Origin of the sequence: Sphingomonas lacusdianchii (assembly GCF_022664395.1) — a bacterium.
Taxonomy (GTDB): Bacteria; Pseudomonadota; Alphaproteobacteria; order Sphingomonadales; family Sphingomonadaceae; genus Sphingomonas; species Sphingomonas lacusdianchii.
Window position 1 is genome coordinate 57,672 of sequence record NZ_JAKRET010000002.1, and the last position, 56,107, is coordinate 113,778.

Annotated in this window: 57 protein-coding genes (2 of these 57 only partly in view); 40 read left to right on the forward strand and 17 right to left on the reverse strand. The window is 66.5% G+C overall.

The features are described 5' to 3' along the window. The 4 genes in view from MF607_RS02845 to MF607_RS02860 are tightly spaced (each overlapping or abutting the next) and all read left to right on the forward strand, a layout consistent with a single transcriptional unit that may run on beyond the window. On the forward strand, positions 1-170 hold the end of the coding sequence (locus tag MF607_RS02845; RefSeq protein ID WP_242115961.1) for an MFS transporter. The gene continues 1,402 nt to the left of window position 1, outside the view; only the last 170 of its 1,572 coding nucleotides appear in the window; the start codon falls outside the window, past its left edge; the stop codon is at positions 168-170. Next, complete coding sequence (locus MF607_RS02850) at positions 167-1,315, forward strand: HlyD family secretion protein (protein WP_242115962.1); 1,149 nt, start codon at positions 167-169, stop codon at positions 1,313-1,315. The genes MF607_RS02845 and MF607_RS02850 overlap by 4 nt, the downstream gene beginning before the upstream one ends. After that, positions 1,312-2,679, forward strand: a complete 1,368-nt coding sequence (locus MF607_RS02855; protein WP_242115963.1) for an efflux transporter outer membrane subunit — start codon at positions 1,312-1,314, stop codon at positions 2,677-2,679. Before MF607_RS02850 ends, MF607_RS02855 begins: the two co-directional genes overlap by 4 nt. Next, positions 2,676-3,185, forward strand: coding sequence for a GNAT family N-acetyltransferase (locus MF607_RS02860; RefSeq protein ID WP_242115964.1), 510 nt, complete (start codon positions 2,676-2,678; stop codon positions 3,183-3,185). Before MF607_RS02855 ends, MF607_RS02860 begins: the two co-directional genes overlap by 4 nt. Before the next feature lie 77 nt (positions 3,186-3,262). On the opposite strand, the gene MF607_RS02865 is transcribed toward MF607_RS02860, so the two are convergent. Then, positions 3,263-3,934: a TetR/AcrR family transcriptional regulator gene (locus tag MF607_RS02865; RefSeq protein WP_242115965.1), complete on the reverse strand. Its 672-nt coding sequence runs from the start codon at positions 3,932-3,934 to the stop codon at positions 3,263-3,265. A gap of 118 nt (positions 3,935-4,052) precedes the next feature. On the opposite strand from MF607_RS02865, the gene MF607_RS02870 reads away from it, so the two are divergent. The 5 genes from MF607_RS02870 to MF607_RS02890 all read left to right on the forward strand — a co-directional run bounded on the left by MF607_RS02870 (position 4,053) and on the right by MF607_RS02890 (position 10,573). After that, positions 4,053-5,243 (forward strand): efflux RND transporter periplasmic adaptor subunit, encoded by a 1,191-nt coding sequence (locus MF607_RS02870; protein ID WP_242115966.1) that lies wholly within the window; start codon positions 4,053-4,055, stop codon positions 5,241-5,243. A 6-nt stretch (positions 5,244-5,249) separates the two neighbouring features. Next, positions 5,250-8,459 carry an efflux RND transporter permease subunit gene (locus MF607_RS02875; RefSeq protein ID WP_242115967.1) on the forward strand — a complete coding sequence of 1,070 codons (3,210 nt, stop codon included), beginning with the start codon at positions 5,250-5,252 and terminating at the stop codon, positions 8,457-8,459. A 2-nt stretch (positions 8,460-8,461) separates the two neighbouring features. After that, positions 8,462-9,925 (forward strand): efflux transporter outer membrane subunit, encoded by a 1,464-nt coding sequence (locus MF607_RS02880; protein ID WP_242115968.1) that lies wholly within the window; start codon positions 8,462-8,464, stop codon positions 9,923-9,925. A 62-nt stretch (positions 9,926-9,987) separates the two neighbouring features. Beyond that, positions 9,988-10,251, forward strand: coding sequence for a hypothetical protein (locus tag MF607_RS02885; RefSeq protein ID WP_242115969.1), 264 nt, complete (start codon positions 9,988-9,990; stop codon positions 10,249-10,251). Positions 10,252-10,411: 160 nt separating this feature from the next. Next, a complete protein-coding gene (locus MF607_RS02890) occupies positions 10,412-10,573 on the forward strand; it encodes a hypothetical protein (protein WP_242115970.1) in 162 nt (53 codons plus the stop codon). A gap of 463 nt (positions 10,574-11,036) precedes the next feature. On the opposite strand, the gene MF607_RS02895 is transcribed toward MF607_RS02890, so the two are convergent. The 9 genes from MF607_RS02895 to cyoA all read right to left on the reverse strand — a co-directional run bounded on the left by MF607_RS02895 (position 11,037) and on the right by cyoA (position 19,745). Next, positions 11,037-11,402 (reverse strand): hypothetical protein, encoded by a 366-nt coding sequence (locus MF607_RS02895; RefSeq protein WP_242115971.1) that lies wholly within the window; start codon positions 11,400-11,402, stop codon positions 11,037-11,039. Positions 11,403-11,412: 10 nt separating this feature from the next. Then, positions 11,413-12,912, reverse strand: coding sequence for a L,D-transpeptidase family protein (locus tag MF607_RS02900; protein ID WP_242115972.1), 1,500 nt, complete (start codon positions 12,910-12,912; stop codon positions 11,413-11,415). A gap of 118 nt (positions 12,913-13,030) precedes the next feature. Then, positions 13,031-13,561 carry a response regulator transcription factor gene (locus tag MF607_RS02905; RefSeq protein ID WP_242115973.1) on the reverse strand — a complete coding sequence of 177 codons (531 nt, stop codon included), beginning with the start codon at positions 13,559-13,561 and terminating at the stop codon, positions 13,031-13,033. Beyond that, complete coding sequence (locus tag MF607_RS02910; RefSeq protein ID WP_242115974.1) at positions 13,558-14,853, reverse strand: ATP-binding protein; 1,296 nt, start codon at positions 14,851-14,853, stop codon at positions 13,558-13,560. Before MF607_RS02910 ends, MF607_RS02905 begins: the two co-directional genes overlap by 4 nt. Before the next feature lie 10 nt (positions 14,854-14,863). After that, positions 14,864-15,562, reverse strand: a complete 699-nt coding sequence (locus MF607_RS02915; RefSeq protein WP_242115975.1) for an SURF1 family protein — start codon at positions 15,560-15,562, stop codon at positions 14,864-14,866. Further along, on the reverse strand, positions 15,559-15,948 hold the full coding sequence (cyoD, locus tag MF607_RS02920) for a cytochrome o ubiquinol oxidase subunit IV (RefSeq protein WP_242115976.1): 390 nt from the start codon (positions 15,946-15,948) through the stop codon (positions 15,559-15,561). Before cyoD ends, MF607_RS02915 begins: the two co-directional genes overlap by 4 nt. Beyond that, a complete protein-coding gene (gene cyoC / locus MF607_RS02925; RefSeq protein ID WP_242115977.1) occupies positions 15,948-16,577 on the reverse strand; it encodes a cytochrome o ubiquinol oxidase subunit III in 630 nt (209 codons plus the stop codon). Before cyoC ends, cyoD begins: the two co-directional genes overlap by 1 nt. Positions 16,578-16,582: 5 nt before the next feature. Further along, positions 16,583-18,583, reverse strand: coding sequence for a cytochrome o ubiquinol oxidase subunit I (gene cyoB / locus MF607_RS02930; RefSeq protein ID WP_242115978.1), 2,001 nt, complete (start codon positions 18,581-18,583; stop codon positions 16,583-16,585). 10 nt (positions 18,584-18,593) lie between these two features. Beyond that, on the reverse strand, positions 18,594-19,745 hold the full coding sequence (gene cyoA, locus MF607_RS02935; protein WP_242115979.1) for a ubiquinol oxidase subunit II: 1,152 nt from the start codon (positions 19,743-19,745) through the stop codon (positions 18,594-18,596). Positions 19,746-19,877: 132 nt separating this feature from the next. Here cyoA and MF607_RS02940 point away from each other — a divergent pair, with 132 nt between their 5' ends. The 4 genes from MF607_RS02940 to MF607_RS02955 are packed head-to-tail and all read left to right on the forward strand — an operon-like array spanning position 19,878 to position 23,935. Further along, complete coding sequence (locus MF607_RS02940; RefSeq protein ID WP_242115980.1) at positions 19,878-21,218, forward strand: MFS transporter; 1,341 nt, start codon at positions 19,878-19,880, stop codon at positions 21,216-21,218. A gap of 5 nt (positions 21,219-21,223) precedes the next feature. Beyond that, the gene (locus tag MF607_RS02945) at positions 21,224-22,450 is read left to right on the forward strand and encodes a S1 family peptidase (protein WP_242115981.1); all 1,227 of its coding nucleotides are present in this window, start codon (positions 21,224-21,226) and stop codon (positions 22,448-22,450) included. Positions 22,451-22,487: 37 nt separating this feature from the next. After that, entirely contained in the window at positions 22,488-23,201 is a 714-nt protein-coding gene (locus MF607_RS02950; protein WP_242115982.1) for an NUDIX domain-containing protein, read from the forward strand. Continuing rightward, positions 23,198-23,935, forward strand: a complete 738-nt coding sequence (locus MF607_RS02955) for an extensin-like domain-containing protein (RefSeq protein ID WP_242115983.1) — start codon at positions 23,198-23,200, stop codon at positions 23,933-23,935. The genes MF607_RS02950 and MF607_RS02955 overlap by 4 nt, the downstream gene beginning before the upstream one ends. Before the next feature lie 13 nt (positions 23,936-23,948). On the opposite strand, the gene MF607_RS02960 is transcribed toward MF607_RS02955, so the two are convergent. Continuing rightward, complete coding sequence (locus tag MF607_RS02960; RefSeq protein WP_242115984.1) at positions 23,949-24,500, reverse strand: hypothetical protein; 552 nt, start codon at positions 24,498-24,500, stop codon at positions 23,949-23,951. A gap of 348 nt (positions 24,501-24,848) precedes the next feature. Between MF607_RS02960 and MF607_RS02965 the strand changes: the two genes are divergently transcribed. Continuing rightward, a complete protein-coding gene (locus MF607_RS02965; protein WP_431311890.1) occupies positions 24,849-25,424 on the forward strand; it encodes a CHAP domain-containing protein in 576 nt (191 codons plus the stop codon). 13 nt (positions 25,425-25,437) lie between these two features. On the opposite strand, the gene msrB is transcribed toward MF607_RS02965, so the two are convergent. Continuing rightward, on the reverse strand, positions 25,438-25,923 hold the full coding sequence (gene msrB / locus MF607_RS02970) for a peptide-methionine (R)-S-oxide reductase MsrB (protein WP_242115985.1): 486 nt from the start codon (positions 25,921-25,923) through the stop codon (positions 25,438-25,440). A 178-nt stretch (positions 25,924-26,101) separates the two neighbouring features. Here msrB and MF607_RS02975 point away from each other — a divergent pair, with 178 nt between their 5' ends. The 5 genes from MF607_RS02975 to MF607_RS02995 all read left to right on the forward strand — a co-directional run bounded on the left by MF607_RS02975 (position 26,102) and on the right by MF607_RS02995 (position 31,916). Continuing rightward, positions 26,102-27,778, forward strand: coding sequence for a DEAD/DEAH box helicase (locus MF607_RS02975; protein ID WP_242115986.1), 1,677 nt, complete (start codon positions 26,102-26,104; stop codon positions 27,776-27,778). A 515-nt stretch (positions 27,779-28,293) separates the two neighbouring features. Next, positions 28,294-29,997 carry a 30S ribosomal protein S1 gene (rpsA, locus tag MF607_RS02980; RefSeq protein ID WP_242115987.1) on the forward strand — a complete coding sequence of 568 codons (1,704 nt, stop codon included), beginning with the start codon at positions 28,294-28,296 and terminating at the stop codon, positions 29,995-29,997. 165 nt (positions 29,998-30,162) lie between these two features. Beyond that, entirely contained in the window at positions 30,163-30,441 is a 279-nt protein-coding gene (locus MF607_RS02985) for an integration host factor subunit beta (protein ID WP_242115988.1), read from the forward strand. A gap of 99 nt (positions 30,442-30,540) precedes the next feature. Beyond that, positions 30,541-31,479 carry a right-handed parallel beta-helix repeat-containing protein gene (locus MF607_RS02990; RefSeq protein ID WP_242115989.1) on the forward strand — a complete coding sequence of 313 codons (939 nt, stop codon included), beginning with the start codon at positions 30,541-30,543 and terminating at the stop codon, positions 31,477-31,479. A gap of 50 nt (positions 31,480-31,529) precedes the next feature. After that, complete coding sequence (locus MF607_RS02995) at positions 31,530-31,916, forward strand: DUF6766 family protein (protein WP_242115990.1); 387 nt, start codon at positions 31,530-31,532, stop codon at positions 31,914-31,916. A gap of 12 nt (positions 31,917-31,928) precedes the next feature. Here the strand turns inward: MF607_RS02995 and MF607_RS03000 are convergent, their stop codons facing one another. Beyond that, positions 31,929-33,593, reverse strand: a complete 1,665-nt coding sequence (locus MF607_RS03000; protein WP_242115991.1) for an alkaline phosphatase family protein — start codon at positions 33,591-33,593, stop codon at positions 31,929-31,931. A 52-nt stretch (positions 33,594-33,645) separates the two neighbouring features. Between MF607_RS03000 and MF607_RS03005 the strand changes: the two genes are divergently transcribed. The 4 genes from MF607_RS03005 (at position 33,646) to MF607_RS03020 (ending at position 38,958) form a co-directional block, all read left to right on the forward strand. Beyond that, the gene (locus MF607_RS03005; RefSeq protein ID WP_431311891.1) at positions 33,646-35,664 is read left to right on the forward strand and encodes a protein-disulfide reductase DsbD family protein; all 2,019 of its coding nucleotides are present in this window, start codon (positions 33,646-33,648) and stop codon (positions 35,662-35,664) included. Between the two features lie 78 nt (positions 35,665-35,742). Then, positions 35,743-37,224 carry a circularly permuted type 2 ATP-grasp protein gene (locus tag MF607_RS03010; RefSeq protein WP_242115992.1) on the forward strand — a complete coding sequence of 494 codons (1,482 nt, stop codon included), beginning with the start codon at positions 35,743-35,745 and terminating at the stop codon, positions 37,222-37,224. 7 nt (positions 37,225-37,231) lie between these two features. Further along, the gene (locus MF607_RS03015) at positions 37,232-38,164 is read left to right on the forward strand and encodes an alpha-E domain-containing protein (protein ID WP_242116440.1); all 933 of its coding nucleotides are present in this window, start codon (positions 37,232-37,234) and stop codon (positions 38,162-38,164) included. Beyond that, a complete protein-coding gene (locus MF607_RS03020) occupies positions 38,164-38,958 on the forward strand; it encodes a transglutaminase family protein (protein WP_242115993.1) in 795 nt (264 codons plus the stop codon). Before MF607_RS03015 ends, MF607_RS03020 begins: the two co-directional genes overlap by 1 nt. A 143-nt stretch (positions 38,959-39,101) precedes the next feature. Here MF607_RS03020 and pyk read toward each other — a convergent pair whose 3' ends face one another. Further along, on the reverse strand, positions 39,102-40,568 hold the full coding sequence (pyk, locus tag MF607_RS03025) for a pyruvate kinase (protein ID WP_242115994.1): 1,467 nt from the start codon (positions 40,566-40,568) through the stop codon (positions 39,102-39,104). A 72-nt stretch (positions 40,569-40,640) separates the two neighbouring features. On the opposite strand from pyk, the gene MF607_RS03030 reads away from it, so the two are divergent. The 14 genes from MF607_RS03030 (at position 40,641) to pal (ending at position 50,142) form a co-directional block, all read left to right on the forward strand. After that, positions 40,641-41,009: a DUF1244 domain-containing protein gene (locus MF607_RS03030; protein WP_242115995.1), complete on the forward strand. Its 369-nt coding sequence runs from the start codon at positions 40,641-40,643 to the stop codon at positions 41,007-41,009. A gap of 69 nt (positions 41,010-41,078) precedes the next feature. Further along, the gene (locus MF607_RS03035) at positions 41,079-41,315 is read left to right on the forward strand and encodes a DUF2312 domain-containing protein (protein WP_110152188.1); all 237 of its coding nucleotides are present in this window, start codon (positions 41,079-41,081) and stop codon (positions 41,313-41,315) included. Positions 41,316-41,338: 23 nt separating this feature from the next. Continuing rightward, positions 41,339-41,872 carry a DUF1003 domain-containing protein gene (locus tag MF607_RS03040; RefSeq protein WP_242115996.1) on the forward strand — a complete coding sequence of 178 codons (534 nt, stop codon included), beginning with the start codon at positions 41,339-41,341 and terminating at the stop codon, positions 41,870-41,872. A gap of 27 nt (positions 41,873-41,899) precedes the next feature. Then, positions 41,900-42,643 carry a YebC/PmpR family DNA-binding transcriptional regulator gene (locus MF607_RS03045; protein WP_242115997.1) on the forward strand — a complete coding sequence of 248 codons (744 nt, stop codon included), beginning with the start codon at positions 41,900-41,902 and terminating at the stop codon, positions 42,641-42,643. 136 nt (positions 42,644-42,779) lie between these two features. Next, entirely contained in the window at positions 42,780-43,295 is a 516-nt protein-coding gene (gene ruvC / locus MF607_RS03050) for a crossover junction endodeoxyribonuclease RuvC (protein ID WP_431311892.1), read from the forward strand. Between the two features lie 154 nt (positions 43,296-43,449). After that, positions 43,450-44,052, forward strand: a complete 603-nt coding sequence (gene ruvA, locus MF607_RS03055; RefSeq protein WP_242115998.1) for a Holliday junction branch migration protein RuvA — start codon at positions 43,450-43,452, stop codon at positions 44,050-44,052. 171 nt (positions 44,053-44,223) lie between these two features. Next, positions 44,224-45,243: a Holliday junction branch migration DNA helicase RuvB gene (ruvB, locus tag MF607_RS03060; protein ID WP_242115999.1), complete on the forward strand. Its 1,020-nt coding sequence runs from the start codon at positions 44,224-44,226 to the stop codon at positions 45,241-45,243. 9 nt (positions 45,244-45,252) lie between these two features. Next, positions 45,253-45,579: a hypothetical protein gene (locus MF607_RS03065; protein ID WP_242116000.1), complete on the forward strand. Its 327-nt coding sequence runs from the start codon at positions 45,253-45,255 to the stop codon at positions 45,577-45,579. 59 nt (positions 45,580-45,638) lie between these two features. Further along, positions 45,639-46,097, forward strand: coding sequence for a tol-pal system-associated acyl-CoA thioesterase (ybgC, locus tag MF607_RS03070; RefSeq protein ID WP_242116001.1), 459 nt, complete (start codon positions 45,639-45,641; stop codon positions 46,095-46,097). Continuing rightward, positions 46,097-46,786, forward strand: coding sequence for a protein TolQ (tolQ, locus tag MF607_RS03075; protein WP_431311895.1), 690 nt, complete (start codon positions 46,097-46,099; stop codon positions 46,784-46,786). Before ybgC ends, tolQ begins: the two co-directional genes overlap by 1 nt. 3 nt (positions 46,787-46,789) lie before the next feature. Further along, positions 46,790-47,221: a protein TolR gene (gene tolR, locus MF607_RS03080; RefSeq protein ID WP_242116003.1), complete on the forward strand. Its 432-nt coding sequence runs from the start codon at positions 46,790-46,792 to the stop codon at positions 47,219-47,221. Positions 47,222-47,225: 4 nt separating this feature from the next. Continuing rightward, entirely contained in the window at positions 47,226-48,206 is a 981-nt protein-coding gene (locus tag MF607_RS03085) for a cell envelope biogenesis protein TolA (protein ID WP_242116004.1), read from the forward strand. A gap of 13 nt (positions 48,207-48,219) precedes the next feature. After that, positions 48,220-49,542, forward strand: a complete 1,323-nt coding sequence (gene tolB / locus MF607_RS03090) for a Tol-Pal system beta propeller repeat protein TolB (protein ID WP_242116005.1) — start codon at positions 48,220-48,222, stop codon at positions 49,540-49,542. Positions 49,543-49,614: 72 nt separating this feature from the next. Then, positions 49,615-50,142, forward strand: a complete 528-nt coding sequence (pal, locus tag MF607_RS03095) for a peptidoglycan-associated lipoprotein Pal (RefSeq protein WP_056456290.1) — start codon at positions 49,615-49,617, stop codon at positions 50,140-50,142. 34 nt (positions 50,143-50,176) lie between these two features. Here the strand turns inward: pal and MF607_RS03100 are convergent, their stop codons facing one another. Then, positions 50,177-50,638, reverse strand: coding sequence for an Lrp/AsnC family transcriptional regulator (locus MF607_RS03100; protein ID WP_242116006.1), 462 nt, complete (start codon positions 50,636-50,638; stop codon positions 50,177-50,179). 111 nt (positions 50,639-50,749) lie between these two features. Here MF607_RS03100 and MF607_RS03105 point away from each other — a divergent pair, with 111 nt between their 5' ends. After that, positions 50,750-52,036 carry a S41 family peptidase gene (locus tag MF607_RS03105; protein ID WP_242116007.1) on the forward strand — a complete coding sequence of 429 codons (1,287 nt, stop codon included), beginning with the start codon at positions 50,750-50,752 and terminating at the stop codon, positions 52,034-52,036. A gap of 64 nt (positions 52,037-52,100) precedes the next feature. On the opposite strand, the gene clpA is transcribed toward MF607_RS03105, so the two are convergent. Both clpA and MF607_RS03115 read right to left on the reverse strand, forming a co-directional pair. Further along, a complete protein-coding gene (gene clpA / locus MF607_RS03110) occupies positions 52,101-54,413 on the reverse strand; it encodes an ATP-dependent Clp protease ATP-binding subunit ClpA (protein ID WP_242116008.1) in 2,313 nt (770 codons plus the stop codon). Positions 54,414-54,525: 112 nt separating this feature from the next. Beyond that, the gene (locus tag MF607_RS03115) at positions 54,526-54,723 is read right to left on the reverse strand and encodes a DUF1192 domain-containing protein (RefSeq protein ID WP_242116009.1); all 198 of its coding nucleotides are present in this window, start codon (positions 54,721-54,723) and stop codon (positions 54,526-54,528) included. 82 nt (positions 54,724-54,805) lie between these two features. Here MF607_RS03115 and MF607_RS03120 point away from each other — a divergent pair, with 82 nt between their 5' ends. Together MF607_RS03120 and MF607_RS03125 are read left to right on the forward strand one after the other, a co-directional pair. Next, entirely contained in the window at positions 54,806-55,795 is a 990-nt protein-coding gene (locus tag MF607_RS03120) for an NAD(P)H-quinone oxidoreductase (RefSeq protein ID WP_242116442.1), read from the forward strand. Positions 55,796-55,925: 130 nt separating this feature from the next. Beyond that, a protein-coding gene (locus MF607_RS03125) for a DUF1013 domain-containing protein (RefSeq protein WP_242116443.1) crosses the window boundary here: on the forward strand, positions 55,926-56,107 show its start. It continues 481 nt past the right edge of the window; only the first 182 of its 663 coding nucleotides appear in the window; the start codon lies at positions 55,926-55,928; its stop codon lies off the right edge, out of view.

A 56,107-nucleotide genomic window follows, 5' to 3' on the forward strand; every position in this document is an offset into this window, starting at 1 on the left:
AGGCGAACATCCTCGCCTATAACGATGTCTTCCTCGCCGTCGCGATCCTGTCGGCGGCGATGGTGGTGTGGCTGGGCGCGCTGTGGCTGCGCTTCCGCCTGAAGGGCGTGAACCCGCTCGCCGCCGATCTCGCCGCCGTGCAACGCATGCGACAGCAGCAAATGTCATGACCGATACGCAACTTACCGAAGACGAAAAACAGCGGCTGACCGACCCGGTGGAGGTGCCGCGCGAACCGGCAAAGGCGCGTGGCTGGGCCCCGCCGCGCGGGTCGCTGAAATCCACGATGGGCTTCGTCGCGCTGCTGCTCGGCGGCATTGCGCTGGCGCTCTATGCGTGGGGGCTGTGGCCGTTCGGCAGCGCGATTCAGGCGACCGACAATGCCTATGTCCGCGGGCAGACGACGATCATCGCGCCGCAGGTCAACGGCTATGTCACGCAAGTGCTGGTCCGCGATTTTCAGGATGTGAAGGCCGGGCAGGTGCTGGCCCGGATCGACGACCGCATCTATCGCCAGCGCGTCGATCAGGCGCGGGCCGGGCTGGCGGCGCAACAGGCGAACCTCGCCAATTCGCAACAAAGCGAACGGTCGAGCGAAGCGAGTCTCGGCGGGCAGGCGGCGGCGGTCGTCAATGCGCAGGCACAGCTGGCGCGGGCGCAGGCCGATATGGCACGCGTCAACGATCTGGTTGCGCAGGGGTCGGTGTCGCTGCGCGAACGCGACCAGACGCTGGCAGCGCTTCGCGCCGCACAGGCCGGGGTGTTGCAGGCGCAGGCGCAGCGTAGCGTCGCGCAGGAACAGGTGCGGACGGTGACGGTCGGGCGCGGCGGGCTGAACGCAGCGGTCGAGAATGCACGCGCGGCGGTGCGGCTGGCCGAGATCGATCTGGCCAACACGATCATCCGCGCGCCGCAGGACGGACGGCTGGGCGAGGTCGGGGTGCGGCTGGGGCAATATGTGACGGCCGGCACGCAGATGATGTTCCTCGTGCCGCCGACCGTGTGGGTCACCGCCAATTTCAAGGAAGCGCAGACGGCGCGCATGGCGCCGGGACAGCCGGCGACGATCCGCGTCGATGCGCTCGACCGGGCGGAGCTGCGCGGGCGGGTCGAACGCATCGCGCCTGCCGCCGCCAACGAGTTCGCGGTGATCCGGGCGGACAATGCCACGGGTAACTTCGTGAAGGTGGCGCAGCGTATTCCGGTGCGGATCGCGATCGATGCGCGCGATCCGCTGATCCAGCGACTGCGGCCGGGCATGTCGGTCGAGGCGCGGGTCGATACCCGTAGCGGCGTATCCCCGGCGGCGCGGTGAGGGGACGGATCGCCCTGACGGCACTGGCGTTTCTCGGCGCCTGTGCTCCGCCCGAACGACCGCATCCGGAGGCAGCGGCGGTTGCACCGCCGATGGCGTGGCGCACCCCGTTGCCGGGCAGCGTGCCGATAACGGCGAACTGGTGGCAGGCATTCGGCGATCCCGAACTGACCCGACTGGTCGAGGCGGCGCTGGCCAACAATCCCGACATCGCCATCGCCGCCGCGCGCGTGGCCGAGGCGCGCGGGCAGGAGCGGGTGGCACGCGCGGCGCGCTTCCCGACGCTCGACGCCGGGGTGGGATTGATCGAGCAGCGTGCGCTCAACGCGTTCGGATCGGCGACGACCGGCACTTCGCTGCAACCCGTGTTCCAGTCGGCCTATGAGATCGACCTGTTCGGGCGGGTCGGGCAGACGATCGCGGCGGCGCGGCTGACGGGCGATGCCGCCGCCGCCGCCGCCGACAGCGCCCGGCTGGCGGTCGCCGCCGCTGCCGCCAGCGGCTATGTGACGTTGCGCGGCCTCGATGCGCGGATCGAGACCGTACGGGCGACGATCGCGTCGCGGGGCGAGGCGTTGCGCATCGCCCGTTCGCGCGCGGAGGCGGGCTATACTTCGCAACTCGAACTGCGACAGGCCGAGGCCGAATATGCCGGCGTGACGCAGACGCTGCCGCAGCTCGAACTGCTGGCGCGGCGGCAGGAAAATGCGTTGGCGCTACTGACCGGCACGCCGCCGCGGGCGATTGACCGCGGACGGGCCTTGGAGGCGCTGGTGCCGCCACCGATACCGGCGGGGCTGCCGTCCGACCTGTTGCGGCGCCGGCCCGATATCGCGCAGGCCGAGGCGACGCTGGCGGCGAGCGATGCGTCGCTGGCGGGGGCACGCGCGCAGTTTCTGCCGTCGCTGCGGCTGACCGGATCGACCGGGGAAGTGCTGTCGAGTGCGCTGCCCAATCCGGTCGGCATCTGGTCGATCGGGGCGAGCGTGCTAGCGCCGCTGTTCCGGGGCGGGCAATTGCGTGGGAATTACGATGCGGCGACCGCCCGACGGGATCAGGCCGCCTTCGCCTATCAACGCAGCGTGCTGACCGCGTTTCGCGAGGTCGAGGATGCGCTGGCGGCGGTCGACAGGCTGGCGGTGCAGCGGCGCGCGCTGGAGGCGCAACGCACGGCAACGGCCGAAGCGCTACGCCATGCCACCAACCGCTATCGGGCCGGCTACAGCCCCTATCTGGAACAGCTCGACGCACAGCGGGCGTTGTTCAGCGCCGAATTGTCGCTCGAACAGGTGCGGGCCGATCAGTTGAACGCGCTGGTCGCGCTGTATCAGGCGATGGGCGGCGGCTGGGGGACCGGCGAATGATCCGGGTCGCGACGATGGAGGACGTTCCCACGCTGCACGCGCTGGTCGAGGCGGCGTTTCGCGGCGAATCGGCGCGGGGCGGGTGGACGCATGAGGCGGACCTGCTCGACGGGCAGCGCATCGATCGCGCGGCGCTGACCGATGTGATGACCGATCCCGATCGCACGATCCTGATGACCGACGATGCGACCGGATGCGTCCAGGTGTCGCAGATCGCGCCGGACCTGGCCGCGCTGGGCCTGTTGGCGGTGCGGCCGGACGTGCAGGCCGGCGGGCTGGGGCGGCGGCTGGTGCTGGCGGCGGAGGACCATGCCGTGCGCATCCATGGCGCCCGGAGGATGGAGATGACGGTCATAGCCGTGCGGGACGAACTGATCGCATGGTATGCGCGGCAGGGCTATTGCCGCACCGGCGAAATCCGGCCGTTCCCGATGGACGATCCGCGCTTCGGCCTGCCGCGCCAGCCCCTGTCGTTCGTCGTACTGGAACGCAGCCTGCCGCGATGACCGCCGAAACGACAAGCCCCGCCCGGGGGACCGGACGGGGCCTGCAACGGCAGCGCAAGGGAGTGCGCGAGTTCGGTTTAACCCGCTGCAACAAATCCGCAATGGTTCTTTTGGAGACCCGGGTACGCCGGACTGTCCAACAATTGGTCAACCCAGCGCTCGACAAGGTTCATCAGCCGCGAATAGGCGGTCGCATCGTCGAAATCGGGGTCCGCGATACGGCGGTGCATGATCCCGGCGCCGACCGTCAGGATCATTTCGGCAAGCTCGGCACGCGACTCGGCCTGATCGGGGCGGGGGGCAAGGCCGGTCAGCGACAGGATCAGTGCCTGCTTGACCCGGCGGTTGATGTCGTGCGCGATCGCCTTGATCCGGTCGTTGCGCGCAGCCTCGGCGATAATTTCGGGCATCAACTGTCGCGACTCGATGTCCCTGCCGCACTGCAAGAACATCCGCAGCCATGCGCGGATCGCATCGACATCGCCGGTCTTCACCGCCTGCGCAATCTCGGCCTCGTGCAGGAAGGTGGTGAGGTCGCCCTCGACGATCGCGGCGACGATCGCCTCCTTGTCGGCGAAATCGCGATAAATCTGCCCGACCTTGATGCCGGACACCGCCGCGATCTGCGCGACGCCAGTCCCGTGGAAACCATGTTCGGCGAACAGCGTCCGCGCCACCGCCACCAGCTTTTCGCGCCGGGCCAATGCCTTGCTCGCCCGGCATGCCGCTCCGCACTGCAACAAATTCACGTCCGATTCACCTGTAACCTCTTGCCACTTTCCGCCGGTCGGCGTAGGCGCCGCCAATGTGTGAGTGATCGATCACTCACGTTTAGCACATCCGTCGAGGACGTTCATGAAAAATCGCATGGCCCCATTGGCACTGGCGCTCCTCCTTTCGGCCTGTGGCGGGGGCGGCGGCGAACAGCAACCGCAGCAGGGCGCGCCGCAGGGGCCGCCGCAGGTCGGCTTCGTGACGGTACAGGCGCAGCCGGTAACGCTGACCACGCAGTTGCCGGGCCGCACCGCGCCCTATGAAACGTCGGATGTGCGACCGCAGGTAAACGGGCTGATCCTCGCCCGGCTGTTCCAGGAGGGCGATTATGTCCGGCAGGGTCAGCCGCTCTATCGCATCGACCCGTCGCCTTATCAGGCGTCGGTGGCGAGTGCCCGTGCGGCACTGTCGCGGGCGCAGGCATCGATCGCCTCGACCCGCAACCTCGCCCGGCGCTATGGCGAACTGGTCAAGATCAACGCGATCAGTCGGCAGGAATATGAGAATGCGGTGACCGGCGCGCAGCAGGCGCAGGCGGACATCGCCGCGCAGCAGGCCGCGTTGCGACAGGCGCAGATCGATCTGTCGCGCACGACGATCAAGGCGCCGATCTCGGGCCGGATCGGCCGGTCGGTCTATACCACCGGCGCGCTGGTGTCGGCGGCGCAGACCGAGGCGCTGACCACCATCCAGCGGCTCGACCCGATCTATGTCGACATCCAGCAGTCGAGCGCCGACCTGCTCAAGCTGCGGCAGCAGATCCTCGACGGCGACCTGTCGCGCGGGTCCGGCGCGGCGCGGGTCCGGCTGAAGCTGGAGGATGGCAGCACCTATCCGATCGAGGGGACGTTGAAGTTCACCGACGTGACCGTCGATCCGGCGACGGGGACGCAGGCGATCCGGGCGGTCTTCGCCAATCCGCGCGGGCTGTTGCTGCCGGGCATGTATGTCCGCGCCGAACTGGTCGAAGGGACCAAGGCGAACGGCATGCTGGTGCCGCAGCGTGCGGTGACCCGCGATCCGAAGGGCAGCGCGACGGTGCTGGTCGTCGGGGCCGACGGCAAGCTGGCGCCGCGCCCGCTGACGACCGACCGCACGATCGGCGATGCGTGGCTGGTGACCGGCGGGTTGCAGCCCGGCGACAAGGTCGTCGTCGAAGGCGCGCAGATGTTGCAGCCCGGCACTCCGGTGAAGGGCTATCCATGGACGCCGCAGACCGCCGGCGCGGCACCGCAGGGCGCTGCCCCCGGTGCCGCCGGCGGTCCGCAGGCACAGGCGAAGTAACCGCTGATGTCCCGCTATTTCATCGACCGGCCCATCTTCGCCTGGGTCATCGCCGTCGTCATGATGCTGGCCGGCGCGATCGCGATCCGCAGCCTGCCGATCGCGCAGTTCCCCGAAATCGCACCGCCCGCGGTCGCGATCACCGCCACCTATCCGGGGGCGGACGCGGAGACGCTGGAGCGTACGACGACCCAGATCATCGAACAGCAGCTGCGCGGCATCGACAATCTGCGCTATTTCTCGTCCTCCTCCTCCTCGGCGGGGACGGTGACGATCACGCTGACGTTCGAACAGGGCACCGATCCCGACATCGCGCAGGTGCAGGTCCAGAACAAGTTGCAGGCGGCGACCCCGCTATTGCCGCAGGAGGTGCAGCGGCAGGGTATTCAGGTCACCAAGTCCGCCGCCAGCTTCCTGGTTGTCGTCGGTCTGGTCTCGACCGACGGATCGCACAGCAACAACGACCTGTCCGACATGGTGGTGTCGCAGTTCCAGGACCCGATCAGCCGCGTATCCGGCGTCGGTGAATTGCAGGTGTTCGGCGCGCAATATGCGATGCGCATCTGGGTCGATCCGCTGAAGCTCAACAGCTATCAGCTGACCATCGGCGACGTGACGGCGGCGGTACAGGCGCAGAATGCGCAGGTCTCCGCCGGACAGATCGGCGCGCAGCCGGCGCCCAAGGAGCAGATGCTGAACGCCACGGTAAGCGTTCAGTCGCGCCTGCAAACGCCAGAGCAGTTCGCCAATATCCGGCTGAAGACCAATGCCGACGGCGCGGTCGTCCGGTTGGGCGATGTCGCGCGGGTCGAGATCGGCGCGGAGAATTACGGCTTCGACGTGCAGTATAACGGCCGTCCGGCATCGGGCTTCGGCGTCCGGCTGGCGGCGGGTGCCAATGCGCTCGACACGGTCGAACTGGTCAAGGCGCGCGCGCAGGAAATCGGTCGCGGCCTGCCGGGCGACGTCAAGGTCATCTATCCGTACGACACGACGCCGTTCGTCCGCCTGTCGGTCGAACAGGTCATCCACACGCTGATCGAGGCGGTGGTGCTGGTCTTCCTCGTCATGTTCCTGTTCCTGCAGAACTGGCGGGCGACGATCATCCCGACCATCGCGGTGCCGGTGGTGCTGCTCGGCACCTTTGCGGTGATGGCGGTCGCGGGCTTCACCATCAACACGCTGACGCTGTTCGGCATGGTGCTGGCGATCGGCCTGCTGGTTGACGACGCGATCGTCGTGGTCGAGAACGTCGAACGTCTGATCCAGACCGAAGGGCTGTCGCCGAAGGAAGCGGCGCGCAAGTCGATGGACGAGATCACCGGCGCGCTGGTAGGCATCGGCCTCGTCCTGTCGGCGGTGTTCCTGCCGATGGCGTTCTTCGGCGGGTCGACCGGCGTCATCTACCGCCAGTTCTCGATCACGATCGTGTCGGCGATGGTGCTGTCGGTGCTGGTCGCGCTGATCCTGACGCCGGCATTGTGCGCCACGATCCTGAAACCGCATGATCCGCACAAGCATGAGCAGGGCAACGGCCTGCTCGCGCGCTTCTTCCGCTGGTTCAACGACAAGTTCGAACGCGGCCAGCACAAGTACGAAGGCGGCGTCCGGCGCACCACGCGCAACTGGAAACGGTCGATGCTGGTCTATCTGCTGATCGTCGGCGGCATGGTGTTCGTGTTCACGCGCCTGCCCTCGGGCTTCCTGCCCGACGAGGATCAGGGGACGGTGCTGGCGCTGGTACAGGGCCCGGCGGGCGCGACCAGCGGTCGTACCGAAAAGGGTCTGAACCTGGTGCGCGACCATTTCCTCAAGCAGGAATCGGCCAATGTCGCCGGGGTCTTCACGATCAACGGGTTCAGCTTTGCGGGACAGGGGCAGAATGCCGGTCTGGTGTTCGTCAACCTGAAGCCGTGGGACGAACGCAGCGGTGCCGAGAACAAGGCACAGTCGATCGTCGGTCGGGCAATGGGCGCGTTCGCGGGCTACAAGGACGGGCTGATCTTCGCGCTGGTGCCGCCTGCCGTGCAGGAACTGGGCAATGCGACCGGGTTCGACGTGCAACTCGTCGATACCGGCGGCATCGGCCATGACCGTCTGCTCCAGGCGCGCAACATGATGCTCGGCATGGCCGCGCAGGACGGGCGCGTCGCACAGGTGCGTCCGCTCAGCCTCGACGATGCGCCGCAGCTGAAAATCAATATCGACGAGGACAAGGCGCGCGCGCTGGGCCTCGACCTTGCCGACGTCAATTCGACGATCTCGACGGCATGGGGCGGCGGTTATATCAACGACTTCATCGATCGGGGGCGCGTGAAGCGCGTCTATATCCAGGCCGATACCCCGTACCGCCTGAGCCCCGAAGATGTCGGCGACCTGTATGTGCGCAACGCCACCGGACAGATGGTGCCGTTCACCGCCTTCTCGACGCTCGAATGGGCCAATGCGCCGGTCCAGCTGACCCGGTATAACGGGCAGTCGGCGATGCAGCTGCAGGGTTCGCCGGGGGCGGGGCTGAGCACCGGTGCGGCGATGACGGCGATGGAGGAAATCCATGCCAAGCTGCCGCCGGGCACCGCGCTCGAATGGACCGGGCTGTCGTTCGAGGAACGACTATCGGGCGGGCAGGCGCCGGCGCTGTACGGGCTGTCGCTGCTGATCGTGTTCCTGTGTCTCGCCGCACTGTATGAAAGCTGGTCGGTGCCGATCTCGGTCCTGCTCGTCGTGCCGCTCGGGATTCTCGGCGCGTTGCTGGCGGCGTGGCTGACGGGTCTCAACAACGACATCTACCTGCAGGTCGGCCTGATCACCACGATCGGCGTGTCGGCGAAGAATGCGATCCTGATCGTGGAATTCGCCGAGGAGCGGATGGGAGACGGGATGAACGCGGTCGATGCGGCGGTGGAGGCCGCCCGGCTGCGCCTGCGCCCGATCCTGATGACGTCGCTCGCCTTCGTCTTCGGCGTGTTGCCGCTGGCATTGTCGACCGGGGCCGGGGCCGGCGGGCAGAATGCGATCGGCCGGGCGGTGGTCGGCGGCATGTTGTCGGCGACGATCCTCGCCATCTTCTTCGTGCCGATGTTCTTCGTCGTCGTCCTGCGCCTGTTCGGCCATGGCGGCAGCGACAAGAACACCCCGTCCGCCAACCGGGACATCGAACCCGATGGCGGCAACCGGTCCTCCGACGGCGGCGAAGCTGCGCCGCAGGGGGCATGACCATGAGCAACCCGATGACGCTGCGTAGCCTGATCCTCCTTGCCGCCACGACGGCGCTGGCGGGGTGCAACCTTGCCCCCAACAATGTCCGGCCGGAGGGGGCGATCCCGCTGACGCTGCCGCAGGGTGGCGCCTATCCGCCGCTGGGCGCCGAACAGGCCGATGTGACTGCGATCGCCTATCGCGATTTCTTCACCGATCCGCGGTTGCAGGCGGTCATCGCGACCGCGCTGGAGAATAATCGCGATTACCGGGTGACGGCGGCCAATGTGCTGGTCGCCCGCGCGCAATATCGCGTGACCCGCGCCAGTCAGGTGCCGACGACCGCCGCGAATGGCGGTGTCACCTATACCAACAACCCGTTCGGTGCGCTGGGCGGGGCGGGGGGTGCCGGTGGGCAGGCCGGCGGCGCGGGCGGGGTGCCGGCCCAGTCTGGCAATCTCGAAATCTATCAGGCATCGGTCGGATTTTCCGCCTTCGAACTCGACCTGTTCGGCCGCGTCCGCAACCTCAGCCAGGCGGCGCTGCAGGAATATTTCGCGACCGAAGAAGCGCAGCGCGCGGCGCGCATTTCGCTGGTCGGCGAAGTGGCGACGGCGTGGCTGACCATGGCCGCCGATCAGGACCAGCTGCGCCTGTCGCGTGAGACGCTGGCGAGTTTCGGACGCACGCTGGAGTTGACCCGGGCGCAGTTCCGCGTCGGCGTTATCTCCGAACTGGAGGTGCAGCAGGCTGAAACCAGCTATCAGCAGGCGCGCAACGACATCGCCGCGCTGACCGCCCAGATCGCGCAGGACCAGAATGCGATCAACCTGCTCGCCGGCACGACGGTGCCGATCGAGCAATTGCCGTCCGAGTTGGGCGAGCGTGACGCGGTTCTGACCAATTTGCCGACCGGCGTGTCTTCCGCCGTCCTCTTGCGCCGGCCGGACGTGCTCCAGGCTGAACGCCGCCTCTATGCCGCCAATGCCAATATCGGCGCGGCGCGGGCGGCATTGTTCCCGACGATCTCGCTCACCGCGACGCTAGGCACGATCAGCACGGCGCTGGGCGGCCTGTTCGGCGCGGGGACGCAGAACTTCTCGATCGCGCCCGCCGCCACCCTGCCGCTGTTCGACGGTGGCCAGCGGCGCGGCAACGTCGAGGTCGCCCGCGCGCAGCAGCTGGCGGCGGTCGCGACCTATGAAGGCACGCTCCAGACCGCGTTCCGCGAGGTCGCCGATGCGCTGGCGACGCGCGGCACGATCGACGAGCAATTGGCCGCACAGACGGCACGGGCGCAGTCGGCGGCGACCGCCGAGCGGCTGTCCGACGCGCGCTATCGCGCCGGAGTGGATTCGTTCCTGAACACACTGGACGCGCAGCGGACCAGCTATGCCGCGCGGCAGACGCTGGTCCAGACGCGCCTCGCCCGCGCGACGAACCTGGTGACGCTGTACCGGACGCTGGGGGGCGGGCTGAACTAGCGGCCCTTGCATCGCATCGCGATCGGCATATGCTCTCCGTTATAACATATAGGAGAGGAACGATGAATCCGATCGAGCCGGGCGACGCAGCGGGCGAGAAGAGCATGGTCATCCTGCAAAGCCTGCTCTGCCTGCTGCGCGAAAAGAACCTGTTGTCGCGCGCCGATATCGAGGAACTGGCCGCCAAGGTCGCCAGCCGCGCCGCAGAGCATGAGCGCGATCCGCTGCCCTGCCAGTCCGATGCGGTCGTCGCCGCCGCCAGCGAGATGAACCGGCTCGGCGCCTATATCGGCGGGCGCTATGGCGGGAAGCATCGTCGCATCTGACGCCGCGACCGGCGGTGTAATCACCGCGTCAGATTTCGAAGCGACAGGCATCTCTCGCGGCCGCCATGCGTTTCATGCGGGTTCGGTTGCACCGGGCGAGTTAGAATGGGCGGCAAACGCCCCATGAGAGGTTGTCGTGTCTTTGATCGGACCGGACGAAATGTCCTATTTTGTACGCCGCGCGGAACAGCAGTTGGAACTGGCCCAGCAGGCCGACCATGAACAGGTCGTCCACGCCCATTACGAACTGGCGAACCTGTATCTAGACAAGGCCTATGCCGATGGCGTGACGGGGCCGGAGGTAGGTGCGGAAGCTGCTTGAGTTGGTCTCGGCCTAACGTCTGATCCAGCTAACCGGAGACGCCGCCCCAGCGAAGGCTGGGACCTGGTCCGTCTCTTGTCCCGCACTAAAGCCGGAAGAGTTCAGCCTGCGCAGGGAAGACGTCTGGTTCGATTTAGATCGTGATGACAACAGGTGGAACCGTTCGTGCTGAGTAGGGGCTGAGCGAAGTCGAAGACCCGTATCGAAGCACCCGCGACCAACGATCCTTCGATACGCCATTTCGACAAGCTCAATGGCTACTCGGGACGAACGGGTCAGGTTTATGTTATCCACCTCTAGCTGAAAACGTCCGCACCCCGGTGCAGGCCGGGGTGCGGTTGGTAGAGCTTTTCCGTATCTCACCGACGCTCCCCAACTGTATCTCGGTCTTCGCCGGGGTAGGTTGGGGACTTTCGCACAGATTCCGTTCAGACGCGGAACGACATGCTTTTATATCAAGCGCTTACTGCTCCGCTTCGTTGACCGGCGCCGCTTCCTCGGGGGCTTCCTCCGCCGCCTTCGCCTCGCCCCGCGTCGAGCGCGAGGTCATGCCGGTCGCGGAGGCGTCGTCCAGCACCTGCTGGTCGGGTTCGATCGGCGGGGGCGGGGGGAGTTCCTCCGCCGGGGCGACCGCGCTCAGATTTTCTGTCACCGGCGGCGCGGCTTCGTAATTTTCTTCGGGCAGGGGCGTTGGCGGCGGTGCCTCCTCGTCGAACGCGCTGTTTTCGATCGGTGCATCCTCCGGCTCGGAGCCTGAGCATCCCGCCACGCCGGTCGCCAGCAGCAGACCGCTGCCGGCCAGCAACATCGCGCGCCATCCGCTCTTCATCTTCATCCCCTTATCGTGCCGCCAACTGGCTGGCCTCGGCGCGTGCGGCGATCTTGTTCGCCAGCACGCCGTCCCATTTATACGGATCTTCGCGGAAGCTCATCGTGCCGTTGGGCGTCGCAAAGGCCGTCCAGTAAAGCAGATAGACCTTCACCGGATCGGCCACCTTTGCCCGCACGGTCTTGCCGGAGGCGAGTGTCGCGTCGATCTGTTCCGCCGGCCATTCGGGGGTCGTCCGCAACAGCAGGCGCGCTAGATCCTTGGGCTTTTCGAGGCGGACGCAGCCATGGCTGGCCAACCGGTCGAAATTGGCGAAGCCCGACTGGGCCGGCGTGTCGTGCAGATAGACCGCGAACGGATTGTCGAAATCGAACTTGAACCGACCGAGCGCGCTGCGCTCCGATGCCTGTTGCAGGCGCCGACCGCCGCCCTCGGTCTCGATCACGCGGAAGCCGTTGCGCTTGAGATAGCCGGGATTGGCGCGTTCTTTCGGCCACAGTTCCTTGTCGGCGATCGACGACGGCACATTCCATGGCGGATTGAGCACGATCGAATGGATGGTAGAGGTCAGCATCGGCGTCTCGTCGCCTGGACGCCCGGTCACCGCCTTCATCGACGTCACCGGCTGGTCGCCGTCGAACACGGTCAGCACCGCCGCGGCGATGTTCACCTGAATACGGTTCTTTTCCAGCTCGGTCGGCAGCCAGCGCCACCGTTCCATATTCGCCTTGATTTGCTTGATCCGTTCGCCGACCGGCACGTTGAGCGAGGCGATGGTCTGCGCGCCGACCTGTCCGGCCGGGTTCAGGCCGTATCGCCGCTGCGCGCGGCGGACCGCGTCGAGCAAGGCCGTGTCGAACGTATCGCCGCTCGCCGACAATTCGGGATCCTCGAGCGCCAGCCGCTTGCGCAACGCCGCGACCTGCGGCCCGCGACCGCCCGGGCGCAGTTCGGAGCCGGCGGCGACGGTAGGCCAGCCGCCATTCGCGGCGATCTTGCGATAGCGTGCCAGACCGGTGACTAGCGTATCGTAGCCGGCATAGGGCGGCGGCAGCGAAGCGACCCATGCCGCCAGCCGGTCCTTCGCCACCGCGTCGCGGAACGACGGCAGCGGATCGTAGGATTGCGGGCGCATCGCCCAATCCTTCTGGAAGTCGGCGGTATCGAGCCGTCCGGCGCGCACCGCATGGGCATGGTCGAGTGCGGCCTGCACCAGCGCCGGTCCGGTCAGCGCACCCAGCAACGGCTCACGGTCCTTCAGCCCCTGCGCCACCGCGTCGCGGGCCAGCAGGCGGGCGAGTTCGCTCTCCTGCGCGGTGGTCAGCGTCGGCAGCGGCAGGGAGGCGGGGATCGGCTGCACCATCGGCATGGTCGATGGCATGGTCGGCACGACCGGCGGCGGCAGCACCTGCGCCGATGCGGCATTCGCGAGGGTCAGGCCCGCGCCGGCGAAGAGAGCACGCCGCAGCGTGCGGACGAAACGGAGACGGTGTTCGGTAATCGCTTTCATCCCAGACTCTTTTGGTACGACAGGCGTCCTATACGGATTCCAACCTGCCGCACGATGAACCGTTCCCCTTTGGCGCCCTGTTACCACAAGGCGGGGCCGGTTTCGAACCCCTAAGCGATCAGGAAAGATGCCGCTTGTCGAGTTTGCGGGCGAGGGTGCGCCGATGCATGCCCAGCCGCCGCGCGGCTTCGGAGATGTTGAAGCCGGTATCAGCCAGCGTCTGGTGGATATGCTCCCATTCGAGCGTCTTGATCGAGGTCGGCGCGGCGGTCAGGTCGGCCTGCGGATTGCCCTCGACCTTGGCGAAGGCGGCTTCGATTTCGTCGGTGTTGGCGGGCTTGGTCAGATAGTTGGTGGCGCCCAGCTTGATCGCCTCGACCGCCGTCGCGATGCTGGCGAACCCGGTCAGCACGACGATGCGCAACGTCGGGTCGATCGCCGACAGCGCGGAGACGCAGGCAAGGCCCGACGCGCCGCCCAGCCGCAGGTCGACCACGGCATATTCGGGTTCGAACCGGCGCGCGACATCGTCCAGCCGATCGGGGCCGTCGATCACCTCGACCGTATAGCCGCGGCGTTCGAACGATCGGCACAGCGTCCGGGCAAAGGTCGCATCATCCTCGACGATCAGCAGGCGACGGTCGGTCATTTGGTCTTCTCCAGCGCCAGCGACTCGATCGGCAGGAGCAGCGTCGTTTCCGCGCCGCCGCTGTCGCGGTTCACCGCCTCGATCGTTCCACCCAGCGGCCGCAGGACATTGGTCGCGAGATAGAGGCCAAGCCCGGCACCCTGCCGGTCCTTGCTAGTATTATAGGGTTTGCCGAGGCTGGAGAGAATGCGGTCGGCGAAACCATTGCCGTCGTCGCGCACCGTCAGCCGCAGCATCGCTCCGTCGCGCAGCGCGATCAGCGCGATGTCGCGTCCGCCCGCCTCCACCGCATTGTCGAGCAGGTTGGTCAGCGCCTGGGCCAGCGCGCGGTCGGCGACGATCGGCACATCGGGTCCGAGGCGATCTTCGAACGCGGCGCGGCCGGGGTCGCTGCCGCGCCAACGGTCGAGTGTATCGGTCAGGAAGGTGCGCAGCGTGGTGCGGGTCGGCGCCTCGCCCTTCACCTCCCCGGCGGCGAACAGGATGCCCGACACGATCTCCTTGCACCGCGCGACTTCGGCCCGCATGTCGTCGACCTCGGCGGCGAAGCGCGGGTCGCGGCGGACGGCAGGCTCGTTTTTCCAGTCACCGAGCAGCACCGAGATCGACGAGAGCGGCGTGCCTAGTTCATGCGCCGCACCGCTGGCTAGCAGGCCCATGCGGACGATATGCTCCTCCTCGACCGCGCGCTGATGCAGTTGCGCCACCTTGGTATCGCGGTCGCGCAGATTGGCGGCGATCCGCGTCACGAATGCCACGAGCAGCGTCGCGGCGAGCACGAAATTGATCCAGTTGCCGAGCAGGAACGCGTCGGACAGGCTGCTGGCATAGCTCGGCGGCAGTTGCAGCGGGCGATGGAACGGGCCGAGCAATGCAAAAGCCGCGCTGGTGATCGCGACCAGCGCCCAGCTCGACCAGACTTTCAGCAGGATCGCTCCGATCACGACTTGCAACAGATAGAGCGACACGAACGGGTTGCGTGCCCCGCCCGACAGATAGAGTTGCGCGGTCAGCGCCGCGACGTCGAGAACCAGCGCCGCGAACAGCGGCAGGTTGGTGTCACTCCACCGGGACCGGCGGGCAAGGGTAACGAGGTTGAGCAGTACCAGTGCCGCCAGCACGCTGGCCATCGGCACGAGGGGTAGCCGGATGCCGAGCAGCCCGTCGACGACGAGGATCGTCGCCAGCTGACCGCCGACCGCCAGCCAGCGCAGCTGGACCAGCAGCAGCATGTTGCGGCCGACCCCCTCGGCCGGCGGCGCATAGGGGGGCGGGGAAATGGCAGGCTGCATCGGGCGCATGTTACGCCCGTTTGTTCGGCCGCGCGACAAACCATGTCATGCCGGCCAACAGGGCGGCGAGGCCGAACCAGGTGAGGGCGTAGACGAGGTGGTTGTTGCGGAAACTGACCACCGTCAGCCCGCCGCGGGGCCATGCCTTGCCGGGCGTCGCGGCGGCGTCGATGAAATAGGGGGCGACGTCGGACAGGCCGCGCCTGGCGGCGATCGCGCTGACGTCGCGCGAATACCAGCGGTCTTCGGTCGGGTCGTTGCTGCGCAGGAATCCGCCGCCCGGCTCGGACAGGCGCAACAGCCCGGTTACCGTGACGGTGCCGGTGGGTGCCCACACCTTGCCGCGTTGTTCGGAAGGCACGAAGCCGCGATTGACGAGGACGGTGAAGCGCCCGGTATCGAGCGGGGTCAGGACCCAGAAGCCACCGCCAAGCGCCGTCGCGGCCTGGGTATAGCTGTCGGCGTCGGGGCGGTACCGGCCGATGACGGTCACCGGCCGGTAGGCGTCGTTGGTCGTGATCGCGCGCCATGCTGATGGCGGCGGCGCGGGGACGGGGGGCGAGCGCAGCATCGTTTCGGTTCGCTGGATCAAGTCCAACTTCCACGTCCGACGCTGCAACTGCCAAATCCCCAGCGCAAGGAGGCCGGCGATGACGCATCCGATCAGCGTGCCGATCAGGATGCGTCGCAAGGCCCCCGGCCGGGTCACATCGTGCTCATTTCCCCGGACATCTGCGGCATCATGTTCAGGTTCATATGGTACATGACCCATAGCGACCCCGACAGCACGATGACCACGAGGATGGCGGTGAAGATCAGCGCCATCAGCGTCCAGCCATTCTCCGACTTCGTATTCATGTGCAGGAAGTAGATCATATGCACGACGATCTGCACGATCGCACAGAGCATGACGATGCCGGCGGTGATCCGGCTATCGGCAAAGGCATTGGTCATGACGAGCGCGAAGGGGATCGCGGTCAGCACCACCGAGAGCAGGAAGCCGATGACATATTCGCGGCGCGAGCCGTGCGCGGGCGCATCGCCATGACCGCCATGGCCGTGCGCATGCGCGTCGTGATGTGCGTGGCCGGCCATTACAGCACTCCCAGCAGATAGACGAAGGTGAAGACGCCGATCCAGACGACGTCGAGGAAGTGCCAGAACAGCGACAGGCACATCAGGCGGCGCATGTTCGCAGCACCGAGGCCGAACTTTGCGACCTGTACCATCAACGTCACCAGCCAGACGATGCCGAAGGTGACGTGGAGACCGTGCGTGCCGACCAGCGTGAAGAAGCTGGACAGGAACGCGCTACGCTGCGGTCCGGCGCCTTCATGGATCAGATGGCTGAACTCATAAAGTTCGATGCCGAGGAAGCACAGGCCGAACACGCCGGTGATGGCGAGCCAGCGCAGCGTCGCGCCCTTCTTGCCCTCTTCGGCAGCGATCATCGCGAAGCCGTAGGTGATCGACGAGAAGAGCAGCATCGCGGTGTTGAGCGCGACGAACGGCAGGTCGAACAGTTCCTTGGCGTCCGGGCCACCCGCGGTGCTGCCCGAATAGACGCCATAGGAGGCGAAGAGCATGGCGAAGATGAGACAATCGCTCATCAGGTAGAGCCAGAAGCCGAGCAGCGTGCTCGACCCGGCTTCATGCTCATGCTCCTCCGCCAGATGGAAGGCGCGCTCGGACGCGCCTGCGGGGACTTGAACCGACGAACCCATAATCCTTACGCCCCCGCGGCCTGGAGGTCGGCGGTCCGCCGAAGCTCCGTCTCGATGACTTCCTCGACCGGAATGTGGAAGTCGCGCTTGTAGTTGAAGGTGTGGAAGATCGCGACGCCGATCACCGCGACGAACGACAGCGCCGCCAGCCACCAGATGTACCAGACCATCGCCAGACCGAAGACGGTCGACACGCCCGCGATCACGATCCCGGCCCAGGTGTTGCTCGGCATATGGATCGGCTGGAAGCCTTCCGTCGGCCGGGCATATTTGTGGCTCTTCATGTCGTACCACGCGTCCATGTCATGAACGACGGGGGTGAACGCGAAGTTATAGTCCGGCGGCGGCGACGAGGTCGCCCATTCGAGGCTGCGGCCGTCCCACGGATCGCCGGTGACGTCGCGCAGCTTGTCGCGGTTCAGGACGCTGACGGCGATCTGGATGAGGAAGGCGGCGATGCCGACCGCAATGATCGCGGCACCCACGGCGGCGATGACGAACCAGATCTGCAGGCTCGGATCGTCGAAGTGGCGCAGGCGCCGGGTGATGCCCATCAGGCCCAGCACATAAAGCGGGGTGAAGGCGACCCAGAAGCCGACGAACCAGCACCAGAAGCTGACCAGGCCCCAGGTGCGGTCGAGCTTGAAGCCGAACGCCTTGGGGAACCAGTAGTTGATGCCGGCAAAGGTACCGAACACCACCGCGCCGATGATGACGTTGTGGAAGTGCGCCACGAGGAACAGCGAGTTGTGCAGCACGAAGTCGGCGGGCGGCACCGCGAGCAGCACGCCGGTCATGCCGCCGATGGTGAAGGTCAGCATGAAGGCGATCGCCCACATCATCGGCAGTTCGTAGCGGATCCGGCCGCGATACATGGTGAACAGCCAGTTGAAGATCTTCGCGCCCGTCGGGATCGAGATGATCATCGTCGTGATGCCGAAGAACGAGTTGACGCTCGCCCCCGACCCCATGGTGAAGAAGTGGTGCAGCCACACCAGGTACGACAGGATGGTGATGACCAGCAGCGCGTAGACCATCGACGTATAGCCGAACAGCCGCTTGCTCGAGAAGGTCGACACGACTTCGGAGAATACGCCGAACACCGGCAGCACCAGGATGTAGACCTCCGGGTGACCCCAGATCCAGATCATGTTCACATACATCATCGGGTTGCCGCCCAATGTGTTGGTGAAGAAGTTGGTGCCGACATAGCGGTCGAGCGACAGCATGGCGAGCACGGCGGTCAGGACCGGGAAGGCGGCGACGATCAGGATGTTGGTGACCAGCGCCGACCAGGTGAAGATCGGCATCTTCATCAGGCCCATGCCCGGGGCGCGCATCTTGACGATGGTCGCGATCAGGTTGACGCCTGACAACAGGGTGCCGACGCCTGCCAGCTGGAGCGCCCAGATATAATAGTCGACGCCCACGTCGGGCGAGTAGTCGAGTCCCGACAAGGGCGCGAACGCCAGCCAGCCGGTACGGGCGAATTCGCCCACGAACAGGCTGGCCATGACGATCACCACGCCCGACGCGGTCATCCAGAAGCTGAAATTGTTCAGGAACGGGAAGGACACGTCGCGCGCGCCGATCTGGAGCGGAACGATATAGTTCATCAGACCGGTGACGAACGGCATCGCCACGAAAAAGATCATGATGACGCCGTGGGCGGTAAACACCTGATCATAGTGATGGGCGTTCAGGAAGCCTTCGTTCTGGCCGAAGGCGATCGCCTGCTGGCTGCGCATCATGATCGCGTCGGCAAAGCCGCGCAGCAGCATGACGATGCCGAGGATCATGTACATGATCCCGATCTTCTTGTGATCGACCGTGGTGAACCACTCTTTCCAGAGATAGCCCCAGAGTTTGAAGTAGGTCAGCGCCGCCAACACCGCCGCGCCGCCGATGGCGACCGCGATGAAGGTCATGACGATGATCGGTTCGTGGATCGGGAAGCTTTCGATCGTCAGGCGACCGAAGATCAGCTTGGTAAGGGTATCGGACATGATCTGGTTCTCAGCCTAGCGCCGGGGCGCGGCGGCCCGGCATCGCAGGCGTTGCGTTGCGGGTCATGTTGCGGTTGGCGTCACTTCCGGGATCGGTGGCGCCGGGGGCGGCCGACGATCCCTCAGGTGCGTCGCCGCTGCTGTGCGGGCTGACGCCATATTCGGACGGCGCCTTTTCCAGTGCGCCCTTGGTGCGTTCGCCTTGCTGGGGCAAGCGGCTGTTGACCGCCGAGCCATGGCCGCCGCCATGCTGCATGCTCTCGGTCATGCACGGCGTGCCGGGCTTTACGCACATCTGGACGATGCGCGTGAACAAGCCTTGCTCGATCCCGCCAAAGCCCATCGGCGGCACTTTCTCGCTCGGCTTTTCGAGTTCGAGATAGCGCGCGGTGTCGAGCCGGTTCGGCATCGCCTTCACGCCTGCGACGAACTTGTCGAAGCCGGCGGTGTCGGTGCTGGTGGTCTTGAAGTTCATATAGGAGAAGCCGGCGCCGCTATAATGTGCCGACATGCCCTCGAACGTGCCGGGCTTGTTCAGCACCGCATGCAGCTTCGTCTCCATGCCGGGCATGGTGTAAATCATGCCGGCCATGGCGGGGACGTAGAAAGTGTTCATCACCGACGACGACGACAGGCGGAAGCTGACCTGGCGATCGACTGGCAGGACCAGCCGGTTGACGGTAGCAATGCCCTGTTCGGGATAGATGAACAGCCATTTCCAGTCGAGTGAGACGACCTGGATCTCCAGCGGCTTCTGATTCTCCGGCACCGGCTTGCCAGACGAAATCTGACCGATCGGCCGATAGGGGTCGAGCAGATGGGTGCTGATCCATGTCAGCGCGCCCAGCGCGATGACGATCAGCAGCGGACCCGACCAGATGACCAGTTCGAGCGCGGTCGAATGGTCCCAGTTCGGCTTGTACGTCGCCTTTTCATTGGACGCGCGGTATTTCCACGCGAACCAGACGGTCAGCGCCATCACCGGGATGATGATGAGCAGCATGAGGCCGACCGAGATCATCAGGACGTCGGCTTGCTGGCGCGCGACGTCGCCGGCGGGATTGAGCACGACCATGTCGCACCCGCCGACAAGCGGCAGGGCCGCGAGAGGCAGGAGCGAACGCAGTGGCCGGTGCCACGGAAGCGAGCGGGGCAGGATCATGCGCGCGACCTATGCCGACCGATGCTGCACTGCGATAGGACATTTTGTCCTATCCCCGCGTTTGGTGCATTGCGATAACGGGCGCACATTCAGTCTACCCGCGCGCCCGTCCGCGCAACGTTTGGAGTCCCTATGGCCGAGGCCTTCGTCCATTCCCGCGAGATCGAGGCCGACGCCCGGGCGGTCAACACGTCCCCCAATGGCGAAGCGCAGATCAGCGTCCAGTCGGAAGAGATCGCGATCGGCGTCATTATCGGCCGTACGTCGGAATTCTTCGACTTCTTCGTCTATGCGATCGCGTCAGTGATCGTGTTCCCGCAACTGGTCTTCCCCTATGTCGACCGGCTGACCGGAACGCTCTATTCCTTCGCGCTGTTTCCGCTGGCGTTTTTCGCCCGTCCGCTCGGCACTTTGCTGTTCATGTGGATCGACCGGCGGCACGGGCGCGGGACGAAGCTGACCATCGCGTTGTTCCTGCTTGGCACCGCCACGGTGGCGATGGGCTTCCTGCCCAGCTATGCGCAGGCCGGGGCCTGGTCGGCGATCCTGCTGGCGACGCTTCGTATCCTGCAGGGGATCGCGCTGGGCGGGGCGTGGGATGGCCTCGCCTCGCTGCTGGCGCTGAACGTGCCGCAGGACCGTCGCGGCTGGTATGCGATGATCCCGCAGCTCGGCGCGCCGCTCGGCCTGATGGTGGCCAGCGCGCTGTTCGCGTTCTTCACCGCCTATATGAGCTCGGAAGACTTTATCAGCTGGGGCTGGCGCTATCCGTTCTTCGTTGCGTTCGCGCTGAACGTCGTCGCGCTGTTCGCCCGGCTGCGTATCGTCGTCACGCCGGAATATACCGCGCTGTTCGAGAATCGCGAGCTGAAGGCGTCGCCGGTGCTGCCGACGGTGGCACGCGAATGGAAGACGATCGCGATTGGGGCGCTGGTGCCGCTCGCCAGCTTCGCGCTGTTCCACATGGTCACCGTGTTTCCGCTGTCGTGGATCCTGCTGTTCACCGAACAGGAGATTGCGCGCTTCCTGTGGATCGAGACCGCCTGCGCGATCTTCTTCATCTTCGCGATCATCATCTCGGGCGTGCTCGCCGACCATGTCGGTCGCCGGACGCTGCTCGGCATCGGTGCGGTCGCGATCGCGCTGTTCTCGGGCCTTGCGCCGTTGCTGCTGAACGGCGGCGATGCCGGTGAAATCGCGTTTATGATCACCGGCTTCATCCTGCTCGGCCTGTCGTTTGGCCAGTCGTCGGGGACCGTCGCGTCGAACTTCGCCAAGGATTCGCGCTATACCGGCGCGGCACTCACGTCGGACCTCGCCTGGCTGTTTGGTGCGGGCTTCGCGCCGCTGGTCGCGTTGGCGCTGGCCGACAAGCTGGGGCTGATCGCGTCGGGCCTGTACCTGTTGTCGGGTGCGGTCGGCACGCTGGCGGCACTCGCGCTCAACAAGGAACTGGCGCGCCGGCTCGATTGAGCGACATGCTACGTTGGCTGGTGGCGGCGCTTGCGCTGGTGGCGGGAAATCCCGCTGCGGCGCAGGACGCGGCCACCGTCGTTTCTGCCGAAGCCGCATTGGCGCAGGACGCCGCCGAAGTCGCGCGGGTCCGGGGTATCGATCCGGCCGCGGCGCTCATTCTGTTGCGCAAGCAAATCGCCAGCATTGCGGCGACCGATTGGATCGAGGGGCGCTATCGTGACCGGCTGGCGGGCATCGCCATCGAGCCGGACGGTGCGGTCTCGGTGCTGCTGACCGGCAACCGTCCGGTCGCCGATGCCCAAATCGGCGCAGGCGACCTGACCGTACCGGTTCGTTTCCGCATCGGTGCCCGGTCGACGCGAGTCGAGCTGCTCGACGCGCTGAACCGGCATCAGGCGGCCATCCGGGCAATGCTGACCCGACCGCCGGCGATCGGCATCGATGCGAGACGGGGGGCATTGGTGATCCAGATCGGTGCCGCCGATGCCGGGGGCGATGTCGCTGCACTGCGGCGACGACTCGCCGACTTGACCGGCGTGCCAATCCGTCTCGCCACGACCGGGCGGCCCGATCTGGATCTGGCAGGCGAGGTGATCGGTGGATCGCGACTGATCGGGCCCGATCCGACCAATGGCCGCCGTTATTATTGCACGACCGGTTTCGTCGTGACCGATGGCGTGCGGACCGGCATCGTCACCGCCGCCCATTGTCCCGATCAACTCGACCATATCGCGCCCGACCGATCGGTGACGCCGACGACTTTTGTCGGGCAATGGGGCTGGGGCTTTCACGACGTACAGGTCAATGCGACGCCCGACGCCGTCCGCCCGCTATTCTACGCCGACGCGGCGCGGACGCAGATCCGTGCCGTCGAGGCACAGCGCAGTCGAGCAAGTACGCGCGTCGGCGACATCGTCTGCCATCGCGGTGAGAGCAGCGGTTACAGCTGTGCCGAGGTGATGATGACCGACTTCGCCCCTTCGGGCGATCTGTGCGGTGGACCATGCCTGCCAACCTGGGTCGCCGTCGCCGGGCCGGGGTGCCGTGGGGGCGACAGTGGCGGCCCGGTGTTCCTCGGCACTACTGCGATCGGGCTGCTCAAGGGCGGCAGCTATCGACCCGACGGATCGTGCGTCTTCTATTACTATATGTCGCTCGACTTTCTGCCCGATGGCTGGCGGCTGTTGATCGCGCCGCCGCCTGCTCCGCTTTTCGCGTCGACGAACTGACTTCACATCGCGCGCGCCGCTCCCCAAGTCGGCGGCGATGACCGATGCCATTCCCGCCGCCACGCTGATTGTCCTGCGCGATCGGTCCGACGGTCCGCCCGACATATTGATGGTCGAACGGGCGGCGGCGATGGCGTTTGCCGGCGGAGCGCTGGTGTTCCCCGGCGGGCGGATCGACGCGGGGGACTATGCGTTGGCATTGGCGATGGGCGACGATGATCTGGCTCCGCGACTGGCAGCGATTCGCGAGACGATCGAGGAGGCCGGAATAGCGATCGGCATCGATGGCGATATCGAGTCGATGCGGCGCGCGCTGGCCGGCGGTGCGCCGCTTGCCGAACTGTCGCCAGTCGATCCGACGCCGCTAGTTCCCTATGCCCGGTGGCGGCCCGACCATGTGCCGGTGCGGGTATTCGATACGCATTTCTTCCTCGCCCACCTGCCCGAAACAGCCCCTGAGGCGCGGGTCGATGCGACCGAGAACAGCCGGGTGCTGTGGACGACGGCCGCCGACGCGCTGGCGGCGGCGGACCGCGGCGAGGCGACGTTGCTGTTCCCGACCCGACGCGTGCTGGAGCGGCTGGCCGAACATGGCGACAGCAATGCGGCCTTCGCAGCGGCGGCGCGCTGGCCGGTGCGGACCATCACGCCGTGGGTCGAAACGCGCGGCGATGGCGAGTGGATCTGCATTCCCGACGACCTCGGCTATCCGGTGACTGCCGAACCGGCTTCGCGTGCGGTGCGCGGGTGAAGGCGCTGTCGGCGGGCATACGCCTGGCCGTCTGGCTTGCCATCCTCGCCGCGATCGCGTTCGCGCTATATGCCTTTGCCCGCAGCCGGCCGCAGGATGTGCCCTGGACCCCGCTCGACCTGTCGCAGCCGATCGGCATGTTCACGCGCGGCAAGATCGGCGACCTGAGCGGCGATTTCGCGGGGTGCCGGTCGCTGCTCGATGCCGCCGGGGTGCGCTACACCGCGCTGCCACCGCGCGAGGGATCGGCGCAATGCGGCTATGACGACGCGGTGCGGATGCGCGGCGGCGGATCGCGCACCATCGCCATCACCCCCGATGTCGGCGTGTCGTGCCGGGTCGCGACCGGCATGGCGCTATGGGAGTGGCAGGTCGTGCAGCCGGCGGCACAAAAACATTTCGGGACGCCGGTCGCGCGCATCCAGAATTTCGGCAGCTATAATTGCCGCCGCCTCTATGGTCGCGACAGCGGGGCGTTCAGCGAGCATGCGACGGCGAATGCGCTGGATATCGCCGCCTTCGTCCTTGACGATGGTCGCCGGATCAGCGTCGTCGGCGACTGGACGGCAGGGCGGGGGCGTGATGACGCGGCGAAGGCGGCGTTCCTGCGTGAGGTGCGCGACGGGGCGTGCGGCGTGTTCTCGACGGTCTTGTCCCCCGATTACAATGCCGCGCACCGCGACCATTTCCACTTCGATCAAGCAGCGCGCGGTTTCGGCGGGGCATGTCGCTGACCCCGCCGACCGGTCAGTGCATCGGTGCGCCGGCCTCGACCTTTTCGACCCATGCCGGATAGAAGGCCGGTTGCCGTAGCGACCAGCCCGAGGCGGTCGCGGCTGCTTCGCTGAGCGACTGCAACAGCTTGCGACGCAATTCCGGGTGCAGATGCGGCAGTGCCGCCGATGCGCAGAAGGCGGCGGGCAGCCAAGGCCGCGCCTCCGCCCCGACCAGCCGTTCGTAGAGGAAGCGATAGGCGCCGAAGGTGGTCAGCCGCCCCTGTCCCAGATCGAAGGCGGTGACCATCAGCAGCGGGGTCATGAACGGCTCGGTCGCGTCGAGCCCGCTGTCTTCCGGAATGCAGGCGCGGATATCGGGCAGGCGGTCATAGATGCGTGCCTGGGCGCGGATGCTGGCGGCTTCCACCACGTCGCGCGACCAGCGGCGCATCGCGTCGTCGCGATCGAGGCCGATGTCGAGCGAGCGGCGGATATAGCGCTGCGTCGCCGCCGAGAACGTCGCGAATTCCTTCATTTCGGCCAGCGTCATCGCCCCTTCGGCTGGTCTGCGTGCAATCGCCATCTTCAACTCCCCGCCCAAATAGCCAACGACCGAATGTTACGCGGAAACGGTTAACAGCTTGCTGAACGAACGTGGCGGAACCCGGTCGACGACACATCCGATCATGTCGGGTGCTGCATTGCAACATCAATGTCATGCGGTTCGTCGCATCGTCCGGGACCGGACGAAATGCTGGTTCGGGGCACGAAGAAGGCGCGAACGATCGGCAAGGATCGGTTCATCCGCCAGTCATCGCCGCGCAAACACGCTTCGTCGGAATTGGTTCCCGATCGGCCGGGCATGGGGTTTTCGTTCGCGGAAAACCCTGCTTCATGCCGCCCAAGACATTCGTGGGGCCGTGGGGGTCAGATGAATTTTGGTGCTTTGGCAGCGCGTTTTGCGCTGGTGGTTTCGTGCGCTCTGGCGATGGTGGCTCCGGCACAGGCCCGGTTCTGGCAATGCGCCCCCTATGCCCGCGAAATTTCGGGCGTCGAGATTTTCGGCAACGCCCATACCTGGTGGAGCCAGGCCGCCGGCAAGTATGAACGCGGCCATGCACCGAAGGAAGGTGCGGTCCTTTCGTTCGCCGCTACCTCGAAAATGCGTTTTGGCCATGTCGCGATGGTGTCGAAGGTCGTCAGCGACCGCGAAGTGCTGCTGACCCATGCCAACTGGTCGCAGCGCGGCGGGATCGAGCGCGACGTGCGCGCCATCGACGTGTCGGCGGCGGGTGACTGGAGCGAGGTGAAGGTGTGGTTCGGTCCGCTGGGCGGGCTCGGCACTTCGGCCTATCCGACCAACGGCTTCATCTATTCGGGCCACGCGCCGGCCCCGGCCGAGTTCGCTGCGCCGATGGAGATCGCCAAGGTCGATCCGCCGGCACCGGCCGGCGGTGCCAGCATCCAGCCCGCCCATGCCCGGCAGGTCGTCGCGCTCAACGATTGAGCGCGGCCCCCGTTCAGGCGGGGCGGAAGGTCATCGCCACGCCGTTCATGCAATAGCGTTTGCCGGTCGGGCGCGGTCCGTCGTCGAACACATGGCCAAGATGCCCGCCGCAGCGCGCGCACAACACTTCGGTCCGCGTCATCATCAGCGATCGGTCTGTTTTCGTGACCACGGCGCCGTTCAGCGGCGCATAGAAGCTGGGCCAGCCGGTGCCGCTTTCGAACTTGGTCGTCGACGAAAACAGCGGATGATTGCAGCCGGCGCAGGCGAACGATCCCTTGCGCTTCTCGCCGTTGAGCGGGCTGCTATATGGGCGCTCGGTGCCTTCCTGCCGCAGAACATTATATTGCGCCGGCGTCAGCCGTGCCTTCCACTGCGCATCGGTCAGCTTGAACGGAAAATTGGGGGCCGCTTCGCTGGTTTCGGGCGCGCAGCCGATCAGGGCGGCAAGGCCCGACAAGCCGGTCAGTTCGAGCAGGCGGCGGCGATCGATCGACATGGGCAATCCTTTCGTCCGACCGATGTGGGTTTGGGGGCGGCCGGCGACAACGGGCAGGTACGCCAGCCGACCCAGCGTCACGAATTCGGTTCAAAACGGCGCGGCGTCGGTGCGGAACACCAAGATAGGGCAACGCTTGGCCTTGCCGTAGCCGCAATTTGGGGCCATTTGGCGCATTATGCCTTTTTCGACGTTGCCCGAACCGCTATCCGCGGCGCTATCCGCGCGCGGCTATGAAGCCCCGACCGCCGTACAGGCGGCCGTCCTGACCCCCGAAGCCGAGGGGCGCGACCTGCTCGTGTCCGCACAGACCGGATCGGGCAAGACCGTTGCCTTCGGTCTCGCCATGGCGCGCGACCTGCTCGACGCCGATGACAAGATGCCCCGCGCAGGCACGCCGCTGGCGCTCGCCATCGCGCCGACCCGCGAACTGGCGTTGCAGGTCGCGCGTGAACTGCTGTGGCTCTACGGTCCGACCGGGGCGCGCATCGTGTCGTGCGTCGGTGGCATGGACGCGGCACGCGAGCGCCGTAACCTGTCCCACGGCGCGCATATCGTCGTCGGCACGCCGGGCCGTCTGCGGGACCATCTGGAACGCGGCGCACTCGACCTGTCGGGGCTGAAGGTCGCGATCCTCGACGAAGCCGACGAGATGCTCGACATGGGCTTTCGCGAGGATCTCGAAGGCATTCTCGACGGCACGCCGGCCGAACGCCGCACGCTGTTGTTCTCGGCGACGCTCGCCAAGCCGATCGTGGCGCTCGCCAAGCGCTACCAGAAGGACGCGTATCGCATCGACACGCGCGAGGCCGAACGCGGCCATGGCGACATCAGCTATCAGGCGATGACCGTCGCGCCGAACGATATCGAGAATGCGGTCGTCAACCTGTTGCGCCTGCACGAACCGGATACGGCCTTCCTCTTCTGCGCGACGCGTGAGGCGGTGCGCCATCTGCACGCCAATCTGGTCGAGCGCGGCTTCGATGCCGTCGCACTGTCGGGCGAGCATTCGCAGTCGGAGCGCAACCATGCGTTGCAGGCGCTGCGCGATCGCCGCGCGCGCGTCTGCGTCGCGACCGACGTCGCCGCGCGTGGTATCGATTTGCCGTCGCTGAGCCTGGTGGTCCATGTCGAACTGCCGCGCGATGCCGAAGCGCTGCAGCACCGTTCGGGCCGGACCGGTCGCGCCGGCAAGAAGGGCATCGCCGCGCTGATCGTGCCCTACCAGCGCCGTCGCCGCGTCGAAGGCCTGTTGCGCGATGCGAAGATCAATGCCGAATGGATCGGGGTGCCGACCCCGGACGAAATCCATGCCGCCGACCGCGAACGCCTGCTCGCCAAGCTGGCCGAGCCGGTCGAGTTCGACGAGGCCGATGTCGAACTGGGTGCGCGCCTGCTCGCCGAAAAAACGCCGGAAGATATCGCCGCGCTGCTGGTCCGCGCCTATCGTGCCAAGCTGCCCGCGCCCGAGGAATTGTCGGCGGGTGGCGTGCCCGAGCGGCGTGAACGGCAGGAAGGGCCGCGTCCGGGGTTCGAGGATACGGTGTGGTTCCGGATGAATGTCGGACGTCGGCACAATGCCGACCCGCGCTGGCTGCTGCCGCTGCTGTGCCGTCGCGGCCATATCACCAAGGGCGAGATCGGCGCGATCCGCATCGCCAACGATGAATCGGCATTTGAAATTCCCAAGGCGATCGCGGCCAAGTTCATCGCCTCGGTCAAGCGGACGGCGACGCCCGACGACGATCTGATGTTCGAACAGATGTCGGGTCCGCCCGCCGCCCCCCAGCGTCGCACGACCGGTGCGCCGCCGCGGCATTCGGCCAAGCCGTATCGCGGGGGACGGCGAGGTTAAGCTGGTTTTCACGCGAAGGCGCGGAGACGCGAAGGAAGTAAGAAGGTTCGATTTTCGCGCAGAGGCGCGGAGGCGCAGAGAGGCGGTGCCAGTGGTGGTCGCTTGCCGCGCCAGCGGCCGTCATCACTCGTTACTGCGATCCTGAACGGCTTCGCCGGAAAGCATTGGCGGCCCCTATCGTAACCTCTCTGCGCCTCCGCGCCTCTGCGCGAAATCTACCTTCTCCTTTTCTCTTCGCGCCTTCGCGTGAATCAATTCCTCCTTCCGAGCGTCCCGCGAACCCCAACCCGTTGCGCCATCCGCCCAAAAGGCGTATGGCGCGCCGGTTCGACGAGCACAGACTCGCGTAGGCCGGATGCTCGCGCGTCCTTTCCGCACAGCCGGGGCAAGCCTTTCGTGACGACATGGTCGTGGAATGCCGCGTGTCGTATTCGGCGCGCGCGGCAATGCCGGTCAAAGACCGCCGGAGACAACCGGCCGGCCGGAAACAGATACGTTTAGGAACCAAGATTTATATGGCCAGCATGGCAAATCCCACCCGTGACGATTTCGCGTCGATGCTCGACGACATGTTCGGTGCTTCGGAAAGCTTCGAGGGCCGCGTGGTCATCGGCACCGTCACCGGCATCGAGAACGACCTCGCCGTCATCGACGTCGGCCTGAAGTCGGAGGGCCGCGTGCCGCTGCGCGAATTCGCGGCGCCGGGCCAGAAGGCGGACCTGAAGGTCGGCGACGAAGTCGAAGTCTATGTCGACCGCGTCGAGAATGCGAACGGCGAAGCGATGCTGAGCCGCGACCGCGCCCGTCGCGAAGCCGCGTGGGACAAGCTGGAAACCGAATTCGCCAAGACCGCGCGCGTCGAAGGCGTCATCTTCGGCCGGGTCAAGGGCGGCTTCACCGTCGACCTGTCGGGCGCCGTGGCGTTCCTGCCGGGTTCGCAGGTCGATATCCGTCCGGTGCGTGACGTCACCCCGCTGATGGACATTCCGCAGCCGTTCCAGATCCTGAAGATGGACCGCAAGCGCGGCAACATCGTCGTGTCGCGTCGCGCGGTGCTGGAAGAAACCCGCGCCGAGCAGCGTTCGGGCCTGATCCAGTCGCTGGCCGAAGGTCAGGTCATCGACGGCGTCGTCAAGAACATCACCGACTACGGTGCGTTCGTTGACCTAGGCGGCATCGACGGCCTGCTGCACGTCACCGACCTGTCGTACAAGCGCGTCGGCCACCCGTCGGAAGTGCTGAACATCGGCGACACCGTCCGCGTCCAGATCATCCGCATAAACCGCGACACGCAGCGCATCTCGCTCGGCATGAAGCAGCTTGAGAGCGATCCGTGGGATGGCGCCGGTGCCAAGTATCCGGTCGGCGCGAAGCTGTCGGGCCGTGTCACGAACATCACCGAATATGGTGCGTTCGTCGAACTGGAGCCGGGCATCGAAGGTCTGGTCCACGTTTCGGAAATGAGCTGGACCAAGAAGAACGTCCATCCGGGCAAGATCGTCTCGACCAGCCAGGAAGTCGACGTGATCGTCCTCGAGGTCGATCAGGACAAGCGCCGCATCTCGCTGGGCCTCAAGCAGGCACAGGCCAATCCGTGGGAGAAGTTCGCGGAAGATCATCCCGTCGGTTCGACCGTCGAGGGCGAAGTCAAGAACGCGACCGAATTCGGCCTGTTCATCGGCCTCGACGGCGACGTCGACGGCATGGTCCACATGTCGGACATCGCCTGGGGCATTTCGGGCGAGGACGCGCTCAACCTGCACCGCAAGGGCGAGACGGTTCAGGCCGTCGTGCTGGCGATCGAGCCGGACAAGGAGCGTATCTCGCTCGGCATGAAGCAGCTCGAGCGTGGCGGCCCGGTCGCGGCGCAGGCGGGTGATCGCCTGAACAAGAACGCGATCGTGACCGTGACCGTTCTCGAAGTCCGCGATGCGGGCCTCGAAGTGCAGCAGGGCGACGATGGCGCGACCGGCTTCATCAAGCGCACCGATCTCGGCCGCGACCGCGACGAACAGCGTCCGGAGCGTTTCCAGGTCGGCCAGAAGTTCGACGCGATGGTCACCGGTTTCGATCGTTCGAAGAAGCCGACCTTCTCGATCAAGGCGATGCAGATCGCCGAAGAGAAGCAGGCCGTTGCGCAGTACGGTTCGTCGGATTCGGGTGCGTCGCTCGGCGACATCCTTGGCGAAGCGCTGAAGGCTCGCGGCGAGCAGAAGTAAGCTTCTTCTTCCGGTACCGGACGATCGACGGGGTGCTCCATAGCGGAGCGCCCCGTTTTTCGTTCATTCGAAAGGCGGATTGTCGTTTCAAATAAATTCAGGTTAGGCGTAAGCCGCCAGACCGGACCCGGTTTCGGCCTAGATGCCTGGAATGCCGAGGGAAAGATGATCCGATCCGAACTGGTTCAGAAGATTGCGCAGGAAAACCCCACGCTGCCGCTGCGCGATGTCGAACGGATCGTATCGACGTTCTTCGACACCATCACCGAACGCCTGCGCAATGGCGGCCGGGTTGAACTGCGCGGCTTCGGTGCCTTCTCGACCCGCGCCCGCGATGCACGCGTCGGGCGCAATCCGCGTACCGGCGAAGCGGTCGAGGTCGACGCCAAGCGCGTTCCTTATTTCAAGCCCGGCAAGGAAATGCGGGCGCGGCTGAACGTCTGATAGGACGTATCGCGGCGGGACGGGGGCAGGGCGTACCCAACGCTTCCGTCGGCTGCGATCCCGGCGCATAGCGGGGCGATCCTAGTCGAGGCCCGCCCTATGATCCGCCGCCGATTCCTGCCCATCGTCCTGCTGCTTGGCGCAGCGCCGCTGCCAGCGCAGCAGCGCGCCGCACCATTCGTCATCGAACAGACCGGGGAGAGTTATCCGACGGTCGACGCGGCGGTGAGCGCGGTGCGCGACGGGACGGCAACTATCCTGATCGCGCCCGGCACCTATCCCGACTGCACCGTCCAGAGCGGCGGTGACATCACCTTCCGGGCGCGGGTGCCCGGCACGGTGATCTTCGACGGCGGCGCATGCGAGGGCAAGGCGACCTTCGTGCTGCGCGGCCGGCGCTCGACGGTCGACGGCATTGTCTTTCGCGGCATCCGCGTTCCCGACGGCAACGGCGCAGGCATCCGTACCGAGATCGGCGATCTGACCGTCACCAACTCGACCTTCCTCGACAGTCAGGAAGGGATATTGGGCGGAAACCCCGATGGGCAGCAGCGCATCACCATCGACCGCTCGACCTTTGCCGGACTGGGCCAGTGCGAGACGACCGATTGTTCGCACGCGGTCTATCTCAGCAACAATGGCACGATCGTCATCAAACGCTCCCGCTTCGAACGCGGCACCGGTGGGCATTACGTCAAGATCCGCGCGCCGCGTATCGAGATCACCGATTCGAGCTTTGACGACAGTCGCGGCAACAAGACCAACTATATGATCGACCTGCCCGAAGGCGCGACCGGGCTGATCGCGCGCAACGTCTTCGTCCAGGGCAAGGCGAAGGAGAACTGGACGGGGTTCATCGTCGTCGGTGCGGAGAAGCGGACCTTCCGGGCCAGCGGCCTGCGCGTCGAGGACAATGACGCGCGCCTCGCACCGGGTGTGACGAAGAGCCCCGCGTTCGTGGCCGACTATACCGGCGACGGCGTCGCGGTCGGCGCGAACCGGTTGGGGCCGGGAATTCGGACGTTCGAGAAGCGGTGATCCTTTGCTAAAACCGTTCGTTTTCAGCTGGATGGCGAATGGAGATGGACATGCGCAAATATGCTTATGGCTGGATCACCGTTGCGTTCTTCCTGGTATCGATCATCGGGCACTGGGTGTTCGGTTGGTACGCCTTTGTCGATGCCGCCCGTGACCATGGGCAATCGCCCGACCTGAATGCCTATCTCGTCGAAATGGGACGCGATACGTTCGAGAACTGGCAGTCCGAATTTCTGCAATTGCTATGGCAGGTCGTGGGGCTTGCCTATTTCCTCTACGCCGGGTCGCCGGCGTCGAAGGAAAATGATGATCGGATGGAAGCGAAGGTGGACCTGCTCCTCAAGCTGTCCGGCACCGATCAGGCGACGATCGACGAACTCGATCGCCGTTACTTGCGGGTTGATGGCCATGCGAAGCCGCATGGCCATCACGTCTGATCCCGGCGGTGCCTATCGGCACGTCGTCCCATCACCCGGATCAAGGTCGAGGCAGCGGCCGTCGATCTCGTTCCTCGGTACCGGGAGGCGGATGGTAGCGGCCAGCGTCGGCAGGATGTCGACGGTCTCGACACCGAACGGCTCCTCGAACCCGCCCTCGCCCTTGCGCCAGAACAGGATCGGCACGCGGCGGTCATAGTCCCAGAAGCTGCCATGCGTCGCGACGGCGGTGCCGGCGACCGGATGGGGCACAGTCAGCACGCGCGGCTTCATCGCCACCAGCAGGTCGCCCGAGCGCGGCGGGTAGAAGGAAGCGCGCGCACGTTCGATCAGCGACCACGTCTCGGGCGGAGTGTTCGGTACGGTCGTCGCGAGTATCTGCGCGCGGGTGAACACCGCCTGCGTCTGCGGATGGGCGGCGAACATCGCGATCGCCTCGCGCTCGACCGCTGCCTTTTGTGCGGCGGTCAGCTTGATGTCGTACCACACATCGCCGTTGACGCCGCCGTACAGCACCGGGCCGGCGATCTTCAGTTTCTCGCCGATCGCCTTGCCGATGCGGTCGACCGTAAATTCGCCGTCGAGCCGGACCGCGTCGGGCACGGCATGGGCGGCCAGCCGCTCGCTGGCGTCGCTGCCGCCATGGTCGGCGGTCAGCACGACCTGATAATCGACGCCGGTCGCATCGAGCACGCGGAAGAATTCGCCCAGGCTCTGGTCGAGCGAGGTGAGTTGCAGGCACATCTCGCTACCCTCGGTGCCATAGCCATGACCGACATAGTCGGTGGCCGACGCGCCGATCGAGATGATGTCGGTTTGGGGTCCCTGACCCAGCTTCATGTCCTGGATCAGCCCGGCGGCGAGCGCGAGGACGGCGGCGTCATATTCGGGCGAGCGGCGGAAATTGGCGACGTCGCCCGCGGCGCGCTCGAACCGGCCGGTGCCGACCGTCTTGTCCCCGACCCGCACCGCACGCGCCAGCGGCTGGCAGAAGGTCGGCAGCGTCATCGCGGGCTGCGCGGTCGCGATGCGTTTGGCGACGGCGGCGTTGGCGCGGGCGACCACCGGCGGCATGGCGCGACCAGCATAGCTGACGAAGCCGTTCTTGCCGAACCACCACAGTTCGTCGACCTTGTGCCCGCCCATCATCACTGCCGCGCGGTCCTTGCCCGCGACCGAGACGACGCGGGTGCGCGGGTCGGCGGCCTTCATCCGCTCGCCCAGCGTCGGCACCATCAGATGGGCGTCGGACACGGTATAGTCGTCGAAGGTCGAGCCGGACACGCGCTCGTCCTCGGCGCAATAGACCTTGAAGCCGGGGCGGGTGTTGCTGCGCTGGTCGACCCAGTCGTTGGCGATGATGCCGGTGCGTGACGGGCGCGATCCGGTGAGGATCGTGGAATGGCCCGGGCAGGTCTCGGTCGCGGCATGGCTTTGGTAGCCGGCCGGGAACACCGCGCCCTGCATCAGCCGCGCGAATCCGCCGGTGAAGCGACCGCGATATTCGGCGAACAGATCGGCCGAGAATTGATCGACCGAGATTGCGACGATCAGCTTGGGCGGGGTCGCCGGATAGGTCGGCGGCACGGCATCGGCGGCGGGCGTCGGCGCCGCAGTCTGGGCGAAGGCGGGGGTGACGGTCGCCAGCAACAGCGCGGCAAGGGAAACGAGACGCATCGTGTACTCCGCGGACGGTGCATCCGTCCCGAAACTCCGCTACCCCGCGTCCATGACAGCGGCAAGAATAGTGTGGCGTCGAATCGCGTTGTTCTTCGTGCTGCTCGGCGCGGCGCTGCCGGCTGCGGCACAGACGCCCGGGCAGCGCCACGTACAGATGCGGATGATCGCCGAAAGCGATACGCCGGCAGCGGGGACGGCCATCGCGATCGCGCTGGTATCGGTGCCCGATGCCGGCTGGCACGGCTATTGGCGCAATCCCGGTGCGGTGGGGACTGAACCCCGGCTCGACTGGGCGCTGCCGGTCGGGGCGAGCGTCGGCGAACTACGCTATCCGGTGCCCGAACGGCTGACCGTCGCCGGGATCATGAACTATGTTTATGAACGACCATGGACGCTGCTGACCGAGTTGCGCGTCCCGGCGGGGCTGGCTCCGGGCACGAAGCTGCCGGTACGACTGGCGATCGACTATCTGGTCTGCACCCGCGAGATTTGCGTGCCGGAAAAGGCGACGCTGGCCACCGACCTGACGATAGGCGACGGCGCGATCGATCCGGCCCGGCGATCGCAGTTCGACGGCTGGCGCCGCGCGCTTCCCAAGCCGATCGGATCGCCGGCAATCTTTCAGCCGGGCGAGCAATTCCGGTTACGGGTACCGTTTCCGGCGGATGTTGCGATCGGCAACGCCTATTTCTTTCCGCTGACCGAGAACGCCGTCGATTATGACGCGCCCCAGACGATCCGGCGCGACGGCGACGCGATCGTGGTGGCGACGAAGGGCAGCGGCAGTCCGGCGGTTCTGGAGGGGGTGCTGGCAACCGGCGGCGGCGAAGGATTCGCGATCCGCGCCACACCAGGCACCGTCGCTCCGCCTGCCGAGCCTGCGCCGCTGCGTGCCGCGCTGATCGCTTTTGCCGGCGCGCTGCTGGGTGGGCTGCTGCTCAACATCATGCCCTGCGTGTTTCCGATCCTCAGCCTGAAGGCGTTGAGCCTCGCGCGATCAGGCGAGTCGGCCGCGCATGCCCGTGCCGAGGGCGTCGCCTATACCGCGGGCGCAGTGGCGATGTGCCTGTTGCTGGGCGGCGTGTTGCTCGTCATCCGTGCGGCGGGGGTGGCGGCAGGCTGGGCCTTCCAGTTGACCGATCCGCGCGTCGTGCTGCTGTTGCTGGTGCTGACGGGGGCGATCGCGCTGAACCTCGCCGGACTGTTCGAACTGCCGACGCCGCAGGTCGGCACGCGCGGCGGGCGGGGCGGGGCGTTCGCCACCGGCGCGCTGGCGGCGTTCGTCGCGACGCCCTGCACCGGGCCGTTCATGGGCGCGGCGCTGGGATCGGCACTGGTCCTGCCGCCCATCGCAGCGATGGCAGTGTTCGCCGGCCTCGGCTTCGGGCTGGCGCTGCCTTTCCTGCTGCTCGGCTTCGTGCCCGCGCTGCGCCGCCGGTTGCCGCGACCGGGCGCGTGGATGGACATGTTCCGCAAGATCCTGTCGGTGCCGATGTTCTTGACCGCACTTGCGCTGGCATGGATATTGGGGCGGCAGGCGGGGGTCGACGGCATGGCGCTGGGGCTCGCTGCACTGCTGCTCGCGGCGCTCGGCCTGTGGTGGACTGGGCGGCGGCAGCTGCGTGGACGCGATCGGCAATGGTGGCCGGGGCTCGCGGCTCTGGTGCTGGCGATCGGTACGACGGCGCTGGTCGAGCGTGCCGCGCCCGCGGGAGCCGCCCCGACCGGCATCGCCGGAGCCGAACCGTTCAGCGAGGCGCGGCTGGCGGCGCTGCGGGGGCAGGGTAAGCCGGTCTTCGCCTACTTCACCGCCGATTGGTGCTTGACCTGCAAGGTCAACGAACGTGCCGCGATCCAGACTCGGGCGGTGGCGGATGCGTTTGGCAGGGGGGGTGTCAGGGTACTGGTCGGCGATTGGACTGATGGCGACCCGGTGCTGGGCCGCTTCATCGAGGCGCACAACCGTGCCGGCGTACCGCTCTATCTTTATTATGCGCCCGGCAGTCGCGACGCACGGGTGCTGCCGCAAGTACTTACGCCGGCCACGCTGACCGATTTGGTTTCCTGACGTCCGAACCGGCTTGCCAGCGTCGTTTTCGCATCGCAGCATGCGGAGAAATAATCGGCTGGCGGCGTTGGAGGACGGATGGGGCAGGCGTTCGACGAAATCTGGGGACAGGGTGGGCCGGACAATCCGCGCGACGACCTTGCGGCACTGGCACGCTGGATGCGCGAGGTGCCGTCCCATGAGTTGAAACGGCGCCTGCAATCGGCGGAGGCGACGTTCCGCCAACTGGGCATCACCTTCGCCGTCTATGGCGATAGCGAGGCTGCGGAACGGATCATCCCGTTCGACATCGTACCGCGGGTGTTCAAGGCCGATGAATGGGCGCGCCTGTCGAAGGGGCTGGTCCAGCGGACGCAGGCGATCAACGCGTTCCTCGACGACATCTATGGCGAGCGCCGCATCCTGAAGGCCGGGGTGCTGCCGCCCGACCTGATCTTCGGCAACAGCCAGTTCCGCCCCGAGATCGCCGGCATTCGCCCGCCGCATGGCGTATGGGCGCATATCTGTGGCATCGATCTGGTGCGGACCGGCCCCGACGAATTTTTCGTGCTGGAGGATAATGCCCGCACCCCGTCGGGCGTGTCGTACATGCTGGAAAATCGCGAGGCGATGATCCGGCTGTGCCCCGAACTGTTCCGCAATTTCCGGGTGGCGGCGGTCGACAGCTATCCCGACCTGCTGCTGGAAACCATGCGATCGGTCGCGCCGCCGGGAGCGGGGGCGCATCCGAACTGCGTCGTGCTGACGCCCGGCCATTTCAATTCGGCCTATTACGAACACAGCTTCCTCGCCGATTCGATGGGGATCGAACTGGTCGAGCCGGCCGATCTGGTGGTCGACGGCGATGTCGTATGGATGCAGACGATCGCAGGACGGGTGCGGGTCGACGTCATCTATCGCCGGATCGACGACGATTACATCGATCCGGTCGTGTTCCGCCCCGATTCGCTGCTGGGTGTGCCCGGGCTGATCGCCGCCTATCGCGCGGGCAATGTCGCGCTGGTCAACGCGCCGGGCAACGGCATCGCCGATGACAAGGCGATCTACAGCTACATGCCCGAGATCGTGAAATTCTATTCGGAAAGCGAGCCGCTGCTCCCCAATGTCGAGACGTGGCGCTGTCGCGAGCCCGACGCGTTGAAATATGTCCTCGACCATCTGGACGAGGTGGTGGTGAAGCTGGTCGACGGATCGGGCGGCTATGGCATGCTGGTCGGGCCGACGGCGTCGAAGGCGGAGATCGAGAATTTTCGCCGCGCGCTGATCGCCGAGCCGCAGCGTTATATCGCGCAGCCGACGCTGGCGCTGTCGACGGTGCCGACGCTGACCGAGAAGGGGCTGAGTCCCCGCCATGTCGATTTCCGCCCGTTCGTGCTGACCGGCGCGAACAAGGTGCAGGTGGTGCCGGGCGGCCTGACCCGGGTCGCGCTGAAGGAAGGATCGCTGGTCGTCAATTCCAGCCAGGGCGGCGGAACGAAGGACAGTTTCGTGCTGATGGACGATCGGCCAGCCCAGACGCAGACGATGGGCGGCATGACTCAGTCGCAGGGAGGGCGCTGACATGGCGATGCTGTCGCGCACCGCCGCCTCGCTCTACTGGTTGGGCCGCTATGTCGAACGCGCCGATTTCCTCGCGCGACTGGTCGAGGCGACGGTGCGGCTCGATGCATTGTCGTCGCGACCGGCGGGCGATGCGGCATGGGCCAGCGCGCTGGCGGTCAGCTATACCGAGGACAGTTTCGCCGCGACCGGACAGGCGGTGGGGCAGGGATCGGTTGCGCGCTTCCTGACCTGCGACCGCAGCCATCCCGGATCGATCCTGTGGTGCCTTGACGCCGCGCGCAACAATGCGAAGGCGGTGCGCACGGCGCTGACCCGCGACGCATGGACCGCGATCAACCGGGCGTGGATCGTCTTCAACGCGCCGCGCGGCGAAGAGGGCGAGGATATTCTCAACCTCGTCGAAGCGATCAAGGCCGAGGCGCGCGGGTTCGAGGGCGCGGTGCAGCGCATGATGAAGAACGAGGCGACGTGGTTCGTGCAGCTTGGCGCCGCGATCGAGCGCGCCGACAACACCGCACGGCTGATCGACGTCAAATATCACCTGCTGCTGCCCGAAGGGGAGCGGATCGGCGGCGCGATCGACCGGGATCAATGGACCACCATCCTGCAGACCGTGTCGGCGGTCACCGCCTATCGCTGGTTATACAGCGACGGGCTGAAGCCGGCGAGCGTCATCGAATTGCTGCTGTCGCGCGGCGAAGTGCCGCGCAGTCTGGCGGCGTGCGTCGATGAAACGGTCGAGATGCTGAACATGCTAGGCAAGCGCACCGGGTTTCAGGGGGAGGCCGACCGTATGGCCCGCGCACGCCTCGCCCGGATGCAGAAGACCCGCGCGCACGAGGTGATCGTCAGCGGGCTGCACGAATATCTGACCGCCTTCATCCGGGAGAATGCGATGCTCGACGCCGCGATCGCCCGCCAGTTCCGCTTCATCTGATGCGGCTGTCGGTCCAACATGAGACGCGGTATCGCTTCACCGAACCGCAGGCGCGCATCGTCCAGCTGCTGCGCCTTTTTCCCGGCGACACCAGCCACCAAACGGTGGTCAACTGGCGGATCGACGTCGATTGCGACGCGCGGTTGCGCGAGAGCATCGACGGCTACGGCAATCTGACGCGGATGCTCTATGCCGAGGGGCCGGTCGAGACGCTGTGCCTGACCGTCACCGGCGAGGCGTTGCTGAGCGAGAGCGACGGCGCGATCGAGGCGACGGACGAGCCGTTTCCGCCGGAGCTGTTCCGGCGGGTGACGCCGCTGACGCGCGCCGACGATGCGATCGCCATGCTGGCGACGGGCAGCGATCTGGCGGCGATGACCGCGCTGGCGGCGGCGATCCATGGCCGCTGGTCACTCGACCGTCGGCCGACCCCGGCAATCCGCAGTGCGATCGAGGCGGCGGCCGACGATCGGGTGTCGCCGCGCGACATGGCGCAAATCTTCGTCGCGGCCGCGCGGGCGAAGGGCGTGCCGGCGCGCTATGTGTCGGGATACAGCCTGTCGGGCGACGATGAACGCCGCACGCTTGCGCCGCATGCATGGGCGGAGGCGCATGTCGCGGGTGGCTGGTTTGCCTTCGATCCCGCGGTTGGCGGGCGCTCGGGCCTCGACCATATCCGCGTCGCAGTGGCGCTCGACGCGGCCGGTGCCGCGCCGATCGCCGGCGTGCGCATGGGCGCAGGCGAAGAGGTGCTCGACGTCGATGTGCACGTCGAAGGGAGCGAGCAGGCGTAACCTAAATCCTCCCCGGCACGGGGAGGGGGACCGCTCGCGCCAGCGAGGGGAGGAGGGGGATCGCCGCGAACGTACCGCCTGTGGAAGCCCCCCTCCACTAGCTTCGCTGGTCCCCCTCCCCGTGCCGGGGAGGAGCCTGGAGGCTACGCTTCGAAGCCCTTGTAGTTCTTCAGTTCGTCGCCGACGATCTGCACCACGTGCAGCACGTTGGTCGATCCCGGCGTCCCGAACGGCACGCCCGCGCAGACCACGACCCGGTCGCCGGCCTTGGCGATATTGTGGCGCAGGATCATGCGCTTCGCCTTGGCGACCATCTCTTCGAACGAAGCGACGTCACGCGTGTGGACCGCGTGGACGCCCCATAGCAGCCCCAGCCGCCGTGCGGTGTCGATTTGCGGAGTCAGCACCATGATCGGCACCGGCGGACGTTCGCGCGCGATGCGGCGCGCGGTCGATCCCGACTTGGTGAAGCACAGGATCGCCTTCGCATCGACGGTCGCGGCGATGTTCTTCGCCGCTTCGGCCAGCGCGTCGGCGGTGGTGGGATCGGGACGGAGTACGGTGAAATGGACGCGGTCGCCATGCGCCGGGTCGCGTTCGACGGCGTGCGCGATGTCGTTCATCATCGTGACCGATTCGACCGGCCAACTGCCCGCCGCGCTCTCCGCCGACAGCATGATCGCATCGGCACCGTCATAGACGGCGGTCGCGACGTCCGACACCTCGGCGCGAGTCGGCGAGGGCGAGGTGATCATCGATTCGAGCATCTGCGTCGCGACGACGACCGGACGGCCCAGCCGGCGGGCGGTCTCGACGATGCGCTTCTGCAGCGGCGGCACCGATTGCGGCGGCAGTTCGACGCCCAGATCGCCACGCGCGACCATCACGCCGTCGCACTGCTCGACGATCTCTTCCAGCCGGGCGACCGCCGACGGCTTTTCGATCTTGGCCAGCAGCGCCGCCTTGCCCTCGATCAGCTTGCGTGCCTCCGCGAGATCCTCAGGGCGCTGCACGAACGACAGCGCGATCCAGTCGACGCCCTGTTCGACCGCGAAGTGCAGGTCGGAAATATCCTTCGGCGTCAGCGCAGCCATCGGCAACACGACGTCGGGGACGTTCAGCCCCTTCGAATTGGACAGCGCGCCGCCGACCACGACCTCGGTCACGATCTTTTCGTCGTCATGGTCGAGCACACGCAGCACCAGCTTGCCGTCGTCGAGCAGCAGGCGGGCGTCGCGGGCGATCGCGGCAAAGATTTCTTGGTGCGGCAGTTCGACCCGCGTCGCATCGCCCGGCTCGTTCGACCGGTCGAGCGTGAAGCGCTGCCCGGTCTCGAGCATCACCCGCCCCTCGGCGAAACGACCGACGCGCAGCTTCGGCCCCTGAAGATCGGCGAGGATCGTGGTCGGGCGGCCATATTGGCGCTCCAGTCCGCGAATCGCCTCGATCACCGCGACCTTCGACTGCTGGTCGCCATGGCTCATATTGACCCGGAACGCATCGGCGCCGGCCTCGAACAGCTTCGCGATCATCTCCGGCGTGTTGCTGGCGGGGCCAAGCGTGGCGAGAACGCGGACCTTGCGCGAACGGGGGCTGATGGCCTTGGTCATAATCACTCTCCGGGCGTTGCGCGCCTGCCTCTAGTGCTTATTCGTAAACGATCAACCTTGGAGGCCGATGTGATGGCAACAATCGATTCAATTTCCGAACAGGCACAGGCCGCCGCGTTCCGCCGGCTGGTCCGCCACCTGCAACATCGCACCGATGCGCAGAATGTCGATCTGATGGGGCTGGCGGGTTTCTGTCGCAACTGCCTCGGCGACTGGCTGGGCGAAGCGGCGGGTGTGTCGAAGGACGAAGGGCGCGAGGCGGTGTACGGCATGCCCTATGCGCAGTGGAAGGCGGAGCATCAGCAGCCGGCGACCCCCGAACAGATTGCGAGGATGGAGCAGAGCGTCGCGAGGAACCGCAGCGACGACGAGGCGCTGGACGAAGCGCTCGACGACAGTTTCCCTGCCAGCGACCCGCCGGCGATCACCGAACCGCGCTGATCGGTTGAGGCGGGCGCGCGGATCGGCTAGGCGCGCCCGTTCACCAATTTCGTCACATCCGAGGACTGCATGACCGACAATGTTTCGGCGGAACAACTCCGCCTGCTGATCGAGCGTATCGAACGGCTGGAAGAAGAGAAGAAGGGCATCAGCGACGATATCAAGGACGTCTATGCCGAAGCCAAGTCGACCGGATTCGACGTGAAGACGATGCGGACGATCATCCGTCTGCGCCGCATGGAAAAGCATCATCGCGACGAAGCCGACATGCTGCTCGAAACCTACAAGCAGGCACTCGGTATCTGACACTGGTCGAAGGGGGCAGGGACATGGCCAGCGTCTTCCATATCGCGACCCGACTGCTGAAGGGGCATGGCGATCCGCATGGCGAGGAGGAAGCTCATGTCCTGTCCGCGATCGAACGCGGCGCGCCGATCTCGCGCGACGCGGCCGACGAATCGGACGCGCGATCGACCTTTGGCGACCGGCTGGCGGACCGCGTCGCGGCTGTCGGCGGGTCGTGGGGGTTCATCATCGCCTTCACAGGCGTGCTGCTGGGCTGGATGCTGCTCAATTCCGACGTGCTGTCGCATTTCGGGCTGGCGTTCGATCCCTACCCCTACATCTTCCTGAACCTGATGCTGTCGACCTTGGCCGCGATCCAGGCGCCGGTCATCATGATGAGCCAGAACCGGCAATCGGAAAAGGACCGGCTGGCGGCGCGGCTCGACTATGAAACCAATTTGCGCGCGGAGATCGACATCCTCGCGCTGCACGCCAAGCTCGACAGCGATGTGATCGACCGGCTGGCGGCGCTGGAGGCGAAGATCGACGCGCTGGCGCAAAACGTCGCCCGGGCGTAGAGCGGGCGCAACCAATAAGAGGCACCGATGGCAGGCCATAGCAAATTCAAGAACATCATGCACCGCAAGGGTGCGCAGGATAAGAAGCGGTCGGGCATGTTTTCAAAGCTCAGCCGCGAAATCACCGTCGCGGCGAAGATGGGCCTGCCCGATCCCGACATGAACCCGCGCCTGCGCGCGGCGATCAACGCCGCCAAGGCGCAGTCGATGCCCAAGGACAATATCCAGCGCGCGGTCGACAAGGCGTCGAAGGGCGACATGGAGAATTACGAGGAAATCCGCTACGAGGGCTTCGGGCCGGCAGGGGTTTCGCTCATCATCGAGGCGCTGTCGGACAATCGCAACCGCACCGCGACCAACGTGCGCACCGCGGTGTCGAAGAATGGCGGCAATCTCGGCACCGCCGGATCGGTCAGCCATGGGTTCGACCGGGTCGGCCTCATCAACTATCCCGCCAAGGCCGGCGATGCCGAAAAGATATTCGAGGCGGCGCTGGAAGCCGGTGCCGAGGACGTGACGTCGAGCGAGGACGGCCACGAAATCTGGACCGCGCAGGGCGACCTGCACGAAGTCGCCAAGGCGCTGGAACCGGTGCTGGGCGAGGCGGAAGGCGCCAAGCTGGCATGGCGGCCGCAGACGATGGTGGCGGTCGGCGAGGACGATGCGGCGACGCTGTTCAAGCTGCTCGATGCGCTCGACGATGACGACGACGTCCAGACCGTGTGGGGCAATTACGAAGTGTCCGACGAGGTGATGGAGAAGCTGGGTTGATCGACCAGTTCCTCCCCGGCACGGGGAGGGGGACCGCCGCGCAGCGGTGGTGGAGGGGGATGTCCAAGCAGCGCATCGCCTGTGGAAGCCCCCCTCCACCAGCCTGCGGCTGGTCCCCCTCCCCGTGCCGGGGAGGATGGTTTTGCTGATCCTCGGCCTCGATCCCGGTCTGGGCACCACCGGCTGGGGCATCATCCGCGCCGACGGCAACCGCCTGAGCCACATCGCCAACGGCCAGATCCGCACCGATCCGTCGATGCAGCTCCCCCGCCGCCTCGCGCTGCTGTTCGGCGCGCTGGGCGAGGTGATCCGCACCGAACGCCCTGATGGCGCGGCGGTCGAGGAAGTGCTGGGCAACAGCAATGCGCAGTCGACGCTGAAGCTGGGGCAGGCGCGCGGCGTCGTGCTGCTGTCCGCGTCGACCGCCGGGCTCGCGATCGGCGAATATCATCCGAGCATCGTCAAGAAGGCGGTGGTCGGCACCGGCGGCGCGGACAAGAAGCAGATCCAGGCGATGGTCGGCCATTTGCTGCCCGGCGTGAAGCTGTCCGGTCCCGACGCGGCGGACGCGCTGGCGGTGGCGATCACCCATGCCCATCACCTCGCCAGCGCGCACGCGCGGGCGCGGCGGTCGACAGGGATTGGGGCGTGATCGTGATCGATCGTCGCCCCCTGCGTACCCCGGCGAAGGCCGGGGTCCAGTTGGGTCACGCACGCGATAGTATGAACGGCCCGCAACTGGACCCCGGCCTTCGCCGGGGTACGGCAGGTGCGGGCAACCGTCATTTCCAACAAGTGAGCATTGCATGATCGCCCATCTCAAAGGCACGCTGTCCGTCTCCGGCATCGACCATGCGGTCATCGACGTGAACGGCGTCGGCTATCTGGTCGGCGCATCGTCGCGGACGTTGCAGGCGCTGGGGCCGGTCGGCGGCAGCGTCACCATCCATACCGAGATGCTGGTGGCGGAGGATTTCATCCGGCTGGTCGGCTTCGCCACGGCGGACGAGCGCGACTGGTTCCGCCTGCTGACCGGCGTACAGGGCGTCGGTGCGCGGGTCGCGCTTGGCATATTGTCGACGCTGTCGCCTGAGGAAGTCCGCACCGCGATCGCGCGCGGCGACAAGGCCAGCATCGCCCGCGCCAACGGCGTTGGCCCCAAGCTCGCACAGCGCATCGCGATGGAATTGAAGGACAAGGTCGGCGGCATCGCCATCGGTCCGGGCGTGGTTGCCCCGGCGGCAGGCGGCGACGGGATCGAGGGCGATGCGGTGTCGGCGCTGCTCAACCTCGGCTTCCGGCCTGCCGAGGCGGCGACGGCGGTGGGCAAGGCGGCCGAGGAACTGGGGGCGGGAGCGAGCCTCGACGCCATGGTCAGGCTGGCGCTGCGCAAGGCATCGCGCACCTGAAATCCTCCCCGGTACGGGGAGGGGGACCGCCGCGTAGCGGTGGTGGAGGGGGATGTCCGCGCAACGCAACAGCGCCGTATGCGGATACCCCCCTCCACCAGCTTCGCTGGTCCCCCTCCCCGTGCCGGGGAGGACTTTGACCCGCTCAACGCGAACGTCTAGGGAACAGTCGTGACCGACGACCGTATCACCACCCCGATCCGCCGCCCCGATGACGTCGACGCCGCGCTGCGACCCAAGGCGCTGGACGAGTTCGTCGGGCAGCAGGCAGCGCGCGAGAATCTGCGCGTGTTCATCGATGCCGCGCGCGGGCGGGGCGATGTGCTCGACCATGTGCTGTTCTTCGGCCCGCCGGGTCTAGGCAAGACCACGCTGGCGCAGATCGTTGCACGCGAGATGGGCGTGGGGTTCCGCGCAACCTCCGGCCCGGTCATCGCCAAATCGGGCGATCTGGCGGCGCTGCTCACCAATCTCGAGGATGGCGACGTCCTGTTCATCGACGAAATCCACCGTCTGAACCCGGCGGTCGAGGAAGTGCTCTATCCGGCGATGGAGGACCGCGCGCTCGACCTGATGATCGGGGAGGGGCCGTCCGCGCGCAGCGTCCGCATCGACCTGCCGCGCTTCACACTGGTCGGCGCGACGACACGGCAGGGGCTGCTGACCACGCCGTTGCGCGACCGCTTCGGCATTCCGGTCCGCCTGCAATTCTACACCGTCGACGAACTGACCCGCGTCGTCACCCGCGCCGCCGGGCTGCTCGGCCTCGGCATTGCGAGGGACGGCGCGACCGAAGTCGCCCGGCGGGCACGCGGCACGCCGCGCATCGCCGGCCGCCTGCTGCGGCGCGTTCGCGACTTCGCCAATGTCGCCGGGGTCGAGGTCGTCGATGCGCGAACCGCCGACGCCGCGCTCAACCGGCTGGAGGTGGACGCCAAGGGGCTCGACGCGATGGACCGCCGCTATCTGACGATGATCGCCGACGTCTATCGCGGGGGGCCGGTCGGCGTCGAAACGCTGGCGGCGGGATTAAGCGAGCCGCGTGACACGATCGAGGAAGTGATCGAACCCTATCTGATCCAGATCGGCATGATCGCCCGCACCGCGCGGGGGCGCTGTCTGAACGCCGGCGGGTGGAAGCATCTCGGCTTCGAGCCGCCCGCCGGATCGCAGGACGGATTGTTCGACTAAGGAATGGCGATGAAGAAGACTTTGCTGACATCGGCCGCACTGGGGCTGATGACCGCGCCCGTTGCCGCTGCCCGAACGCCGCTGACGATCGGCGTGACGATGACCGGTGATGCCGCTGCGCAGGTCACGATCGAAGGCGCGCAGTTCGTGCTACCCGACGAACAGGAGCGGATGTCGACGGCGCTGAAGGCGTTGCCCGACAAGAATCGTCCGGTCACGATCGCCGTTCTCGGTCGGGTCGCCGCGCCGTATCGGGCGATCGGCGGAATCATCTACTTGGCCCAATCGGCCGGCTTCACCCAGATCAAGGTCCTGAACCAGCCGCCTGCCGATTGACGGTACACCGCGGTCCGTCACCCCTTTCCCCGTCCGGCGGCAATGGTTAAAGCGGACAAATGACCGACCCCGACCAGCCGGCCGGCGGCCGCTTTGTCGGCGGCACGCATCGTTTTCCCGTTCGCATCTATTTCGAGGACACCGACCTGTCGGGTGTCGTCTATCATGCGAATTACCTTCGCTATTTCGAACGGGCGCGCAGCGACATGCTGCGACTCGCCGGCATCGATCAGCGCGAGGCGCACGAAGCGGGCGAGGGCGCCTATGCGGTCCGGTCGATGCAGCTCGACTGGCGGGCGCCGGCACGACTGAACGACGCGCTGGTCGTGGTCAGCACCGTCGAACGCGTCCGCGCGGCGGCGGTCGATATTCATCAGACAGTCATCCGCGACACGCTCTTACTGGCATCGGCTCGGGTCGAGGTCGCGTTCGTGGCCCCGAACGGCCGTCCGCGTCGTCAGCCGGCCGCATGGGTCGACACCTTCCAGAGCCTGGTCGCAACCGAAAAAGAGGCATGATGGACGTACTCGTGAACACCGACGCCGCGACCATGTCGCCGGTCGCGCTCTTCCTCGCCGCCGACTGGGTGGTGAAGGCGGTGATGCTGGGGCTGCTGGCGGCAAGCATCTGGACCTGGGCGATCATCATTGGCTTCCTCGTCCGCGCGCGAAAGGTGCGCCGCGACATTGACCGGTTCGAAACCGACTTCGAACAGGCCGAGGATATCGATGCCTTTCACCGGTTGCAGGGGACGCGCGACACCGCGATCGCCCGCGTCTTTTCATCGGGGGTGCGCGAATGGCGGCGATCGACCGCGTCGAAGCAGATCGACCGCGACGGCACCCGCGAACGCCTTGCCACCGCGATGGCGTCGAGCGTCGCGGACGAGAGCGAGACGCTGGCCGACCGGCTGAACGTGCTGGCGACGGTCGGGTCGGTCGCGCCGTTCGTCGGGCTGTTCGGCACGGTGTGGGGCATCATGCGGTCGTTCACCGCGATCGCGTCCGAACAGAATACGTCGCTGGCCGTCGTCGCGCCGGGCATTGCCGAGGCGCTGTTCGCGACCGCGATCGGCCTGTTCGCCGCCATTCCCGCCGTCATCGCGTATAACCGCTTCAGCCACAGCGTGAACCGGATCGAGGCGCGGCTGAACCGCTTCGCCGACGCCTTCCACGCCACCCTGTCGCGCCAGCTTGAAGGCGTCTGAGCGATGGGCATCAACCTGCCGTCCGCCAAGGGGAAAGGGCGCCGCGCACCGATGGCGGAGATCAACGTCACGCCGCTGGTCGACGTGATGCTGGTGCTGCTCATCATCTTCATGGTCACCGCGCCGTTGATGACCGCCGGCGTGCCGGTGAACCTGCCCGATAGTCGCGCGAAGGCGGTCGAACAGACGCAGCAGCCGGTGACGCTGTCGATCGATGCCGATGGCCGGACCTATATCGACGATGCCGAGGTGTCGGCCGACAACCTTCCCGGCGAACTCGAAAAGATCGCGGCGGCGGGCGCCGGGGCGACCGAGCCGCGCCAGGTGATGCTGCGCGCCGACCGCACGCTCGATTACGGGCGGGTCAACGGCGTGTTGGGCGAACTGAACCGCGCGGGTCTGAACCGGGTGTCGCTCATCAGCGTGGCGCAATAACGCGATGCAGAAGGCGGAGAAGATCGGGCTTGGCGTTGCGGTTGCGGGACATGCCGTCCTGTTCGGCCTGCTGTCGGTCGGCTTCCTCGCCACGCCGAACCCGGTGAAGTTGAAGAACGAGCCGATGGACGTCAGCTTCGCCGAAGACGTCGCCGCCGAACAGTCGTCGCCGCAGCAAACCGAGGCTCCTGCCGTAAGTCAGGCACCCGACACCGGCGCGCCGGAAGATGCCGCACCGCCCGAGGCGGTCGAGGAGCCGATCCCGGAACCGGCACCCGCGCCGCCCGCACCGGCGCCGCGTCCGCAACCGGCCCCGCGGCCGGAACCCAAGCCCGCGCCGAAGCCGGTCCCGGCACCCAGGCCCGTGCCCAAGCCGGTTCCCAAACCCGCGCCGAAGCCCGCCCCTGCGCCCAAGCCCGAACCTAAGCCTGCTCCGGTCAAGCAACAGGCCCGTCCGGCGCCGGCACCGGCGCGACCTGCGCCCGCTGCGAAGGCGCCGGCCAAACCGGCTCCAGCCAAGCCCGCCGTGACCAAGGGGCAGGGGACCAACGCACAGGCAACGGCACCCCGTCCGCGTGGTGGGCGTCTGGGTGACAATTTCCTGAAGGGCATCGCCGATACCCCCAAGCCGGGCAAGGCCGAGGCTCCGCGCGGCACGGCGGTCACTGCCCAGTCGGTGGCCGGGCTGGCCAGCGCGATCCAGCGGCAGGTTCAGCCCTGCGCGAACAAAATCCCGAACCCCGGGCCCGGCGCCAACCAGATCCGGTCGAAGATCCGCCTGCAGATGCGTGCCGACGGTACGCTCGCCGCGCGCCCGCAATTGCGGGGGCAGACCGGTGTCGATGGCGAGAACGAACGCTATGCGCAGCGCGTGTCCGAACTGGCCATCGCCGCACTGATTCAGTGCGCGCCCTATGAACTTCCGGCGGAACTGTACGAAGGCGGCTGGAAGGATATCATCATCAACTACAAACTGCCCGGCTGACCGGAGGGGATTTATGCGGAAACTGACCCTTGCTCTTGGCGCGGCGCTCGCAAGCGTGCTGGCCGCGCCCGCCGCGTTCGCGCAGGTCGAGGTAGATATCGAGGGCGGCATCTCCGAACCGCTGCCGATCGCGGTGCCGGTGATGCCGACCCCGCAGGTCGCCTCGACCCCGGCCGGATCGACCGACGCGCTCGGGCGGCAACTCGCGGAGATCGTCGCGGGCGATCTACGCAATTCGGGGCTGTTCAAGCCCGCCGGTCCATCAGGTTTGCCGGCGGTCGCCATGGCGCAGGTCCAGTCGCCCGATTATGCGGTGTGGAGCGGCGCGCAGGCGCTGGTGCAGGGCTATGTCCGCGCCGAGGCGAACGGCACGCTGACCATCGGCTGCTACCTGTACGACACGTTCGGCCGTACCGAACTGACGCGTCAGGGGTTCAACGTGCCGCCCGCCGAATGGCGCCGTGCCGCGCATAAATGCGCCGATGCGGTCTATACCCGGCTGTCGGGCGAGGGGCCGTATTTCGACAGCCGTATCGTCTATGTCAGCGAGACCGGGCCGAAGGGCAAGCGGATCAAGCGGCTGGCGATCATGGATCAGGACGGGGCCAACCACCGCTTCCTGACCAACGGCCAGTCGATCGTGCTGACGCCGCGCTTCGCGCCGAACCAGCAGTCGATCGTCTATATGAGCTATGTCAACGAACGGCCGGCGATCTACATCCTCGATCTTGGTACCGGGCGGCAGCGGTTGCTGGTGCAGAATGCGTCGCTGACCTTCGCGCCGCGCTTTTCGCCGGATGGCCGCTATGTGCTGTTCTCGATGGCACAGGCTGGCAACACCGATATCTACCGCGTGCCGGCAGGGGGCGGCAGCCCGCAGCGGCTGACCAACGCGCCCGGCATCGATACCGGCGGGAGCTATTCGCCGGACGGGTCGAAGATCGTGTTCGAAAGCGACCGCTCGGGCACGCAGCAGCTTTATGTCATGAACGCCGACGGTTCGAACCAGCAGCGGATCAGCTTCGGCGGCGGGCGCTATGCGACGCCGGTATGGAGCCCGCGCGGCGACCTGATCGCCTTCACCCGGCAGGGCGGGGGATCGTTCCGCATCGGCATCATGTCGCCCTCGGGCGGCGGCGAGAAGTTGTTGAGTGATGCCTGGGGCGACGAGGGGCCGAGCTGGTCGCCTAACGGCCGCGTGCTGACCTTCTTCCGAAGTGCGCAGGGGTCGGGCAAGACGCAGATCTGGTCAGTCGACCTGACCGGATCGAATATCCGCCGCATTCCGACCGCGCTCGACGGGTCGGACCCGAGCTGGGGCCCGATCCGGCCCTGACGGTTTCACCAACGGGGGCAAATCCGTTACAGGGGCATTGTAGCGGGTGCGACACGACCAAGGGAGGTTTTGATGACCAAGTTTTCGACCACGCTGATCGTCGGCGCGGCATTGCTGGCGACCGCCGGCTGCGCCAAGAAGCGCCCCGAGGTGTTGCCGCCGGCACCGGGCCAGACGGTCGATCCGAACGCCGGCACCGGCGGGACCGGGACGGGCACCGGCACCACCGGCGTCGTGCCGGGGTCGCGCGCCGATTTCCAGCAGTCGGTGGCCAGCGACACGATCAATTTCGGCCTCGACCAATATGATATCGACGCCTCGGCCCGCGCGGTGCTCGACAGCCAGGCACAATGGCTGGCGCGATACCCCAATGTCCGCGTGACGATCGAGGGGCATTGCGACGAGCGCGGCACCCGCGAATATAACCTCGCGCTGGGCGACCGCCGCGCCAATGCGGCGGCCAGCTATCTCGCGACGCGTGGCATTTCGCCGTCGCGGATCACCACGATCAGCTATGGCAAGGAACGTCCGCTGGCGCTCGGCTCCGACGAAGGCGCTTGGGCGCAGAACCGGCGCGCGGTGACGGTGGTGCTGCAATAGGCCGGACGGGCGGCGGTGACGGCACCGCCGCCCCTCAGTCGAACGGCCGGGCCGCCGACCATTTGCGCCGCTTCTTGACGAAGCGCGTCTCGTAGCGGCGAATGACCGGATCGTCGGCCAGCATCGCGTCGGCGAAGCGATTATATTCTTCCATGTCCGCGACCACGACCATCAGAGTCAGGTCGAAGGTCCCGGTGACCTCCAGGATCGCCTGTACCTGCGGCGTTGCGTCCAGCCGCCGCAGCAACGCATCGATATGCGGCAATGCATGGCGATCGAGCTGGATGTCGACCAGTGCCGACAGGAAGGCGCCGACGCGATCGGACACGATCGAGACATCGGCGACGATCGTCCCGTCCTCCCGCATCCGCCGCACCCGGCGGGTGATCGCGGACGGTGAGAGGGCGACGTCGCGCGCCAGATCCTCGGCAGTGCGCAGTGCGTCGCGTTGCAGCCAGTGCAGCAGTTCGCGATCATAGCGATCCAGATCGCGCATTCCCGTCCATGTCCCCTGCGGCATTGCCGGTTTTCGGCGGTGGCCGCACGATGTTTGCCGAAATCGGGCAGGGGCGCCAAGCGATAACGCCGCTCGTCACCGGGAGGGAATATGCATCGCTGGATCGTCACTCTTTCATTGTCACTGGCCATGCCGGGCATTGCCGTCGCGCAGGCGCCGGCCGACGACCCCGCCACGATCGTTGCCGCCACCCGCGCGGCGATCGCCGAACGCTATGTCCTGCCCGATACGGCTGCGAAGCTGAGCGCGGCGCTCGCCGCGCCGGAGAAGTATCGCGGCCTGTCGGGTGACGCGCTGGCAGAGCGGATCAATGCCGACCTGCACACGGTCACCACCGACAAGCATCTGGGCATCCGCTACGACCCGAAAATGGCGGCAATGCTGGGCAACCAGCCGCTGCCCGACGATGACGCCGCCATGCCCCCGGTGATGGCGCGGATGATCGCACGGCAGAATGGCGGGGTGCGGGCGATGGAGGTGCTGCCGGGCAATGTCCGCATGATCGCCTATGACGGATTCGCATGGGGCACGCCGGAGGCCGAGGCGGCGATCATCGGCGCGATGCAGTTCCTGCGGGGTGGCGACGCGTACATCATCGATCTCCGCCGCAACGGTGGCGGGTCTCCCGGAGCAGTTGCGGCACTGGCCAGCTATTTCGTGGCTGAGGGCACGCCGCTGATGCGCTTCGAGATGCGCGGTCGGCCGGGCGAGGCGACCACTGCGCCCCGGGCGCCGTTCAGCCTGGCGGGCAAACCGCTCTATGTCCTGACCAGCGGCGGAACCGCGTCGGCGGCGGAGGAATTTGCGACCCATGTGTCGGCGCTGGGCTTCGGCACGCTGGTCGGCGAACGCACGGCCGGAGCGGGGTTTCGCAACGACCTGCTGCCGATCGGCAAAAGCTATGTGCTCAGCGTGTCGAGCGGCCGGGCGATCAGCGTGAAGACCGGCAGGGACTGGGAAGGGGTCGGCGTTACCCCGGCGATTGCGGTGTCATCCGATCGCGCGCTACCGACCGCACAGGCGGCCGCGATGGCCCGGATCGCAACGATGGCCACGGCCGATGACAAGCGCGAGGCGGAGCGGCTCGCCGTCTTCTACCGTGCATTGGCAACCGGGATGAAATCGGGGCGGGCGTTGGGGGATTATGCAGGAGTCTATGGCGACCGGAAACTTATTGTCGCTGGCGATCACCTGATGTCGAGCCGGGGATCGCGGCCGGCATCCGTACTGGTTCCGGTCGGGGGGAATGTCATGGCGCCCGAAGGCGATCCGCTGTCGCGCTTCCGCTTCGTCGAACAGGGCGGGCGGATCGTCGCGTTGGAAGTGGAGCGGGTCGACGGGTCGGTCGAGCGCGCCGCGCGCAACGCCGGACAATAAGCGCGGTCCGCCGCTGCACAAACGAAAACCGCCCCGCAGATCGCTCTGCGGGGCGGTGTCGGCTTCAGGCTTCCGCCGTGGTCTTGCCGCGCTTGCGCGGCTTCTTCGGCGCCGCCGGGGTCATTTCGAAGGACAGGCTGTTGTCCTTCAGCTTCACATTGACCTCGCCGCCATGGACCAGCTTGCCGAACAACAGTTCCTCGGCCAGCGGCTGCTTGATCTTGTCCTGGATCAGGCGGCCCATCGGACGCGCGCCATACAGCTTGTCATAGCCCTTTTCCGTCAGCCACGTCTTTGCCGGCTCGTCGAGACGGATATGGACGCCGCGATCGGCCAGCTGCAGTTCGAGCTGGAGAATGAACTTGTCCACCACCCGCGCGACCACTTCCGGCGGAAGATAGCCGAACGGGACGATCGCATCGAGGCGGTTGCGGAATTCGGGGGTGAAGAGCTTCTTCACCGCTTCCTCCTGCACGTCCTCGCGGTCGATCTGACCGAAGCCGATCGATTCCTTGGCCATGTCCGACGCGCCCGCATTGGTCGTCATGATGAGGATGACGTTGCGGAAATCGACGGTCTTGCCGTGGTGGTCGGTCAGCTTGCCGTTGTCCATCACCTGCAACAGGATGTTGAACAGGTCCGGGTGCGCCTTCTCGATCTCGTCGAGCAGCAGGACGCAGTGCGGCTGCTGGTCGATCGCATCGGTCAGCAATCCGCCCTGGTCATAACCGACATAGCCCGGCGGGGCACCGATCAGCCGGCTGACCGAATGGCGCTCCATATATTCGGACATGTCGAAGCGCTGGAGCGGAATGCCCATGATCTCCGACAACTGCCGCGCGACCTCGGTCTTGCCGACGCCGGTCGGGCCGGTGAACAGATAGTTGCCGATCGGCTTGTCGGGATCGCGCAGGCCCGCGCGCGACAGCTTGATCGCCGAGGACAGCGCCTTGATCGCGTCGTCCTGCCCGAACACCACCCGCTTCAGGTCGAGTTCGAGATTGGCGAGCACGCGCGTATCGTCGGTCGACACCGTCTTCGGCGGGATGCGTGCCATCGTCGCGATGACCTGTTCGATCTCCTTGGCGGTGATCGTCTTCTTCCGCTTGGGCGCAGGCACCAGCATCTGCATCGCACCGACTTCGTCGATGACGTCGATCGCCTTGTCCGGCAGCTTGCGGTCGTTGATGTAGCGCGCCGACAATTCCACCGCCGACTTGATCGAATCGGGGGTGTATTTGACCTTGTGGTGTTCCTCGAACGCGCTGCGCAGGCCGGTGAGGATCTTGATCGTATCCTCGACGGTCGGTTCGTTCACGTCGATCTTCTGGAACCGGCGCAGCAGCGCGCGATCCTTTTCGAAGTGGTTGCGGAACTCCTTGTAGGTCGTCGAACCGATGCAGCGGATCTGCCCGCCCGACAGCGCGGGCTTGAGCAGGTTCGACGCGTCCATCGCCCCGCCGCTGGTCGCCCCAGCGCCGATGACAGTGTGGATTTCGTCGATGAACAGCACTGCGTGCGGTAGTTTTTCGAGTTCGGTCACGACCTGTTTCAGCCGCTCCTCGAAATCGCCGCGATACCGGGTACCGGCGAGCAGCGCGCCCATATCGAGCGAATAGATGACCGCGGGCAGCAGCACCTCGGGCACGTCGCCCTCGACGATCTTGCGCGCCAGCCCTTCGGCGATCGCGGTCTTGCCGACGCCCGGATCACCGACATAGAGCGGGTTGTTCTTCGAGCGGCGGCACAGGATCTGCACCGTGCGGTCGACCTCGGCCGAACGCCCGATCAACGGATCGACCTTGCCGGTCTTCGCCTTCTCATTGAGATCGACGCAGAACTGCTTGAGAGCGCTTTCGCCCTTGCCCTTTTCGGCGGGCTTCGGCGTTTCCTTTTCCTCGGCACCCTTGGGCGTCGGGGTTTCGGTGGCGGTCGATCCGCCCTTGCCGACGCCGTGGCTGATGAAGCTGACCGCGTCGAGCCGGCTCATATCCTGCTGTTGCAGGAAATAGACGGCATAGGTTTCACGCTCGCTGAACATCGCGACCAGGACATTGGCGCCGGTCACCTCGTCACGGCCCGACGACTGGACGTGCAGGATCGCGCGCTGGACGACGCGCTGAAAGCTGCTGGTCGGCGACGGATCGGTCGCGGCGTCCAGTTTGAACGTGTCGAGTTCGGTGTCGAGATAATGGGCGACGGTCGTCCGCAGCTCGTCGAGTTCGACGCCGCAGCCGGTCATCACCTTCGCCGCGTCCGGATCGTCGGTCAGCGCGAAGAGGAGATGTTCGAGCGTGGCATATTCATGCCGGCGCGAGGATGCGGCCTCGAGCGCCTTGTGCAGCGTGGATTCCAATGCGGATGCGAAGGATGGCATTCAATTCACTCCGGTCGGCCGGCGAGAACGCGCCGGCCCTGCGTCCCGGTGTCCCGGGTCTTCCACCATGTCGGTATGCCGCCGCCCGGCATCAAGCGGGGGGCGGAACATCTCATGACCGGAACAGCGCATCGGCGCTGGCCCGGTGGCTGCGCGCGGCATCGATTCGCGCACGGCATCGCGCGATTTCGCCTTCCAACGCGGCGATTCGCGCGGTCAGCTCCTCTTGAGACAACGGGTCGAGATCCTCGCGCAACAGCATGGCGAGCAGGTTGCCACGAACATGGTTAACATTTTCGTCGGGTTCCATTGCATGCAGCGTTGACCCTGTGGCCGACGATGTCAATAACGCCGCCGTGCAGGGGAAATACTATATGGACGTACCAGCGGCGATGCGTGCGATCGATCCGGCCGAACCGGGTGGACCGGAAGTGCTGACGATCGTCGAACGCCCGACTCCGCGCCCCGCCGAGGGCGAGGTGCTGATCCGGATCGCCGCCGCCGGGGTCAACCGCCCCGACGTCCTGCAACGCACCGGCGGCTATCCGCCGCCGCCCGGCGCGTCCTCGATCCCCGGTCTGGAGATTGCCGGCGAGGTCGTGGCGCTGGGGGAGGGGGTCGAGCCGCATTGGCTGGGCCAGCCGGTCTGCGCGCTGCTGGCGGGTGGCGGTTATGCCGAATATGCGACGGTCCCGGCCGGCCAGTGCCTGCCCGTGCCCGAGGCGCTGTCGATGGTCGAGGCGGCGGCGCTGCCCGAGACGCTGTTCACCGTGTGGACCAATTTGTTCGAACGCGGCTATGCGGCCGAAGGAGACACGGTGCTGATCCATGGCGGCACTAGCGGCATCGGCACGATGGCGATCCTGCTGGGGCGCGTCTTCGGCCTCGACGTGATCGTCACGGTCGGCAGCGATGCGAAGGCGCGCGCGGCGCTCGATCTCGGCGCGGCACATGCGATCAACTACCGCACCGAGGATTTCGTCGAACGCGTCGCCGAAATCACCGGCGGCAAGGGCGTGAGCGTGGTGCTCGACATGGTCGGCGGCGACTATGTGCCCCGCAACATCAAATGTCTGGCCGAAGATGGCCGCCATGTGTCGATCGCGGTGCAGGGCGGGGCGAGCGCCACCGTGCCGATCTGGGATATCATGCGCCGCCGCCTGACGCTGACCGGGTCGACACTGCGTGCCCGCGACGCGGCGTTCAAGGAAATGGTCGCCGACGAACTGTCGCGCACCGTATGGCCGCATGTCGAGGCGGGGCGGCTGCGCCCGGTGATCGACAAGACCTTTCCGCTCGACCGCGCCGATGAGGCGCATCGCCGGATGGAGGCGGGCGACCATGTCGGCAAGATCGTGCTGACCATCGCCGACGCGGCCTGAAGCGCCGCAAACCGCCAAATCCCGCGACCGCTTGCCCTTTGCGGCGAGCGGTACTAAGTCCGTACCCAACGTGGCCGCCCGGTTTGGGCGGCCCTTTCTATTTCGGAGACCCGTCGTGGCCCAGCCGCTGATGCCGCACGCGACCGCTTCCTGGCTGGTCGACAACACCGCCTTGTCCTTTCCGCAGATCGCCGACTTTTGCGGCCTGCACGTTCTCGAAGTGCAGGCGATTGCCGACGATACCGCCGCGACCAAGCTGACCGGCCGCGATCCGGTGCGCGCGCATGAACTGACGATGGAAGAGATCGAGAA

Bases quoted from the DNA above. Each gene is read 5' to 3' on its own strand.
- MF607_RS02850 (WP_242115962.1), top strand. From the start codon at position 167: ATGACCGATACGCAACTTACCGAAGACGAAAAACAGCGGCTGACCGAC.
- MF607_RS02860 (WP_242115964.1), top strand. From the start codon at position 2,676: ATGATCCGGGTCGCGACGATGGAGGACGTTCCCACGCTGCACGCGCTG.
- MF607_RS02870 (WP_242115966.1), top strand. From the start codon at position 4,053: ATGGCCCCATTGGCACTGGCGCTCCTCCTTTCGGCCTGTGGCGGGGGC.
- MF607_RS02875 (WP_242115967.1), top strand. From the start codon at position 5,250: ATGTCCCGCTATTTCATCGACCGGCCCATCTTCGCCTGGGTCATCGCC.
- MF607_RS02880 (WP_242115968.1), top strand. From the start codon at position 8,462: ATGAGCAACCCGATGACGCTGCGTAGCCTGATCCTCCTTGCCGCCACG.
- MF607_RS02885 (WP_242115969.1), top strand. From the start codon at position 9,988: ATGAATCCGATCGAGCCGGGCGACGCAGCGGGCGAGAAGAGCATGGTC.
- MF607_RS02890 (WP_242115970.1), top strand. From the start codon at position 10,412: ATGTCCTATTTTGTACGCCGCGCGGAACAGCAGTTGGAACTGGCCCAG.
- MF607_RS02895 (WP_242115971.1), bottom strand. From the start codon at position 11,402: ATGAAGAGCGGATGGCGCGCGATGTTGCTGGCCGGCAGCGGTCTGCTG.
- MF607_RS02900 (WP_242115972.1), bottom strand. From the start codon at position 12,912: ATGAAAGCGATTACCGAACACCGTCTCCGTTTCGTCCGCACGCTGCGG.
- MF607_RS02905 (WP_242115973.1), bottom strand. From the start codon at position 13,561: ATGACCGACCGTCGCCTGCTGATCGTCGAGGATGATGCGACCTTTGCC.
- MF607_RS02910 (WP_242115974.1), bottom strand. From the start codon at position 14,853: ATGCAGCCTGCCATTTCCCCGCCCCCCTATGCGCCGCCGGCCGAGGGG.
- cyoD (WP_242115976.1), bottom strand. From the start codon at position 15,948: ATGGCCGGCCACGCACATCACGACGCGCATGCGCACGGCCATGGCGGT.
- cyoC (WP_242115977.1), bottom strand. From the start codon at position 16,577: ATGGGTTCGTCGGTTCAAGTCCCCGCAGGCGCGTCCGAGCGCGCCTTC.
- cyoB (WP_242115978.1), bottom strand. From the start codon at position 18,583: ATGTCCGATACCCTTACCAAGCTGATCTTCGGTCGCCTGACGATCGAA.
- cyoA (WP_242115979.1), bottom strand. From the start codon at position 19,745: ATGATCCTGCCCCGCTCGCTTCCGTGGCACCGGCCACTGCGTTCGCTC.
- MF607_RS02940 (WP_242115980.1), top strand. From the start codon at position 19,878: ATGGCCGAGGCCTTCGTCCATTCCCGCGAGATCGAGGCCGACGCCCGG.
- MF607_RS02945 (WP_242115981.1), top strand. From the start codon at position 21,224: ATGCTACGTTGGCTGGTGGCGGCGCTTGCGCTGGTGGCGGGAAATCCC.
- MF607_RS02950 (WP_242115982.1), top strand. From the start codon at position 22,488: ATGACCGATGCCATTCCCGCCGCCACGCTGATTGTCCTGCGCGATCGG.
- MF607_RS02960 (WP_242115984.1), bottom strand. From the start codon at position 24,500: ATGGCGATTGCACGCAGACCAGCCGAAGGGGCGATGACGCTGGCCGAA.
- MF607_RS02965 (WP_431311890.1), top strand. From the start codon at position 24,849: ATGAATTTTGGTGCTTTGGCAGCGCGTTTTGCGCTGGTGGTTTCGTGC.
- msrB (WP_242115985.1), bottom strand. From the start codon at position 25,923: ATGTCGATCGATCGCCGCCGCCTGCTCGAACTGACCGGCTTGTCGGGC.
- MF607_RS02975 (WP_242115986.1), top strand. From the start codon at position 26,102: ATGCCTTTTTCGACGTTGCCCGAACCGCTATCCGCGGCGCTATCCGCG.
- rpsA (WP_242115987.1), top strand. From the start codon at position 28,294: ATGGCCAGCATGGCAAATCCCACCCGTGACGATTTCGCGTCGATGCTC.
- MF607_RS02985 (WP_242115988.1), top strand. From the start codon at position 30,163: ATGATCCGATCCGAACTGGTTCAGAAGATTGCGCAGGAAAACCCCACG.
- MF607_RS02990 (WP_242115989.1), top strand. From the start codon at position 30,541: ATGATCCGCCGCCGATTCCTGCCCATCGTCCTGCTGCTTGGCGCAGCG.
- MF607_RS02995 (WP_242115990.1), top strand. From the start codon at position 31,530: ATGCGCAAATATGCTTATGGCTGGATCACCGTTGCGTTCTTCCTGGTA.
- MF607_RS03000 (WP_242115991.1), bottom strand. From the start codon at position 33,593: ATGCGTCTCGTTTCCCTTGCCGCGCTGTTGCTGGCGACCGTCACCCCC.
- MF607_RS03005 (WP_431311891.1), top strand. From the start codon at position 33,646: ATGACAGCGGCAAGAATAGTGTGGCGTCGAATCGCGTTGTTCTTCGTG.
- MF607_RS03010 (WP_242115992.1), top strand. From the start codon at position 35,743: ATGGGGCAGGCGTTCGACGAAATCTGGGGACAGGGTGGGCCGGACAAT.
- MF607_RS03015 (WP_242116440.1), top strand. From the start codon at position 37,232: ATGCTGTCGCGCACCGCCGCCTCGCTCTACTGGTTGGGCCGCTATGTC.
- MF607_RS03020 (WP_242115993.1), top strand. From the start codon at position 38,164: ATGCGGCTGTCGGTCCAACATGAGACGCGGTATCGCTTCACCGAACCG.
- pyk (WP_242115994.1), bottom strand. From the start codon at position 40,568: ATGACCAAGGCCATCAGCCCCCGTTCGCGCAAGGTCCGCGTTCTCGCC.
- MF607_RS03030 (WP_242115995.1), top strand. From the start codon at position 40,641: ATGGCAACAATCGATTCAATTTCCGAACAGGCACAGGCCGCCGCGTTC.
- MF607_RS03035 (WP_110152188.1), top strand. From the start codon at position 41,079: ATGACCGACAATGTTTCGGCGGAACAACTCCGCCTGCTGATCGAGCGT.
- MF607_RS03040 (WP_242115996.1), top strand. From the start codon at position 41,339: ATGGCCAGCGTCTTCCATATCGCGACCCGACTGCTGAAGGGGCATGGC.
- MF607_RS03045 (WP_242115997.1), top strand. From the start codon at position 41,900: ATGGCAGGCCATAGCAAATTCAAGAACATCATGCACCGCAAGGGTGCG.
- ruvC (WP_431311892.1), top strand. From the start codon at position 42,780: ATGGTTTTGCTGATCCTCGGCCTCGATCCCGGTCTGGGCACCACCGGC.
- ruvA (WP_242115998.1), top strand. From the start codon at position 43,450: ATGATCGCCCATCTCAAAGGCACGCTGTCCGTCTCCGGCATCGACCAT.
- MF607_RS03065 (WP_242116000.1), top strand. From the start codon at position 45,253: ATGAAGAAGACTTTGCTGACATCGGCCGCACTGGGGCTGATGACCGCG.
- ybgC (WP_242116001.1), top strand. From the start codon at position 45,639: ATGACCGACCCCGACCAGCCGGCCGGCGGCCGCTTTGTCGGCGGCACG.
- tolQ (WP_431311895.1), top strand. From the start codon at position 46,097: ATGGACGTACTCGTGAACACCGACGCCGCGACCATGTCGCCGGTCGCG.
- tolR (WP_242116003.1), top strand. From the start codon at position 46,790: ATGGGCATCAACCTGCCGTCCGCCAAGGGGAAAGGGCGCCGCGCACCG.
- MF607_RS03085 (WP_242116004.1), top strand. From the start codon at position 47,226: ATGCAGAAGGCGGAGAAGATCGGGCTTGGCGTTGCGGTTGCGGGACAT.
- tolB (WP_242116005.1), top strand. From the start codon at position 48,220: ATGCGGAAACTGACCCTTGCTCTTGGCGCGGCGCTCGCAAGCGTGCTG.
- pal (WP_056456290.1), top strand. From the start codon at position 49,615: ATGACCAAGTTTTCGACCACGCTGATCGTCGGCGCGGCATTGCTGGCG.
- MF607_RS03100 (WP_242116006.1), bottom strand. From the start codon at position 50,638: ATGCGCGATCTGGATCGCTATGATCGCGAACTGCTGCACTGGCTGCAA.
- MF607_RS03105 (WP_242116007.1), top strand. From the start codon at position 50,750: ATGCATCGCTGGATCGTCACTCTTTCATTGTCACTGGCCATGCCGGGC.
- clpA (WP_242116008.1), bottom strand. From the start codon at position 54,413: ATGCCATCCTTCGCATCCGCATTGGAATCCACGCTGCACAAGGCGCTC.
- MF607_RS03115 (WP_242116009.1), bottom strand. From the start codon at position 54,723: ATGGAACCCGACGAAAATGTTAACCATGTTCGTGGCAACCTGCTCGCC.
- MF607_RS03120 (WP_242116442.1), top strand. From the start codon at position 54,806: ATGCGTGCGATCGATCCGGCCGAACCGGGTGGACCGGAAGTGCTGACG.